The 57,671-nt window shown below is 65.1% G+C and carries 46 protein-coding genes (1 of these 46 running past the window's edge); 29 read left to right on the top strand and 17 right to left on the bottom strand.

The window, feature by feature from the left end:
* On the top strand, nt 1–553 hold the 3' portion of the coding sequence (locus tag ACOABP_RS02100; protein ID WP_474226767.1) for an SIR2 family NAD-dependent protein deacylase. 191 nt of this gene lie to the left of the window's left edge; only the last 553 of its 744 coding nucleotides appear in the window; its start codon lies beyond the left edge, outside the window; it ends in the stop codon at nt 551–553.
* A 92-nt stretch (nt 554–645) separates the two neighbouring features.
* Here ACOABP_RS02100 and tal read toward each other — a convergent pair whose 3' ends face one another.
* On the bottom strand, nt 646–1,602 hold the full coding sequence (gene tal / locus ACOABP_RS02095; protein WP_474226766.1) for a transaldolase: 957 nt from the start codon (nt 1,600–1,602) through the stop codon (nt 646–648).
* 197 nt (nt 1,603–1,799) lie between these two features.
* Here tal and rpiA point away from each other — a divergent pair, with 197 nt between their 5' ends.
* Nucleotides 1,800–2,486 (top strand): ribose-5-phosphate isomerase RpiA, encoded by a 687-nt coding sequence (rpiA, locus tag ACOABP_RS02090; RefSeq protein ID WP_474226765.1) that lies wholly within the window; start codon nt 1,800–1,802, stop codon nt 2,484–2,486.
* A 30-nt stretch (nt 2,487–2,516) separates the two neighbouring features.
* Here the strand turns inward: rpiA and ACOABP_RS02085 are convergent, their stop codons facing one another.
* The gene (locus tag ACOABP_RS02085) at nt 2,517–3,182 is read right to left on the bottom strand and encodes a response regulator (RefSeq protein WP_474226764.1); all 666 of its coding nucleotides are present in this window, start codon (nt 3,180–3,182) and stop codon (nt 2,517–2,519) included.
* Nucleotides 3,179–5,263 carry a type IV pili methyl-accepting chemotaxis transducer N-terminal domain-containing protein gene (locus tag ACOABP_RS02080; protein WP_474226763.1) on the bottom strand — a complete coding sequence of 695 codons (2,085 nt, stop codon included), beginning with the start codon at nt 5,261–5,263 and terminating at the stop codon, nt 3,179–3,181. Before ACOABP_RS02080 ends, ACOABP_RS02085 begins: the two co-directional genes overlap by 4 nt.
* Before the next feature lie 219 nt (nt 5,264–5,482).
* Here ACOABP_RS02080 and ACOABP_RS02075 point away from each other — a divergent pair, with 219 nt between their 5' ends.
* A complete protein-coding gene (locus tag ACOABP_RS02075) occupies nt 5,483–6,808 on the top strand; it encodes a hypothetical protein (protein WP_474226762.1) in 1,326 nt (441 codons plus the stop codon).
* Nucleotides 6,809–6,852: 44 nt separating this feature from the next.
* Here ACOABP_RS02075 and ACOABP_RS02070 read toward each other — a convergent pair whose 3' ends face one another.
* The 11 genes from ACOABP_RS02070 to argA all read right to left on the bottom strand — a co-directional run bounded on the left by ACOABP_RS02070 (nt 6,853) and on the right by argA (nt 20,726).
* Nucleotides 6,853–8,058 carry an NAD(P)H-dependent flavin oxidoreductase gene (locus ACOABP_RS02070; protein ID WP_474226761.1) on the bottom strand — a complete coding sequence of 402 codons (1,206 nt, stop codon included), beginning with the start codon at nt 8,056–8,058 and terminating at the stop codon, nt 6,853–6,855.
* Nucleotides 8,055–8,432 (bottom strand): putative zinc-binding protein, encoded by a 378-nt coding sequence (locus ACOABP_RS02065; protein WP_474226760.1) that lies wholly within the window; start codon nt 8,430–8,432, stop codon nt 8,055–8,057. The genes ACOABP_RS02070 and ACOABP_RS02065 overlap by 4 nt, the downstream gene beginning before the upstream one ends.
* Nucleotides 8,433–8,436: 4 nt before the next feature.
* On the bottom strand, nt 8,437–9,156 hold the full coding sequence (locus ACOABP_RS02060) for a carbonic anhydrase (RefSeq protein ID WP_474226759.1): 720 nt from the start codon (nt 9,154–9,156) through the stop codon (nt 8,437–8,439).
* A gap of 11 nt (nt 9,157–9,167) precedes the next feature.
* A complete protein-coding gene (narI, locus tag ACOABP_RS02055; protein WP_474226758.1) occupies nt 9,168–9,851 on the bottom strand; it encodes a respiratory nitrate reductase subunit gamma in 684 nt (227 codons plus the stop codon).
* A gap of 15 nt (nt 9,852–9,866) precedes the next feature.
* A complete protein-coding gene (narJ, locus tag ACOABP_RS02050; protein ID WP_474226757.1) occupies nt 9,867–10,553 on the bottom strand; it encodes a nitrate reductase molybdenum cofactor assembly chaperone in 687 nt (228 codons plus the stop codon).
* Nucleotides 10,554–10,570: 17 nt separating this feature from the next.
* Nucleotides 10,571–12,121, bottom strand: a complete 1,551-nt coding sequence (gene narH, locus ACOABP_RS02045) for a nitrate reductase subunit beta (RefSeq protein WP_474226756.1) — start codon at nt 12,119–12,121, stop codon at nt 10,571–10,573.
* Complete coding sequence (locus tag ACOABP_RS02040) at nt 12,118–15,879, bottom strand: nitrate reductase subunit alpha (RefSeq protein WP_474226755.1); 3,762 nt, start codon at nt 15,877–15,879, stop codon at nt 12,118–12,120. The genes narH and ACOABP_RS02040 overlap by 4 nt, the downstream gene beginning before the upstream one ends.
* A gap of 40 nt (nt 15,880–15,919) precedes the next feature.
* Nucleotides 15,920–17,305 carry a NarK family nitrate/nitrite MFS transporter gene (locus ACOABP_RS02035; RefSeq protein ID WP_474226754.1) on the bottom strand — a complete coding sequence of 462 codons (1,386 nt, stop codon included), beginning with the start codon at nt 17,303–17,305 and terminating at the stop codon, nt 15,920–15,922.
* A gap of 37 nt (nt 17,306–17,342) precedes the next feature.
* Nucleotides 17,343–18,653 carry an MFS transporter gene (locus ACOABP_RS02030; protein ID WP_474226753.1) on the bottom strand — a complete coding sequence of 437 codons (1,311 nt, stop codon included), beginning with the start codon at nt 18,651–18,653 and terminating at the stop codon, nt 17,343–17,345.
* Between the two features lie 295 nt (nt 18,654–18,948).
* A complete protein-coding gene (locus tag ACOABP_RS02025; RefSeq protein ID WP_066733742.1) occupies nt 18,949–19,224 on the bottom strand; it encodes an oxidative damage protection protein in 276 nt (91 codons plus the stop codon).
* 122 nt (nt 19,225–19,346) lie between these two features.
* Nucleotides 19,347–20,726 carry an amino-acid N-acetyltransferase gene (argA, locus tag ACOABP_RS02020; protein ID WP_474227890.1) on the bottom strand — a complete coding sequence of 460 codons (1,380 nt, stop codon included), beginning with the start codon at nt 20,724–20,726 and terminating at the stop codon, nt 19,347–19,349.
* 104 nt (nt 20,727–20,830) lie between these two features.
* Between argA and hrpA the strand changes: the two genes are divergently transcribed.
* From hrpA to ACOABP_RS01990, 6 genes are all read left to right on the top strand, one after another.
* On the top strand, nt 20,831–25,051 hold the full coding sequence (hrpA, locus tag ACOABP_RS02015; protein ID WP_474226752.1) for an ATP-dependent RNA helicase HrpA: 4,221 nt from the start codon (nt 20,831–20,833) through the stop codon (nt 25,049–25,051).
* A 211-nt stretch (nt 25,052–25,262) separates the two neighbouring features.
* On the top strand, nt 25,263–26,189 hold the full coding sequence (locus ACOABP_RS02010; protein WP_474227889.1) for a YVTN family beta-propeller repeat protein: 927 nt from the start codon (nt 25,263–25,265) through the stop codon (nt 26,187–26,189).
* A gap of 28 nt (nt 26,190–26,217) precedes the next feature.
* Nucleotides 26,218–27,075 carry a polysaccharide deacetylase family protein gene (locus tag ACOABP_RS02005; RefSeq protein WP_474226751.1) on the top strand — a complete coding sequence of 286 codons (858 nt, stop codon included), beginning with the start codon at nt 26,218–26,220 and terminating at the stop codon, nt 27,073–27,075.
* Nucleotides 27,075–28,070, top strand: a complete 996-nt coding sequence (locus ACOABP_RS02000; RefSeq protein ID WP_474226750.1) for a sterol desaturase family protein — start codon at nt 27,075–27,077, stop codon at nt 28,068–28,070. Before ACOABP_RS02005 ends, ACOABP_RS02000 begins: the two co-directional genes overlap by 1 nt.
* 69 nt (nt 28,071–28,139) lie before the next feature.
* Entirely contained in the window at nt 28,140–29,021 is an 882-nt protein-coding gene (locus ACOABP_RS01995) for an EI24 domain-containing protein (protein ID WP_474226749.1), read from the top strand.
* 36 nt (nt 29,022–29,057) lie between these two features.
* Nucleotides 29,058–29,858: a competence/damage-inducible protein A gene (locus tag ACOABP_RS01990; RefSeq protein ID WP_474226748.1), complete on the top strand. Its 801-nt coding sequence runs from the start codon at nt 29,058–29,060 to the stop codon at nt 29,856–29,858.
* 93 nt (nt 29,859–29,951) lie between these two features.
* Here ACOABP_RS01990 and ACOABP_RS01985 read toward each other — a convergent pair whose 3' ends face one another.
* Complete coding sequence (locus ACOABP_RS01985) at nt 29,952–30,416, bottom strand: rhodanese-like domain-containing protein (RefSeq protein ID WP_474226747.1); 465 nt, start codon at nt 30,414–30,416, stop codon at nt 29,952–29,954.
* Nucleotides 30,417–30,947: 531 nt separating this feature from the next.
* On the opposite strand from ACOABP_RS01985, the gene ACOABP_RS01980 reads away from it, so the two are divergent.
* From ACOABP_RS01980 to ntrC, 4 genes are all read left to right on the top strand, one after another.
* Nucleotides 30,948–32,363, top strand: coding sequence for a 3-hydroxylaminophenol mutase (locus ACOABP_RS01980; RefSeq protein ID WP_066733717.1), 1,416 nt, complete (start codon nt 30,948–30,950; stop codon nt 32,361–32,363).
* A gap of 167 nt (nt 32,364–32,530) precedes the next feature.
* Complete coding sequence (locus ACOABP_RS01975) at nt 32,531–33,070, top strand: DUF4124 domain-containing protein (protein ID WP_474227888.1); 540 nt, start codon at nt 32,531–32,533, stop codon at nt 33,068–33,070.
* Nucleotides 33,071–33,075: 5 nt separating this feature from the next.
* Entirely contained in the window at nt 33,076–34,248 is a 1,173-nt protein-coding gene (gene glnL / locus ACOABP_RS01970; RefSeq protein WP_474226746.1) for a nitrogen regulation protein NR(II), read from the top strand.
* Nucleotides 34,249–34,336: 88 nt separating this feature from the next.
* Nucleotides 34,337–35,899 carry a nitrogen regulation protein NR(I) gene (ntrC, locus tag ACOABP_RS01965; protein ID WP_474227887.1) on the top strand — a complete coding sequence of 521 codons (1,563 nt, stop codon included), beginning with the start codon at nt 34,337–34,339 and terminating at the stop codon, nt 35,897–35,899.
* Nucleotides 35,900–35,972: 73 nt separating this feature from the next.
* Here the strand turns inward: ntrC and ACOABP_RS01960 are convergent, their stop codons facing one another.
* On the bottom strand, nt 35,973–36,293 hold the full coding sequence (locus tag ACOABP_RS01960; protein ID WP_474226745.1) for a hypothetical protein: 321 nt from the start codon (nt 36,291–36,293) through the stop codon (nt 35,973–35,975).
* Nucleotides 36,294–36,446: 153 nt separating this feature from the next.
* The gene (locus ACOABP_RS01955; protein ID WP_474226744.1) at nt 36,447–37,253 is read right to left on the bottom strand and encodes an HAD-IIB family hydrolase; all 807 of its coding nucleotides are present in this window, start codon (nt 37,251–37,253) and stop codon (nt 36,447–36,449) included.
* Nucleotides 37,254–37,458: 205 nt separating this feature from the next.
* Between ACOABP_RS01955 and ugpB the strand changes: the two genes are divergently transcribed.
* The 16 genes from ugpB to ccoG all read left to right on the top strand — a co-directional run bounded on the left by ugpB (nt 37,459) and on the right by ccoG (nt 57,649).
* Nucleotides 37,459–38,769: a sn-glycerol-3-phosphate ABC transporter substrate-binding protein UgpB gene (gene ugpB / locus ACOABP_RS01950; protein ID WP_474226743.1), complete on the top strand. Its 1,311-nt coding sequence runs from the start codon at nt 37,459–37,461 to the stop codon at nt 38,767–38,769.
* 101 nt (nt 38,770–38,870) lie between these two features.
* Complete coding sequence (gene ugpA / locus ACOABP_RS01945) at nt 38,871–39,752, top strand: sn-glycerol-3-phosphate ABC transporter permease UgpA (RefSeq protein ID WP_066733703.1); 882 nt, start codon at nt 38,871–38,873, stop codon at nt 39,750–39,752.
* Between the two features lie 14 nt (nt 39,753–39,766).
* A complete protein-coding gene (gene ugpE, locus ACOABP_RS01940; protein WP_066733700.1) occupies nt 39,767–40,615 on the top strand; it encodes a sn-glycerol-3-phosphate ABC transporter permease UgpE in 849 nt (282 codons plus the stop codon).
* 9 nt (nt 40,616–40,624) lie between these two features.
* A complete protein-coding gene (locus ACOABP_RS01935) occupies nt 40,625–41,743 on the top strand; it encodes a sn-glycerol-3-phosphate import ATP-binding protein UgpC (RefSeq protein WP_474226742.1) in 1,119 nt (372 codons plus the stop codon).
* Nucleotides 41,740–42,489: a glycerophosphodiester phosphodiesterase gene (ugpQ, locus tag ACOABP_RS01930; protein ID WP_474226741.1), complete on the top strand. Its 750-nt coding sequence runs from the start codon at nt 41,740–41,742 to the stop codon at nt 42,487–42,489. The genes ACOABP_RS01935 and ugpQ overlap by 4 nt, the downstream gene beginning before the upstream one ends.
* A 286-nt stretch (nt 42,490–42,775) precedes the next feature.
* A complete protein-coding gene (locus tag ACOABP_RS01925) occupies nt 42,776–45,628 on the top strand; it encodes a 2-oxoglutarate dehydrogenase E1 component (protein WP_474226740.1) in 2,853 nt (950 codons plus the stop codon).
* A gap of 96 nt (nt 45,629–45,724) precedes the next feature.
* Complete coding sequence (gene odhB / locus ACOABP_RS01920; protein ID WP_066733679.1) at nt 45,725–46,978, top strand: 2-oxoglutarate dehydrogenase complex dihydrolipoyllysine-residue succinyltransferase; 1,254 nt, start codon at nt 45,725–45,727, stop codon at nt 46,976–46,978.
* Between the two features lie 149 nt (nt 46,979–47,127).
* A complete protein-coding gene (gene lpdA / locus ACOABP_RS01915; protein ID WP_474226739.1) occupies nt 47,128–48,552 on the top strand; it encodes a dihydrolipoyl dehydrogenase in 1,425 nt (474 codons plus the stop codon).
* A 92-nt stretch (nt 48,553–48,644) separates the two neighbouring features.
* Nucleotides 48,645–49,742 (top strand): cell division protein ZapE, encoded by a 1,098-nt coding sequence (gene zapE / locus ACOABP_RS01910; protein ID WP_474226738.1) that lies wholly within the window; start codon nt 48,645–48,647, stop codon nt 49,740–49,742.
* A gap of 149 nt (nt 49,743–49,891) precedes the next feature.
* Nucleotides 49,892–52,495 (top strand): heavy metal translocating P-type ATPase, encoded by a 2,604-nt coding sequence (locus tag ACOABP_RS01905; protein WP_474226737.1) that lies wholly within the window; start codon nt 49,892–49,894, stop codon nt 52,493–52,495.
* Nucleotides 52,495–52,662: a cbb3-type cytochrome oxidase assembly protein CcoS gene (ccoS, locus tag ACOABP_RS01900; protein WP_066733674.1), complete on the top strand. Its 168-nt coding sequence runs from the start codon at nt 52,495–52,497 to the stop codon at nt 52,660–52,662. The genes ACOABP_RS01905 and ccoS overlap by 1 nt, the downstream gene beginning before the upstream one ends.
* Before the next feature lie 179 nt (nt 52,663–52,841).
* A complete protein-coding gene (gene ccoN, locus ACOABP_RS01895) occupies nt 52,842–54,290 on the top strand; it encodes a cytochrome-c oxidase, cbb3-type subunit I (protein WP_066733671.1) in 1,449 nt (482 codons plus the stop codon).
* Nucleotides 54,291–54,309: 19 nt separating this feature from the next.
* Nucleotides 54,310–55,005: a cytochrome-c oxidase, cbb3-type subunit II gene (gene ccoO / locus ACOABP_RS01890; RefSeq protein ID WP_474226736.1), complete on the top strand. Its 696-nt coding sequence runs from the start codon at nt 54,310–54,312 to the stop codon at nt 55,003–55,005.
* A gap of 4 nt (nt 55,006–55,009) precedes the next feature.
* On the top strand, nt 55,010–55,168 hold the full coding sequence (locus ACOABP_RS01885) for a cbb3-type cytochrome oxidase subunit 3 (RefSeq protein WP_066733664.1): 159 nt from the start codon (nt 55,010–55,012) through the stop codon (nt 55,166–55,168).
* 5 nt (nt 55,169–55,173) lie between these two features.
* On the top strand, nt 55,174–56,100 hold the full coding sequence (ccoP, locus tag ACOABP_RS01880) for a cytochrome-c oxidase, cbb3-type subunit III (RefSeq protein ID WP_474226735.1): 927 nt from the start codon (nt 55,174–55,176) through the stop codon (nt 56,098–56,100).
* Nucleotides 56,101–56,158: 58 nt separating this feature from the next.
* Complete coding sequence (gene ccoG / locus ACOABP_RS01875; RefSeq protein ID WP_474226734.1) at nt 56,159–57,649, top strand: cytochrome c oxidase accessory protein CcoG; 1,491 nt, start codon at nt 56,159–56,161, stop codon at nt 57,647–57,649.
* The last annotated feature ends 22 nt before the right edge of the window (nt 57,650–57,671 follow it).

The raw sequence follows: 57,671 nt of genomic DNA, 5'->3' as shown, positions 1-57,671 counted from the left end.
GGCGCTGGTGTGGCAATGGTACGAGCATCGGCGCGAACTGGTGGCGGCCGCCAGGCCGAATCCCGCACACTACGCGCTGGCGGCGCTGGCCAGTCAGAAATCGCTGACGCTGGTGACGCAGAATATCGACGGCCTGCATCAGCAGGCGGGCAGCCAGCACGTGGTGGAACTGCACGGCAACCTGTTCGCCAACAAATGGCTGGATGGCTGCGGCCGCTGCGACACGGTGCCGGCTGTGCCGGGCGAGCCGCCACATTGCGCGCTGTGCGGAGCGATGATGCGCCCCGGCGTGGTGTGGTTTGGCGAGGATTTGCCGCGCGTGGCGCGCTTTCGCGCCGATCACGCGGCGGAAAACTGTGATCTGTGCCTGGTCGTCGGCACGTCGGGGCTCGTCTATCCGGCGGCGGCCCTGCCGGGCCTGGCGAAAGAACACGGTGCCCGTGTGCTGCTGGTCAATCCGCAACCTTCGGCTCTGGATGCCACGGCAGACCTGGTGCTGCCGGCCGCGGCAGGGCAGTGCCTGCCCATGCTGTGGCCGCAAGCTGCGGCCTGATCGTCTGACGGGTTCTCCCGCCTTGCCTTCCCTGCCAATGGCAGCGTGGAAGGCAAGTCAGGGCGGCAGCGGATTGCTGTCGACTACCTGGCTCAGCCGGCCAGTTCCGCCACCAGCTTTTCGAGCTTGACGGCGTCCGCGGCGAACAGGCGGATGCCTTCCGCCAACTTCTCGGTGGCCATCGCATCCTCGTTCAGTTGCCAGCGGAAAGCGGCCTCGTCGGCGGCGATGCGCGCGATGTTGCCCGCCTGGGCTTGCTCCACCGACAGCTTGCGTTCCACCGTGACCTGGCTGCCCGCCAGCTGTTCCAGCAGGTCCGGGCTGATGGTCAGCAGGTCGGAGCCCGCCAGCGCCAGGATCTGGCCCGTGCCGCGGAAGCTGGCACCCATCACCTCGGTCTCGTAGCCGAATTTCTTGTAGTAGTCATAGATCTGGCGCACCGAACGCACGCCGGGATCGTTGTCGCCGGCGTTGGCATCGGCGTCCCACTTGTCGCCCGCCTGCTTCTTGTACCAGTCGAGAATACGGCCGACGAACGGCGAGATCAGCTGCGCACCGGCTTCGGCGCAGGCCACGGCCTGCACCAGCGAGAACAGCAGCGTCATGTTGCAGCGGATGCCCTCGCGCTGCAGGATCGCGGCGGCCTGGATGCCTTCCCAGGTCGAGGCAATCTTGATCAGCACGCGCTCGCGGGCCACGCCGCGTTGCTCGTACAGGCTGATCAGGTGCCGCGCCTTGTCGACAGTGGCCTGCGTGTCGAACGACAGGCGCGCGTCAACTTCCGTGGAGACGCGGCCCGGCACGATTGCCAGGATCTCGCAGCCGAAGGCGATCAGCAACTGGTCCATGACCGCCTCCACGCCCGCGCTGCCGTGATGGTCGCGCGTGGCCTGCTCCAGCAGCGGCCGGTACTCGGGCTTCTGCACGGCCTTGAGGATCAGCGACGGATTGGTGGTTGCGTCCTGCGGCGTGTACTGCTTCATCAGCTGGAAGTCGCCGGTATCGGCCACTACCGTGGTGAACTGCTTCAGTTGTTCGAGCGCGTTCATGATCTGGTTCCGTCTGGAAGAAGTCTTGGGGCGAGGGGTCGCCGGGAATGGGTCATTGTAACGGCGTGGCGTGATGCGGCAAGCCGCCGTTGGTGGCCGATGCGGCAGGGCGGGGCGACAGGATGGGCGGCAATCGCCGGGCAGCGGCGGCGATCCGCTACACTACGCCCTTTCCCAACGCAATTCTGGCTGTTGTCATGACTCAGGATGAACTCAAGGCGCAGGTCGCGCAAGCCGCCGCGGACTATGTGAAGCAGGAAGTGCCCGATGGTGCCGTTCTCGGCGTGGGTACGGGCTCCACCGCCAATCTCTTCATCGACGCCGTCGCGGCGTTCAAGGAACGCTTCAGCGGCGCCGTTTCCAGCTCGGAAGCGTCCACGCGCCGTCTGCAGCAGCATGGCTTCACCGTGCTGGACCTCAACGAGGTCGACACCATCCCCGTCTACGTCGACGGCGCCGACGAGATCGACGCCTCGGGCGCGATGATCAAGGGCGGTGGCGGCGCGCTGACGCGCGAGAAGATCGTGGCGTCGGTGGCCCAGCGCTTCGTCTGCATCGCCGATGGCAGCAAGCTGGTGCCGGTCATGGGCACGTTCCCGCTGCCGGTCGAGGTGATTCCGATGGCACGCGCGGCGGTGGCCCGCCAGCTGGCAGCGCTCGGTGGTCAGCCGCGTCTGCGCATGACAAAGGAAGGCGGCATCTACAAGACCGACAACGGCAATGTGATTCTCGATGTGGCCGGTCTGAAGATCGAGGATCCGAAGGCCCTCGAAGAGCGCATCAACCATCTGCCCGGCGTGGTGACGGTGGGCCTGTTCGCGCTGCGTGGCGCCAATGTGCTGCTGCTGGGCACCGAGCAGGGCGTCCAGCGCACCGACTACTGAGCGGCGTAGTCTTGCCGCTCAGGCCGGCGGTCAGCCCGCGAGTCCGTGCTCGACGGCGTAGACCGCCACCTGCACGCGGCTGGCCAGATTGAGCTTCTTGAGAATGTTCTGCACGTGAATCTTCACGGTGCTTTCGGCCACGCCAAGCTCGCGGGCGATTTCCTTGTTGCTTTCGCCGCGCACCAGCCCCTGCACGATGTCGCGCTCGCGCGCCGTCAGCGGGGCGTTCCCCTGGCCGCCGTCATGGCCGCGCCCGGCGCCGGCCTGCATGCTCGGTGCACGAAACTGCTGCACCAGCTTGGCGGTCATGCTTTCCGAGATCACCGGCTCCCCGGCCGCCGCGCGCCGGATGGCGCTGGTGAGCGCTTCGGTCTCGATGTTCTTGAGCAGATAGCCGCGCGCGCCGCTGCGTAGCGCGGTCGCCAGTTCCTCGGCCTCTTCCGACACGGTCAGCACGATCACCGCGCTGTCGGGCAGGTCTTCCACCAGTAGATGCAGTGCCTCCAGCCCGGACAGGCCCGGCATGTTCAGATCCAGCAGGATCACGTCGGGCCGGTGCTGCTTGGCCCGCTTGATGCCCTCCACGCCGTCGGCGGCCTCGTCGACGATCTCGAAATCCGCTTGCCGCTGCAGCAGGGCGCGAATGCCCGACCTGAACAGCGTGTGGTCGTCGATCAACAGGATGCGGATTGTCATGATGCGGGTTCCTCAGGCCGGTGGGTGGCCGGTGCAATGTCCGGCTGGTCGGCCGATGTGGCGGGGCGGGCGTCGGATGCCAGGTCGCGCGGCAGCGTCAGTTCGATCCGCACGCCAAGGCCGGGGCGTGCGTCGATCGCAAGCTGCGCGCCAAGCCGGGCCGCGCGTTCGCGCATGATGTGCAGGCCGATGTGGCTGGCGTCATGCTCGTTCAGATGGCCTGCGTCGAAGCCGTCGCCATCGTCCTGGACCACAAGCCGGAACAGCCGGTCGTGCCGGATCGAGATGGTCACGTGCTCGGCCATGGCATGCTTGCGTACGTTGGACAGTGCTTCCTGCAGGATGAAAAGCACCTGCAGCTGGTCTTCGGGCTGCAGCGGCAGGCCCTTGTCGTCGATGGTCAGCGTGGCTTCGGTGCGGCACTGGCGCCGGAAGCGCGCCACCGTTTCTTCCACGGCGGGGCGCAGGTCCCCGGTGGTCAGCCGCGACCGGAAGTTGTGCAGCAGCTCGCGCACGTCCTGATAGCTCTCGTCCACGCCATGGCGCAGCAGCGGGATGATCTCCTGCACCTCGCCATCGGCGCGCCGGTCAACGGCGTCCTCCAGCAACTGCACCTGCAGATTCAGGAAATTCAGGCCCTGCGCGATGCTGTCGTGCAGCCCCTGCGCCACGAGGTTGCGTTCCTCGACCACCGCAAGCTGGCGCGCACTGGCGGAAAGGCGCACGTGTTCCAGCGCGGTGGCCAGATGCTGGGCCATCGTTTCCAGCAACTGCCGATCCGATGGCGGCAGTTCGCGCGCCACGCGGAAGTGCAGTGTCAGCGTGCCAACCGGACCTCGCAGCGTGTCCAGCCGGAACGCGGCCATCGACAGGAAGCCCTCGCGCCGGCATGGCGATGGCACCGCAGGCGGCATCGGGGCAAGCGCTGGCGACACGGCCCGCCGCAGGTCGGCAACCGTGACGATGCCGGCCTGCGTGGCGTGTCCGCAATGGCACGCATCGATATCCGAGCAGTGGTCGTTGTCGGCCAGGGTCACGGACAAGCCCGCCGATGCCAGCCGGTGGAGCTTGCCCTGGCGGGCGTCGTACATGCGCACCGAGCCGCCATCGGCGCCGAACTGCTGCATCACGCGCTCCAGGAAGCCGTGCGCCAGGCTTTCGGAATCGCCAGCCTGGTTCAGGAAGGCGGCCATGTCGTAGAGCGCTTCGAGGTCACGATTCTGGCGTGCCAGCTCGGCTGTCTTGCTGGTCACCCGGGCGGCCAGGTCCTGGTAGAGATCCTGCAGCTCGGCCGCCATCCGGTTGAAGCCGGAGGTCAGCGTGCCGAACTCGTCGCGGGTCTCCACCGGCAGCCGCAGCGAGAATTCGCGCGCAGCCATGCGGCGCAGGCCATCCTGAAGACGCAGCACAGGCAGGATGATCCAGAGGTAAAGCAGGTAGATGACCGCCACGGTGCCCACGCAGGCCATGACCGCAAGACCAACCTGAGACAGCCGCAACATGTCGGTCTTGCGCGCACTGTTGTTCTCGATCTGCCGGACCAGCCGGTCGGCCCGGTCCACAAAGCCGGGCAGTGCCCGGACGTACTGGCTGGCGTTGCCGGCCAGGGCCAGCGGCTTCAGCTCCTGCGACCAGTCGGCCAGCACGGCATCCAGTTGGGCGTGGATGGCGGGTTCGTCGGGCAGGAACAGCGGGCGCGCCGGATTGCCCTTGCGGAGTTGGGCCAGCGTGTTGTCGAGCGTGGCAATCTGCTCGGCCAGGGTGTTGGGTTTGCCCGATGCCGACAGCGACAGTTCGATGGCGACGCGGTTGGCGCGCATGCGCAGGCTGCCGGCGTCATTGATGGCGGCGCCCGCGCCTTCGAGCTTCCAGGACAGGTAGAGCGTGCCGGCGATCATCGTCAGCACGGCCATTAGCGACACCAGCGACAGCAGGATGATGCGCGTGGACAGCCGGTAGCGCGGCGGGGTCAGCCGGACCGTATCCGGGACGTGACCAGTCTCGGGCAGCGGATGCGGTGTGTCGGCGGCGGTGACTGCCGCGGCAATATGTGAGGGTGTTGGAATCGTGGGGCCTGGCATCTGATCGGGTTGGCGCAAGGGGGCGGGCACAACCTCGGGCTGATTTTCGGCCTGAAGGGGCATGTGATTCCTGCGCCAGATCAAGAAACATGCAATTTGCGGCGTAACTGCGGCCTGACCGTGGCGCGGACGCCAGGGGGTCTTGAACCACCGCCAGCCCGAGGCGGACAATGTGCCGATTCCGGTATCTACCCGGCGGGGACTCCAGGGAATCGGTCAGTGAAAATGGCAAACCTTGACTATGCGCAGGCACCACGGCCAGCCGTGGTGTTCGGCTGTCTGATGCCTGCCCCGTGGCTGGGCGCGGCGGCAGGCTTGCTGCTGGCCTGCGGGCCGGCCGATGGCCTGCCGCACCGCTTTGCGCCGCTGGCCCTGGCTTCGGTCCATGCGCTGGCACTTGCCATGCTGTTGCCGGTGATGCTAGGCGCACTCTTTCAGATGTTGCCGGTGATTGCACGTGTGCCCGTACCGCGCGTGCGATGGCTGGCGCCGTTTGTGGCACTGGCGGGGGCCGGCATTGCGGCGGCGCTGGCTGTCGGCTTTGTCGGCGCGCAGGCCACCGCGTTTCGCTGGGCGGCGACGCTGGGTCTGTTTCCGCTGCTTGTCTCGATCATCCTGCTGGCGGCAGGACGCCGGGTGGCCCGTGTCGACGCCACCACACGCACGCTGGCATGGGTCGGGGCGCCTTTGCTGCTGGCCATCGCCGCAGGCGTCGGGCTGGCCGTCACGCTTGGAGGCGGGTGGGCGCCGTCGATATCGACATGGTTTTCCGCGCAGTTGCCCACGCTGCTGTCATTGCATGTGGCGTGGGGTCTGGGTGGCTGGCTCTGTGCGCTGGTCAGCGGGGTGTCGACCACTGTGCTGCCGATGTTCTGGCAGACCCGCAAGTTGCCCGATGCCTTGCAGCGCTGCCTGCCGATGGCGCACTGGCTTCTGCTGTTCGCGTTCAGCGTTGTCGCGGTGGTCTTTCCGGATCACCGCTTGGCATCGTTCGCGCTGTTGCCCTGGCTGGCCTTTGTCGTGTTGCTGGGGATATCGATGCTGGCCGCCGTGCTGCGCGCGCGCCGTCGCCATGATCCCCACTGGCTGCTCTGGCCCACGGCCATCGCCAGCATGGTGATGGCTTCGATCCTGACTGCCATCCAGCTATTCCAGACCGGCGATGCGCCGATGGCCTTGCCCTGGTGGATTGGCGTGCTGGCCCTGGTGGGCGGTGGCGTGCTGCCGATCACGGCGATGCTCGGCAAGATCGTGCCATTCCTGGTGTGGTTGCATCTGCGTCGCCTGCTGCCGCCGCGTGCGCGGGTGCCGGTGATGCAGGACATTATCTCGCCCGTCCGGCAGCGGCGGCAGGGCTGGTTGTTGCTGGCGGCGTTCGTGGTGCTGCTGGCGTTGCCGCTGGCGCCGGCATGGCTGGCGCGCGTGGGCGGCCTGCTGTTTGCGGCATCCAACGCCTGGCTCGGCTATCAGTTGCTGTCCGCGTTGCGATGCATGTTCAGGATGCGCAAGCAGGGCGGCTTGCCGCCCCGCATACCGCGAGATTGAGTGGGAAGACAGGGAAGGGGGAGTAAGGGGAGTGTGTCCCGCCGTCAGACCGCGGCGACCGTGCCGACCGTGGCAACAGGAGCGACGGTCGCTGGCGCCGGCGCCAGCGCGGCGGGTTTCTCGCCAGTCAGCAGATAGTGCATCAGTTCGGCAACGGGCCGGATTGCCTCGCCAAACGGCAGCTTGCCCTTGCCACGGAAGAACAGGCCACGCTCCACATCACCGCGCACGGCCTGCGCGAGTTTCAGGTCGATGCAGAACTGGCCGATCTTGGCCACGCCGTCACGCAGTCCGCATGCCTGCAGGCAGTCGAAGCCCTCCAGGCAATCGCGCGCCTTCGCGCGGCGTTGCAGCCGGCTTTCGCTCGACAGGTAGCGTGAAAGCCATGGTGTCAGCACGGCGCGTGCCGGCAGCCCGGCCACGCTGGTGAACTCGCGCAGGGTTTCCGGGGTCGCCGTCGCCAGCACATGCTTGAAGTCCGGATGGGCATCGCATTCCTCGGTCACGGCGAACGCGGTGCCCAGTTGCACGGCCGACGCGCCTTCACCAAGCCAGTGACGCACCTTCTCGTGCGTATTGATACCGCCGGCCAGGATCAGCGGGATGCTGTCCCAGGCCAGCCCCAGCGTCTGGAACAGCTCGCGGCATTCGGTCAGCACGCGGGAGAACGAAAAGCGCTCGTTGCCGAGATCTTCGATCGTGGCGGCCCCGAGATGACCGCCAGCGTGCGCGGGATGCTCGATCACGATGGCGTCGGGCAGGCGGCCCTTCTTCATCCAGCGGCGCAGGACCAGGCCAATGCCGCGTGTTTCGGACAGGATCGGGATCAGTGCCACCTTCGGATGGCCGGAGGCCAGTTCGGGCAGGTCGAGCGGCAGCCCGGCACCCATGACGATGGCGTCGGCGCCGCTCTCGCAGGCCTGTCGTACCAGCTGCGCGTGCGAGCCCACCGCCTTCATCACGTTCACCGCGATCAGGCCGCGGCCCCCCGACAGCGCACGCGCAGCCTGGATCTCGCGATCAAGCGCCACGCGGTTCACCGCCTCGATCTTTTCCTTGTCACGTGTCCCGCGCGTCTGTTCCATCAGGTCGGGGTGATGGTGGCGCAGGTCGATGCTGGCAATCGTGCCCACGCCATTGTTGGCGGCCACGGTGCCGGCCAGGCGATGGGCGGAAATGCCAATGCCCATGCCGCCCTGGACGACCGGCAGCAGCCGCCGTCCAGCGAGTTTCAGCCAGTGTTCTGTCATGAGTCCATTCCGGATAGTGTTTGCTCAACGACGGCCCAGGTGGCCGCCTCTTCATTGTCGGTGCATGTGCCGTGCTGGCGCTTGGTCGCACCCAACCGGTTCAGGACCAGATGGCGGGTCGGCGTAACGCCCGCCGACGCCAGGCATGCCTTGACGCAGGCCAGCGGACAGCCGTCGAGCGCCAGGATCGGCCGTCCGGATCGCGCCACGCGCGTCAGCGCCGGGACGCCACCGCCAACGCCGCTGATGCAGGACATCTCCGCCCGCCCGCTGCGGTCGAGCCGCACGGCGAACTGGTTGGCGAGCTGGGCGACACTGGAGCAGCCGGAGCAGGCGTAGACCAGTGGCAGGACAGAAGCGGGCGACGGACTCATTGCATCAGGGGCAAACGGCAGTGACGTTGTGACGGGCGTCACGTACGGGGGCGTCGGGCAGCGGGCAAACCAGCGGCAGGAAGCTGTCGGCGCGGTCGGAGTAAGCGAGCAGCGCGCCGGCGGCGATATCGAAATACCAGCCATGCAGTGTCAGTTCGCCACGCTCGCACGCTGCGCGCACGAACGGGAACGACTCGAGGTTGCGCAGCGACACCAGGATCGACGCCTGTTCGCAGGCATGCTGACGCTGCTCGGCGCTTGCGCCGGGCATGGTCTGCTCCACCAGTTGGCGGGCGGGTGCCGCAATGCGCACCCAGGGGCCGATGAAATCCTGGCCGGCCCGCGCCGGTGCCGTGTCGCCCTCAACCTCGGGCCGCGCCAACAATGCGCGAATTCCGCCGCATCCGCTATGACCCATGACAATAATTCTGGCCACGCGGAGTTGCTCTACCGCAAACTGGATGGCCGCCGATACGCCGTGGAGCCGTCCGGTCTCCATCTCGCTACACGGTGGTACCAGATTTGCGACATTTCGGACGGTGAACAGGTCACCGGGGTCGCTACCGAGCAGCAGGCCGGGGTCCACGCGGGAATCGCTGCATCCAATCAGCAACGTCTGAGGATGCTGGCCGACGCGCAGCGCGTCGTACAACGCCGGGGCATCCTCGAAGTAATGCTGCTGGAAACGCTCGAACCCTTTCAGCAGGCGCTCGATCGTGTGCATGGCGATACCTCTCAGCGGCTGCGCACCAGCTGCCAGGCGCGTCCGAGATAGCCCACCGACGCAAAGCCGCTCCACACATGTACCAGCCGCGTGAACGGGAAGATCGCGAACAGCGAGATGCCCATGAACAGGTGCGCCTTGAAGACCAGTGGCGCGTCGGCCACGTAGCTTGCGGCATCGCCACGCAGCGTGACGATATGCTGGGCCCAGGTCATCAGCTGCACCATCATGTGGCCGTCCATGTGGCTGGCCGACGCGAAGATGGTGGACAGCCCCAGCAGCAGCGTGACCAGTAGCCACAGCAGCAGCACCTTGTCACCGGTACGGGTCACGGCGGACACGCGGGCGTTGGTCAGGCGGCGATGCAGCAGGATCAGCAGCCCGGCCAGGCACATGGTGCCCATCACGCCGCCTGCGGTCATTGCCACGGCCTGCTTGAAGCTGTGCGAGACGCCCAGGGCGTCCCACACCGCCACCGGCGTGAGCAGGCCGGCCATATGGCCGAAGAACAGGCCGAGGATGCCGACATGGAACAGGATGTTGCCCATGCGCAGGTTGCCGCGGTACAGCACCTGCGAGCTGTCCGACTTCCACGTGTACTGCTCACGCTCGAAGCGCGCGAGGCTGCCGAACAGGAAGATGGCGGCGGCGATATACGGATAGATCCCGAACAGGAATTGATGGACCATGTTCATGGTGAGGGCCCTCGGTTAGCAGGGGTTGATGGCGGACGGCATTTCGCGCGCGGCGGCCGCCTGGTCGCGCTTGTAGAAGCGCACCGTCTCGACGTCGGGCTTGCGGGCCAGCAGTGGCTCCACGCCGTCGGCGCCGGGGCCGAATGTCTCCAGCGCTTCGTCCATGTCGCGCACTGGCGGTTCTTCCTGCGCCTGCGGCTGGACGTCCGTCAGCGTGCGCAGCGTCAGGAACGCGGCCGCGTAGGGGCTCTCGCCGCGGGCCAGGCGGTCGCCAATGGCGGCCAGCACATGGATGGCGTCGCCCAGCAACTGCTCGGCACGGGCTTCCTTGCCGTCCATGACCAGGGCGCCCAGATACTCCAGGAACAGCGGCACATAGTCAGGCAGCTCGCCGGTGGTCAGGTCGAAGCCGTCGCGCCGGTATTCCTCCAGCAGGTCCACCATCGCCTGGCCGCGATCCCGGCTCTCGCCGTGCACATGCTCGAACAGGTGCAGCGAATGGGCCGGGTTGCGGTCGAACGTGGCGACGTAGTTTTCCTGCAGCCGGATCAGCGGCTCGCGGCGCAGCACGTCGGTCAGCGGTGCGAGTATCTCGCGGGCCTGCGGCCATTCGGCCAGCGCCCAGTCGATCTCGGCCAGGCCGTCGACCAGCGCCTGGTCCGGATAGCTGAGCACGGCGCTCAGCACTCGATGAATAGTCATGGCGTTCTCCGGTTCGGTCAGGTTGCCAGCGCCTTGCGCGAGCGGGGCAGGTCGGCATAGGCCACTTCGGGCTGGGGCTTCTTGCGGCCGAACAGCGTGCCGTCCGATGTGCCACCCGAGCAGCCGTTGCCGAAGCTGAAGCCGCAACTGCCTTTCTCGTCAAAGCTGTCCTCGGACATTTCCTTGTGCGAAGACGGCACGACGAAGCGGTCCTCGTAGTTGGCGATAGCCATGGTCTGGTACATGTCCTCGACCTGGGCCGGCGTCAGGCCCACCTGTTCCAGCACGGCCAGGTCCTCGATGCCATCCACGGTCTGCCCGCGCTTGTAGGCGCGCATGGCCAGCATCCTTTCCAGTGCGCCAAGCACCGGGATGACGTCGCCGGCAGTCAACAGGTTCGCCAGGTACTTCACGGGGATGCGCAGGCTCTTGACGTCGGGGATCACGCCGTTCATGCCCATGAACCCGGCCTCGGCGGCCGACTGGATCGGGGAGAGCGGCGGGATGTACCAGACCATCGGCAGCGTGCGGTATTCCGGGTGCAGCGGGAAGGCCACCTTCCATTCGACGGCCATCTTGTAGACCGGCGACTTGCGTGCGGCATCGATCCAGCTCTGGGCAATGCCCTGGCGCAGCGCCTCGGCCTGCACGGCCGGGTCGTTGGGGTCCAGGAAGATGTCCAGCTGCGACTGGTACAGGTCGCGCTCGTCGGCCACCGAGGCGGCCTGTTCGATGCGGTCGGCGTCGTAGAGCATCACGCCCAGGTAGCGGATGCGGCCCACGCAGGTTTCGGAGCACACCGTTGGCTGGCCGGCTTCGATGCGCGGATAGCAGAACACGCACTTCTCGGCCTTGCCGCTTTGCCAGTTGAAGTAGATCTTCTTGTAGGGGCAGCCGGAGATGCACATGCGCCAGCCGCGGCACTTGTCCTGGTCCACCAGCACGATGCCGTCTTCCTCGCGCTTGTAGACCGACCCCGACGGGCACGATGCCACGCAGGTGGGGTTCAGGCAGTGCTCGCACAGGCGCGGCAGGTACATCATGAACGTGTTCTCGAAGGTCGAGTACATGTCCTTCTGGATCTCGTCGAACAGCTTGTCGCGGCTGCGCGAATCGAATTCACCGCCCAGGTCGTCTTCCCAGTTCGGACCCCATTCGATCTTCTCCATCTTCTTGCCGGTGATGGCCGAGACGGGGCGTGCCGTGGGCGGGGTTTCCACCAGCGGGGCCTTCTGCAGGTGCTCGTAGTCGTACGTGAACGGCTCGTAGTACTCGTCGATCTGTGGCAGGTTCGGGTTGGCGAACATGTTCGACAGGATCTTGCCCTTGCCGCCCTGGCGCGGGGTCAGGCTGCCGTCGGCATTGCGCTTCCAGCCGCCATTCCACTTGTCCTGGTTCTCCCATTCCTTCGGAAAACCGATGCCGGGCTTGGTCTCGACGTTGTTGAACCATGCGTACTCGACACCTTCGCGGCTGGTCCAGACGTTCTTGCAGGTCACGGAGCAGGTATGGCAGCCGATGCACTTGTCGAGGTTGAGCACCATGGCCACTTGAGCGCGGATCTTCATTGCCATGCTCCTTCAGTCTTTTCTGCCTTGTTTTTGGGGGTGGGTTCTTCTTTGCGCGGACCTTCCAGCCAGTCCACCTTGTTCATCTTGCGAAGGATCACGAATTCATCGCGATTGCTGCCAACCGTGCCGTAGTAGTTGAAGCCATACGCCAGTTGCGCGTAGCCGCCGATCATGTGCGTGGGCTTGGTCACGGCGCGCGTGACCGAGTTGTGGATGCCGCCGCGCATGCCGCTGGTTTCCGCACCTGGCACATTGACGATTTTTTCCTGTGCGTGATACATCAGGCACATGCCTTGCGGCACGCGCTGCGACACCACCACCCGGGCCGTCAGCGTGCCGTTGACGTTGAACACTTCCACCCAGTCGTTGTCGCGGATGCCGTTGGCCTTGGCCTCGGCTTCCGAGATCCAGACGTGCGGGCCGCCGCGCGACAGCGTGAGCATGCGCAGGTTGTCCGAGTAGGTGGAGTGGATGCCCCACTTCTGGTGCGGCGTGATCCAGTTCAGCACCAGTTCCGGATTGCCGTTCGGCTTGCGGCCCAGCATCGGGCTCACGGTCTTGGTGTCGATGGCCGGCTTGTAGACGCACGCGCCTTCGCCAAAGTCCAGCATCCAGCGGTGGTCCTGGTAGAACTGCTGGCGGCCGGTCAGCGTGCGCCATGGAATCAGTTCGTGGACGTTGGTGTAGCCGGCGTTGTAGCTGACTTCTTCCGATTCCAGGCCCGACCATGTGGGCGCGGAGATGATCTTGCGCGGCTGGGCCTGCACGTCGCGGAAGCGGATCTTGTCGTGCTCGCGGCCCACGGCCAGGTGCGTATGGTCGCGCCCGGTGATCTTGGACAGCGCGTCCCACGCCTTCACGGCCACATGGCCGTTGGTCTCGGGCGCGAAGGTCAGGATCATCTCGGCCGCGTCGATGGCGGTCTCCAGCCGCGGGCGGCCGTAGCTGACGCCGGGCTCGGTCACGGTCTTGCTCAGGTGGCCGATCTCGTGGACTTCATGCTTCGTGTCCCAGTTGATGCCCTTGCCGCCGTTGCCCATCTTGTCCAGCAGCGGCCCGATCGACGTGAACTTCTTGTAGATGTCCGCGTAGTTGCGTTCCACCACGGTCATCGACGGCGCCGTCTTGCCCGGGATCAGGTCGCACTCGCCGTGCTTCCAGTCCTTCGGCTCGAACGGCTGGCCCAGTTCGCCCGGGGTGTCGTGCAGCAGCGGGGTGCAGACCAGGTCTTCCCGCGTGCCCAGGTACGGGCCGGCAATCTCGGTGAACTTCTTCGCGATGGCCTTGTAGATTTCCCAGTCGGTCTTGCTTTCCCACAGCGGCTGCACGGCTTCGGACAGCGGGTGGATGAACGGATGCATGTCCGACGTGTTCAGGTCGTCCTTTTCGTACCAGGTGGCGGTGGGCAGCACGATGTCGCCGTACAGGCAGGTGGTACTCATGCGGAAATCGAGCACGGTCAGCAGGTCGAGCTTGCCCTCGGCGGCCGGGCGCACCTTGACCTCGCTTGGCTTGATGGCGTCGTTCTCGTCGCCGAACACGGCGTTTTGCGTGCCGAGCAGGTACTTGAGGAAGTATTCGTGCCCCTTGCCCGAGCTGCCCAGGATATTCGAGCGCCACACGAACATGTTGCGCGGGAAGTTGGCCGGGTTGTCCGGATCGTCGCAGGCAAACTGCAGCGCGCCGGACTTCAGCTGTTCCACGGTGTGGGCAACAGGGTCCTTGCCGGCCGCGCGGGCATCGGCCACCACGTCCAGCGGGTTGCGGCCGAGTTGCGGTGCCGACGGCAGCCATCCCATGCGTTCGGACTTGGCGTTCAGGTCCAGCAGCGACATGTTGTCGTAGCGCTTGTGGTCGGCCGTGGGCGCCAGGATCTCGTCGACGCCAAGCTTCTCGTGGCGCCACTGGCTTGTGTGGTTGTAGAAGAACGACGTGCCGTTCATATGGCGCGGCGGGCGCGACCAGTCGGAGCCAAAGGCCAGCGGCGCCCAGCCGAACTGCGGACGCAGCTTTTCCTGGCCGACGTAGTGGGCCCAGCCGCCGCCGCTCTGGCCCACGCAGCCGCACATCATCAGCAGGTTGATGATGCCGCGGTAGATCATGTCGTTGTGGTACCAGTGGTTCAGCGCCGCGCCGACGATCACCATGCTCTTGCCGTGGGTGCGGTCGGCGTTGTCGGCGAACTCGCGCGCCACCTGGATCACCAGATGACGCGGCACCGACGTGTGCTTTTCCTGCCAGGCCGGCGTGTAGGGCACGTCGTCGTCGAACGATGCCGCAACGTTCGGGCCGCCCAGGCCCTGGTCGACGCCGTAGTTGGCCATCTGCAGGTCGTAGACGGTGGCCACGCGCACCACGGTGCCGTCGGCCAGCGTCAGCCGGCGCACCGGTACGCGACGGCGCAGCAGCGCATCGTGTTCGCCGCCGAAGTAGGGGAAGCCCACTTCGGCCACTTCGTCTTCATGGCCGATCAGCGACAGGCGCGGGTCGATCTCGCGGCCGCTGCCGCCGTCCTTCATTTCCAGGTTCCAGCGGCCCACCCTGGCGCCGTTGTCATGGGCGGCCTCGCCCCAGCGGAAGCCGATGGAGCCGTTCGGCGCCACGATCTCGCCGGTGGCCTGGTCGATCACCAGCGTCTTCCATTCCGGATGGTTGGCCTGGTCAAGATTGCCGTCCAGATGGGACGCGCGCAGGAAGTGGTCGGGCACCAGCGTGCCGTCCTGGTCGCGCAGCAGCACCAGCATCGGCATGTCGGTGTACTGCTTCACGTAATCGCGGAAATACGATGACTTGCCGGTGGTGTGGAATTCCTTGAGCACCACGTGGCCCATGGCCATCGCCAGCGCGGCATCGGTGCCTTGCTTGGGCGCCAGCCAGATATCGCCGAACTTGACCATTTCGCCGAAATCCGACGACACGGCCACGGTCTTGGTGCCCTTGTAGCGGACTTCCGTATAGAAGTGTGCGTCGGGCGTGCGGGTCTGTGGAACGTTCGAGCCCCAGACCATCAGGTAGGTGCTGTTGTACCAGTCGGCCGACTCGGGCACGTCGGTCTGCTCGCCCCAGATTTGCGGGCTGGCCGGCGGCAGGTCGCAGTACCAGTCGTAGAACGACAGGCAGGCGCCGCCGATCAGGCTCAGGTAGCGTGCGCCGGCCGCGTACGAGACCATCGACATGGCCGGAATTGGCGAAAATCCGATCACCCGATCCGGGCCGTATTCCTTGACCGTGAAGGCATTGGCCGCGGCGATGATTTCAGTGGCGGTATTCCAGTCCGCGCGCACAAAGCCGCCCTGGCCGCGCACGCTCTTGTAGCGCGCGGCCTTTTCGGGGTCCTGGCTGATCGACGCCCAGGCGGCGATCGGGTCCATGGTCTTGCGGGCCTCGCGCCACATCTCCATCAGGCGGCCGCGGATCATTGGATACTTCACGCGCTGCGCCGAATAGACGTACCAGCTGTACGACGCGCCGCGCGGGCAGCCACGCGGCTCGTGGTTGGGCAGGTCGGGGCGCGTGCGCGGGTAGTCGGTCTGCTGGGTTTCCCAGGTGATCAGGCCATTCTTGACATACACCTTCCACGAGCACGAGCCGGTGCAGTTCACGCCGTGCGTCGAGCGCACGATCTTGTCGTGCTGCCAGCGGCTGCGATAGCTGTTTTCCCACTTGCGGTCTTCGTTGACCACCGCACCATGCCCGTCCGCGTACGTGGACTTCACGCGCGACAGGAACTTCAATCGATCCAGAAAATGAGACATTTCTTATGTTCTCCGCTTGCTTTTGTGGGTGATGCCCGCCTCAGCAGGGCATGGGGGCGTTACGGCGTGCGTAGTACCACCAGGTCACGAGTACACAACTTAGATAGAAGGCGATGAAGCAGTAGAGCGCGGCATCGGGCGAGCCGGTCAGTTCCAGCGACGTGCCGAAGCTCTTGGGAATAAAGAAACCGCCATAGGCACCGATCGCGCCCGAGAAGCCCAGCACGGCGGCCGATTCCTTGCCGGCGTCCTGCAGGGCCTGCTTCTGCGCGGCATCGCCCTTGCCGGCCGCGTCGCGTTGACGCTCGGTCAGGAAGATCACCGGGATCATGCGGAACGTGGAGCCGTTGCCCACGCCGGTCAGGGCGAACAGCACGATGAACGCGATCAGGAATGCCTGGAAGCTGCCGGCCTGGCCGTCATGGGGCAGGGCGGCCAGCACGGCGCAGACGGCGCCGATCATGCCGACGAAGGTCCAGAGCGTGACGCGCGCACCGCCGAGCTTGTCCGAGATCCAGCCGCCAACGGGGCGCGTCAGCGCGCCGACCAGCGGGCCCAGGAAGGCATAGGCGGTGGGGTTGATGCCGGGGAACTGCGACTTGGTCAGCAGCGCCAGGCCAGCCGAGAAGCCGATGAACGACCCGAACGTGCCGATATAGAGCCAGCACATCAGCCAGTTGTGCTTGCGCTGGAAGATCACGGCCTGTTCCGCGAACGATGCGCGGGCATCGGCGATGTCGTTCATGCCGAACCACGCAGCCAGCGCTGCCACCACGATGAACGGCACCCAGATAAAGCCCGCGTTCTGCAGCCACAGGCTCTGCGCGGCGCCATTTGCCTGATAGCTCTGCGGCTCGCCGCCGAGTGCGCCGAACACGGCCACCGACACCACCAGCGGCGTGACGAACTGCACCACGGACACGCCCAGGTTGCCGATGCCGGCATTCAGGCCGGTGGCCAGGCCCTTCTTCGCCTTCGGGAAGAAGAAGCTGATATTGGCCATCGACGAACTGAAGTTGGCGCCGCCCAGGCCGCACAGCAGGGCCAGCACCAGCAGCGTCGGGTAGCTGGTGGACGGATCGCGCAGCGCAAAGCCCATGCCCAGCGCCGGAATCAGCAGCAGCGCGGTGGAGATGGCCGTGAAGCGGCGGCCGCCGAACACCGGCACCAGGAACGAATAGAAGATGCGCAGCGTGGCGCCGGACAAGGCCGGCAGCGCGGTCAGCCAGAACAGCTGGTTCTTGGTGAACTGGAAGCCGGCGCGGTCAAGATTGACCGCCACCACGCTCCAGAGCATCCAGACCACGAAGGCCAGCATCAGGGCCGGGATCGAGATCCAGAGGTTGCGGTAGGCAATGCGTTCGCCCCGGTCGCGCCAGAAGGTGGCGTTCTCGGGCTCCCAGCGGGTCAGTACGGTACTGGTCATGATGTGCGAGAGAAGGAAATCGGTGGGAAAGCGCGGATCAGGCAGCCTGCGCGGACTTGTCCAGGGCGGCGGACACCTCCGGCCGCGGCCGCGCACGCAGTTGCTCCGCGCGATGGCTGTAGTGCATCCAGACCAGGCTCACGCAGACCGTGCCGTACATCAGCATGAAGCAGCTGCTGCGGATGCCGGTCAGGTCGGCCAGCGCGCCGAACAGGATCGGCAGGATGAATCCGCCCAGGCCGCCAGCCAGGCCGACCACGCCGGACACCGCGCCGATGTTGTGGGTGAAGTCGTTCGAGATGAACTTGAAGACCGAGGCCTTGCCGATGGCGAAGGCGATGCCCACCACGAACATCAGGATCGTGAACACGGTGGGGGTCAGGGCGATATGGAAGCTCTGCGGGCCGGAGACGGTGTGGATCACGAAGTCGGTCTTCGGGTAGCTGAGCAGGAAGAAACCCACCCAGCTGACCCACATCACCCACCACGTGGTGCGATGGGCGCCGTAGCGGTCCGAGATCCAGCCGCCAATGGCGCGCAGCACGCCGCCGGGCAGCGAGAAGCAGGCGGCCAGGAAGGCGGCAGTCTTGATGTCGAAGCCGTACTCGCCGATGTAGTACTTGGTCATCCACAGCGACAGGCCCACGTAGCCGCCGAACACCACCGAGTAGTACTGCGAGTAGCGCCACACGCGCGGGTCGCGCATCACGGCCAGCTGGGCGCGGAAGCTCGCTGCCGACGTCGACCGGTGTGCCGGGTTGCTGCGCGAGAACAGGAAGAAGACGATGGCCGTGACCAGCATCGCCACCGAGTAGACCTTCGGCACGATTTCCCAGGTGCCGGCGGCCAGGATCAGCGCCGGAGCCACGAACTTGGTCAGCGCTGCGCCCGAGTTGCCGGCCCCGAAGATGCCCATCGCCAACCCCTGGCGCGAACGCGGGAACCAGCGTGCCACGTACGGCGTGCCCACCGAGAACGACCCGCCGGCCAGCCCGACGAACAGGCCAAGCACCAGCAGCTGCCACAACGTATGGACATAGGAAATCAGCCAGATCGGGATCACCGTCAGCAGCATCAGCACGAAGAACACCATGCGGCCGCCGTAGCGGTCGGTCCAGATGCCCAGCGGCACGCGAATCAGCGATCCGCTGAGCACGGGGGTGGCGGCCAGCAGGCCGAATTCCGTGTCGTTGAGACCGAGTTCGTTCTTGAGCGGGATGCCGAGCACCGCGAACATCATCCAGACGGCAAAGCAGATGGTGAACGCGAATGTGCTGGACCAGAGTGTGGTCCAGGCGCCAGGCGGCACGGATTCTGGGGTTTGGGCGGAGTGGGTTGCGGTGGCCATGGCCGGGTTCCGGAGTCACTTTGGAGAGTGATGCCAGAGTAGGCCTGCGGGTCTACGCGGAACATTCGCCGGCCGAAGAGCCGGGAGCGGGCAGAGCTATGCCGTACGTACTAGTTCTTTCGGCATATGCCTGCCGGAAAGCCGCGCGGGGCAACGGTTACAGCAGGTATGGCACGGATGGCCGGTGTGGCGGCAAATAGGCTCGCCGCGACATGATCATGATTTGGGTCAAATCGGATGCATAAAGCAAAAGCGGGTGCCGAAGCACCCGCCTTGTCCTGGCTTTCCGACGGTATCAGGCCGACGGCGGCGGCACGTAGCCGGCGGCCTGGTCGGCACCTTCGCCGAAGAAATACTTCTCGGTCTGCTTGAGCAGGTACTGGCGCGCGCGGACGTCGGCCATGTTCAGGCGGTTTTCGTTGATCAGCATGGTCTGGTGCTTGAGCCAGCCAGCCCAGGCTTCCTTCGACACGCTTTGCCAGATCTTCTTGCCGAGGTCGCCCGGCAGCGGCGGGAAGTCGAGGCCTTCGGCTTCCTTGTTCAATTTGACGCAATGGACCATGCGGGCCATGAGGGACTCCTTTTTCGTGTGGCCGCCATTGTAGCCAAGCTGGGCCGGCGGGGCGGGGCCGGTGGACCATGCCCCTGCGGCGGCTGTTGTCTTTGCGGCGGACGTTTATGGGTGTTGTGGGGTTACAGCTTCTTCATCAGCACCATCGACTTGCGCTGCCAGTTGTACAGCTTGCGCTTGTCTTCCGGCAGGTCGTCCACGGTGGCGTGCACGAAACCGCGCTTCAGGAACCAGTGCTCGGTGCGCGTGGTAAGCACGAACAGGCGGTCCAGGCCCAGCGTGCGGGCGCGGCGTTCGATCCGCTTGAGCAGACGCTCGCCGTCGCCGGTGCCCTGGGCCTCGGCCGACACGGTCAGGCAGGCCATCTCGCCCATGTTCTCGCGCGGGAAAGCGTACAGCGCGGCACAGCCGAACAGCACGTTGTCGTGCTCGATCACCGAGAACTTGTCGATATCGCGCTCGATCAGGTGGCGTCCGCGCGGCACGAGCGTGCCGTCGGCCTCCAGCGGCGCGATCAGCTGCAGGATGCCGCCCACGTCGTCGAGCGTGGCCTCGCGCAGGCTTTCCAGGTCGGTATCGGACACCATGGTGCCCACGCCGTCGTGCAGGAACAGTTCCAGCAGCACCGAGCCGTCCATGTCGAACGGGATCAGGTGGGCGCGCGGTACGCCGCCCCTGAGCGCCTTGACCAGGTGTTCCAGGTAATAGGCCACGTCGGGCGGCAGGTGGTTGTTCTGCAGCCGCTCCACGGCGGTGCGCAGCGACATTTCCTTCATCAGCTTGCCCACGGGGTCGGGCACGCCCGGCACCTCGGTGATGAAGATCAGCTTGTCGGCCTTGAGCGCGCCGGCCGTGGCACTGGCCACGTCTTCCATCGACAGGTTGAACGCCTGGCCGGTGGGCGAGAAGCCCAGTGGCGACAGCAGCACGACCTTGCCGTGCGACAGCGACATGCGCATCGATTCGTCGTCGATCTTGCGCACCAGCCCCGTGTGCTGGTAGTCCACGCCGTTGACGATACCCACGGGCCGCGCCGTGATGAAGTTGCCCGACACCACCGAAAGCTGGGCGCCGGCCATCGGGGTATTGGGCAGGCCCTGGCTGAAGGCCGCCTCGATGTCCAGGCGCAGTTCGCCGGCCGCTTCCTTGGCGCATTCGAGCGCGGCGTTGTCTGTGATCCGTACGCCATCGGCAAACTGCGACTGCACGTTGCGCAGCCCCAGCTGCTCTTCCACCTGCGGGCGCGAACCAAATACCAGCACCAGCTGCATGCCCATGGCGTGCAGCAGCGCCACGTCGTTGACCAGCGCGTTGAGCACGCCGGCCTTGACCAGTTCGCCGCTGAAGGCGATCACGAAGGTCTTGCCGCGGAACGTGTGGATGTACGGGGCAACCGCGCGCAGCCAGTCGACGAACTGCTGCTGGTCGGGGCCGCTGGCCTCGGCCAGATCGGCGCCGGCCGTGGCCGACGGAATGGGCGTGGCGGGCTCGGCAGTGGTCATCGGGACGGTGGACGGATCGAGGGGCGAGGGCGAGGCGGCAGGATCGGGGTCCTGCTGCGGGGAGTCGGTTCTGGCGTTCATGCGGCGGATTATAATCCCGGCCAATGTCAGCACAACGCCCCGCCAAGCCCGCCACGGCCAACCCCGCCGAGGCTACCTCCTCCAAGGCCAGCCAGAACCCCGCTCCACGCGATGCGGGCGGTGGCGTTCGGCCGCAAAAACCGGCGCCAAAGCCGGCGCAACAACCGTTGCAAAAGGCATCGCAGGGGCAAAAGCCGCCGCAATCGCCTCCCCAGCCGCGTCAGCCCCGACCGCCGCGCCAGGAAGGTACCCCGCGTCTGCCGCGCCCCGAGGGCGGCCAGCCCGGCCCGCAGCAGGCAGGCGGCCAGCGGCCCCCGCGCCCGGAGGGCCAGCCCCGTTCGCCGCGCCCCGAAGGCGGGCAGCGCCAGGCGCGGCCGGAAGGCAGCCAGCGTCCGGCCCGGCCGGAAGGCTCCCAGCGGCCTCCGCGCCCGCCCCAGCCGGTTCGGCTTGCCAATCCGCTGCCCGAGATCACGTTCCCCGAGGCCCTGCCGGTATCGGCGCGCCGCGACGAGATCGCGCAGGCGCTGCTGGCCAACCAGGTGGTGATCGTCTCCGGCGAAACCGGCTCGGGCAAGACCACGCAGCTGCCCAAGATCGCCCTGTCTATCGGGCGCGGCCCGGCGCGCGAGGGCAAGCCCGGCGGCGGCCTGATCGGCCATACGCAGCCGCGCCGGATTGCCGCCACGTCCACGGCCAAGCGCATTGCGCAGGAACTGGGCACGCCGGTGGGCGAGCACGTGGGCTACCAGGTGCGGTTCAACGACGCCATGTCGGCCGGCGCGTCGGTCAAGCTGATGACCGACGGTATCCTGCTGGCCGAGACGCAGAACGACCCGCTGCTGCGCGCGTACGACACGATCATCATCGACGAGGCGCACGAGCGTAGCCTCAACATCGACTTCCTGATCGGCTACCTGCGCCAGATCCTGCCGAAGCGGCCGGACCTGAAGGTGATCATCACGTCGGCCACCATCGATGCGAAGCGCTTTGCCGAGCATTTCGCGCGCGATGGCAAGCCGGCGCCCGTGATCGAGGTCAGCGGCCGGTTGTATCCGGTGGAAGTGCGCTACCGGCCGATCCAGGAAGACAAGCCGGCACCGGGGCAGGTGCCCGCGCCGCGCTCGGAAAAGGCGAAGGAGCGGGACCTGTACGACGGCATCGTCGATGCCGTCGACGAACTGTGCCGGCTGGGCCAGGGCGATGTACTCGTCTTCCTGCCCGGCGAGCGCGAGATCCGCGAGGCCGCCGAGGCGCTGCGCAAGCATCATCCGCCGCACACCGAGATCCTGCCGCTGTTCGCGCGGCTGTCCGTGCAGGAACAGGAGCGCGTGTTCCGGCCGTCCAATGCCCGCCGCATCGTGCTGGCGACCAACGTGGCCGAAACGTCGCTGACGGTGCCTGGTATCCGCTACGTGGTGGATACCGGCCTGGCGCGCGTGAAGCGCTATTCGTATCGCAACAAGGTGGAACAGTTGCAGATCGAGTCGATCTCGCAGGCGGCTGCCAACCAGCGTGCCGGCCGTTGCGGCCGGGTGGCCGATGGCGTGTGTATCCGGCTGTACGAGGAAAGCGATTTCCAGGGCCGGCCACGCTTTACCGATCCGGAAATCCTGCGCTCGTCGCTGGCGGCGGTCATCCTGCGCATGAAGGCGCTGCGCCTGACCGATATCGAAGCCTTCCCGTTTATCGAGCCCCCGCTGGGCCGGGCGGTGGCCGATGGCTACCAGCTGCTGCAGGAACTGGGCGCGCTCGACGAGGGCAACCAACTGACCGGCACCGGCCGCCAACTGGCGAAACTGCCATTGGATCCACGCGTGGCCCGGATGATCCTGGCCGCCCGCGACCACCACTGCCTGAAGGAAGTGCTGATCATCGCCAGTGCGCTGTCGGTGCAGGACCCGCGCGAGCGTCCGCAGGAAGCCCAGGAAGCCGCCGACCAGGCCCATCGCAAGTTCATGGACGAGAAGTCCGAGTTTCTTGGCTGGGTCAAGCTGTGGAAGTGGTTCGAGGAAGCCGTTGCGCACAAGAAGACCAACCGCCAGCTGCAGGACCAGTGCCGCAGCAATTTCCTGTCGCATGTGCGCCTGCGCGAATGGCGCGATGTGCATTCGCAGCTGCACACCACGGTCAGCGAGCAGGGCTGGCGCCTGAACGAGTCCGAGCCGACCTTCGAACAGCTGCACAAGGCGCTGCTGACGGGCCTGCTGGGCAACGTGGGCCTGAAGCTCGACGAGGCCGACGGCAAGGGGCGCGAATACCTGGGCGCGCGCGGCATCAAGTTCCACCTGTGGCCGGGATCGCTGATCGCGCGCAAGGTGGGCCGCTGGATCATTGCCGCCGAACTGGTGGAAACCAGCCGCCTGTACGCGCGCACGCTGGCCCGCGTGGAGCCCGAATGGGTGGAGCAGGTGGGCCGCCACCTGCTCAAGGTGAGCTGGAGCGAGCCGCACTGGGAGAAGAAGGCCGGCCAGGTGCTGGCGCTGGAGCGCGGCACGCTGTACGGCCTGCCGGTCTACCAGCACCGCCGCGTGGATTTTGGCCCGATGAACCCGGTCGAGGCGCGCGAGCTGTTTATCCGCAGCGCGCTGGTGGAAGGCGAGTTCGATACCCGGCTGCCGTTCTTCGCCCACAACCAGCGGCTGGTGCGCGAGATCGAGAACCTGGAGCACAAGTCGCGCCGGCAGGACGTGCTGGTGGACGATGTGCTGATCTACGCGTTCTACGACAAGGCCATCCCATCGGACATTCACAACCAGGTGGCATTCGAGAAGTGGTACCAGGCCGAATCTGCCAGGGACCGCAAGCTGCTGTACCTGAACCGCGACGAACTGATGCGGCACGAGGCGGCCGGCATCACGACCGACCTGTTCCCGAAGATCCTGCCGGTTGCCGGCGTCGACATGGGTTTGTCGTACCACTTCGAGCCCGGCAGCCACCGCGACGGCGTGACGCTGACCGTGCCGTTGTACGCGCTGAACCAGGTCAGGCCCGAGCGCGCCGATTGGCTGGTGCCGGGCATGATCAAGGAAAAGGTGCACCTGCTGCTGAAGTCGCTGCCGCAGAAGCTGCGTCGCCATTGCGTGCCGCTGCCCGACTACGCGGCCGGTTTTGTCGACCGCCAGCCATTTGGCGAAGGCGACCTGCTCGACGTACTGATTGCCGATGTGCGCGAGCAGACCGGCACGATGATCCGGCGCGCCGATTTCAAGCTGGAAACGCTGCCGGCGCACCACACGATGAACTTCAAGGTGATCGACGAGCACGGTCGCCAGCTGGATATGGGCCGCAACCTGGCCCAGTTGCGCGCGGAACTGGGCGGGCAGGCGCAGCAGTCGTTCCAGAACATTGCAGCGCGCGATGTGCCGGCCGCCGAGGCCGGGCAGTACGAGAACCTGACGTCGTGGTCGTTTGGCGAATTGCCCGAACTGCTGGAAATCCGCAAGGGTAACCAGACGCTGTTTGGCTACCCGGCGCTGGTGGACCGTGGCGACCACTGCGACGTGGAAGTGTTCGACGATCCGCAGGAAGCGGCGCGGGTCCACCATGCGGGCCTGCGCCGGCTGTTTGCGCTGCAGCTGCGCGAACAGGTCAAGTTCATCGAGAAGAACATTCCGAACCTGCAGCAGATGGCGATGCAGTACATGACGCTGGGCACGCAGGAAGAACTGCGCAACCAGATCGTGCTGATGGCGCTGGAGCGGGCCTGCCTGCAGGCGCCCCTGCCGCGCAACGACGCCGAGTTCAATACGCGCAAGGAAGAAGGCCGGGCGCGGCTGTCGCTGCTGGCGCAGGAAATTGCGCGGCTGGTCGGCACCATCCTGGCCGAATTCGCATCGCTGCCGCGCAAGCTACTGCAGGCCAAGGCGTTCGGCTCGGCCTACCAGGATCTGGAGGCGCAGTTGGGCCGGCTGATGAACAAGTCGTTTGTGATCGATACGCCATATACGCAGCTGGTCCACTATCCGCGCTATCTGAAGGGCATGGTGATGCGGGTGGACAAGCTCAAGGGCGATCCGGGCCGCGACAGCCAGCGCATCCAGGAAATGTCGCCCCTGGTGCAGCAGTGGCAGCGCGCCGAGAAGCAGCTGCGGACCCAGGGCCGGGGGGCGGCCGACGCGCGGCTGGACGAATTCCGCTGGATGCTGGAAGAACTGCGCGTGGCGCTGTTTGCCCAGGAACTGCGCACGCCCCAGCCGATGTCGGTCAAGCGGCTGCAGAAGGTCTGGGAATCGATCCAGCGCTGACCAAAAAAGCGCTGCAATGTGGGCGGCGGCGATGGAAAGCGCCGCTCACATGTATCCAAATGTAAGTTACGCTTAAGAATCCGGTCTGCTCGTCATCGCAACCGTCAGACGAAACGTTAGAATGCGCGATTCGTGTAGAAATGGCGGTCTTATGCTTGCATTGCGTCGTGTTGTGGCTGGGGTGGTATCGGTCGGCGCCCTGGCCTTGGCAATGGTCTCCGCGCCCGTGCGCGCGGAAGTGGTGACGATCCTGAACTCTGGTGATGCCAGCGTCACGCTGATCGACAAGGACACCCAGAAGGTTCTGGAGACGTTCCCGATCGGCAAGGAGCCGCACCACCTGATTGCCACGCCCGACGAGAAATCGCTGATCGTTGCCAACGCGGTGGGCAACGACCTGGTCTTCCTGGACCCGGTGACCGGCAAGGTGCAGCAGCGCGTGCCGGGGATCGACGATCCGTACCAGGTGGGGTTCTCGCCCGACCAGAAGTGGTTCATTGCTACCGGCAACCGGCTCGATCGCGTGGATGTCTACCGCTGGGACGGCCATCAGCTCAAGATCGCCAAGCAGTTCCCGCTGGCGAAGACGCCCAGCCATATCGCCTTTACCGCCGACAGCAAGATCGCATTCATCACGCTGCAGGATTCCAACCAGATCGCCGCCATCGACCTGACCACGCTCACCGTGATGTGGGTGATGGAAGCGGGCTCGGCGCCGGCCGGTGTCTGGGTCACGCCTGACCAGAAGTACCTGCTGGTGGGCATGACCGGTGCCGACTACGTGGCGGTGATCGACTGGCGCACGCGCACCGTGGTCAAGCAGATCCAGACCGGCAAGGGCGCGCACAACTTCCGCGCCGTGGGCGACAAGCGCCACCTGTTCCTGACCAACCGCGTGCAGGGATCGATCAGCATCATCGATCAGCAGACGCTGTCCAAGGTGGGCGATATCACGGGCCTGCTGCCCGGCCCCGACGACATGGAACTGACCGCCGACGGCAAGACGCTGTGGGTGACGTTCCGCTGGGCGCGCTCGGTGGGGCTGATCGATGTGGCGAGCCGCAAGATGGTGAAGACGATCCGCGTGGGCAAGTCGCCGCACGGCATCTACTTCAAGACGCGTGCGCCGCTGTATTGATACGGGTTACGACAAGGCTGAGGACAACATGCGCCGGATAATTTCGCGCATTGCCGCGCTGGCGGCGGCGTCGGTGCTGGGGTCGACGGCCGGCGTGACGCTGGCGGCCGGCACGGGCCAGGAGGCTGGCGCCTGCCGCGCCGGTACGCTGTACCTGACCTTCGATACCGGCAGCATGAGCCAGGCGGAGCTGATTGCCCGCACGCTGCGCCGGCACCATATCCGCGCCACGTTCTTCCTGGCGAGCGAACCGACCGTCAACAAGGACAATTCGCTGGACCCGACGTGGGCGCCGTACTGGAAATCGCTGGCCGCCGACGGCCACGCGTTTGGCACCCATACGTACGACCATGTGTACCTGCGCAGCGTGAAGGGCGGCAAGGTCACCATGCGTCCGCAGTTCGGCGCGCAGGGCGGTCATGACGTGGTGATGGACGAAGCGTCGTTCTGCACCGAACTGCGCCGCAGCGCCCAGGCATTCCAGTCGATGACGGGCCAGCCGATGGTGCCGCTGTGGCGCGCCCCGGGCGGCCGCACCGCGCCGCAGACGCTGGCCTGGGCCGAGCAGTGCGGATTCAGGCATGTGGGCTGGGCACCGGCCGGGTTCCTGGGCGACGAACTGTCGTCGGAGAAATTCCCGAACCAGGCGCTGTTGGACAAGGCGCTGCGTGACCTGCGCGATGGCGATATCACGATGGCCCACCTGGGCATCTGGTCGCGCAAGGACCCGTGGGCGCCTGCCGTCCTCGATCCGCTGCTGACGGGGCTGGAGCAGAAGGGATTTTGCTTTGCCACCTTGCGTGAACATCCGCTATACAAGAACTGGATCGCGCAACACGGCGCGATGGCAGTCGGTGCGCAACCAATTTCCGGGTCGAAACGGTAATGTGGGACGCCTTTACTAACTGGCTCAATCTCTGGGTCGGCCAGATCGAGGCCACGGTCTTCCAGGACGTGATCCTGCCCGTGGTTTACAACCTCGGTTTTGGCGGCTATGCGGAGGACGCCTTTACCGGCACCGAATGGCTGCTGGTGGGCGTGGTGCAGATCGCCGTGATGGTGCTGATCCTGGGCCCGCTCGAAAAGCTGCGCCCGGTGGAACCGGTGACCGACCGCCGCGCCATCCGGACCGACATGTTCTATACGGTGTTCCACCGGCTGGGTGTGTTCCGGCTCGCCATGTTCTTCCTGCTGGCGCCGCTGATGGACGGGCTGGAAGGCCATCTGCGCCTGCTGGGCTGGCAGCGCATCAACGTCGAAGACTGGTGGCCGGGCGTGACGTCGGTGCCGCTGGTCAGCTTCTTCGTCTACCTGCTGCTGTTCGACCTGCTCGACTACTGGTACCACCGGCTGTCGCACACCTACCGCTGGTGGTGGAGCCTGCACGCGGTGCATCACAGCCAGCAGCAGATGACGCTGTGGAGCGACAACCGTAACCACCTGCTGGACGATATCCTGCGCGATGCCGTCTTCGCCACTGCCGCGCTGGCCGTGGGCGTGGAGCCGTCGCAGTACGTGCTGCTGGTGGCGCTGTCGCAATTGCTGCAGAGCCTCCAGCACGCCAACCTGAAGCTGCACTTCGGCTGGCTGGGCGAGCGGCTGCTGATCTCGCCGCGCTTTCATCGCACCCACCACGCGGTGGGGCTGGGGCACGAGCGCGCCGGCAGCGATGGCAAGCCGGTGCGGCTGGGTGGCTGCAACTACGGCGTGATCTTCCCGTGGTGGGACATGCTGTTCCGCACGGCCGTCTTCACCGACGTCTACTATCCCACTGGTATTCGCGACCAGCTGCCGCCGCCCACGGGGCGCGGGCGCAACTATGGTGGCGGCTTCCTGTCCCAGCAATGGCTGGGCATCAAGCGGCTTTTGCGTCTGGGGTGATGGGAACGCCCCCTGGGCTGTGCTAGGCTCTGGTGGCTTTCCTGAACACTCTTTTTCGCAGATCGCTGCATGAACGATATCCTTCGCGCGTTTGGGCGCGCCGTGGTCAGCCAGCTGCATCCGCGCATGCTGATGCTGACCGTCATCCCGTTCGTCCTGGCCACGGCCCTGTGGGGCGGCCTGATCTGGTGGGGCTGGGACCCGATCATGGGCACCGCCCGCGCGCTGCTGGAAGGCTCGATGTTCACGAGCTGGATCTACTCCGTGCTCGACTGGGCGGGCCTGCAGTCGCTGCGCAGCGTCGTGGCGCCGCTGTTTGTGCTCACGCTGGCGATTCCGCTGGTCATCGCTTCGATGCTGATCTTCATCAGCCTGTTCTCGGTGCCAGCCGTGGTGAAGCACCTGGAGCGCGCCTATCCAGACCTGCAGAAGGCGCACGGCGGCAGCATCGCCGGCAGCGTGTTCCAGGCGCTGGGCAATACCGTCGTGTTCCTGCTGCTGGTGCTGGTCACGCTGCCGCTGTGGCTGATTCCGCCGTTCTTCGCGCTGATTCCGCCTGTGCTGTGGGGCTGGCTGACCTACCGCGTGATGACGTACGACGCGCTTTCCGAGCACGCCACGGCCGAGGAGCGCAAGACGCTGATGAAGCGCCATCGCATTCCGCTGCTGACCATCGGCGTGGTGGTGGGCCTGCTGGGCTCCGCGCCCACCTTGCTGTGGGTTTGGTCGGCTGTCATCATCTTCCTGTTTCCGGTCGTGCTGGCCGGCACGCTCTGGCTTTACGTGCTGATCTTCATTTTCTCTGCGCTGTGGTTCGGTCACTTCTGCCTGCGTGCGCTGGCGGACCTGCGTGCCGAACGGGCCGCAGCCGCGCCGCCATCGGCGTCACCGCCGCCGGGCGACGTGATCGACCTGGCGCCGTCGGACGTGCGCCAGATCGGCCAGTCGTAAGTCTTCCATCCTGAGTCTTCAACCAAGAGGGGCATCATGGGTTTCGGTTTGATTGTCATCGGCGACGAGATCCTTTCCGGACGGCGCGAGGACAAGCACATGCGCCGCGCCATCGAGCTGCTGGGCGAGCGCGGCCTGGCGCTGGACTGGGCCGAGTACGTGGGCGACGAACGCGGTCGCATTACCGACACGTTGCGGCGTACGTTCGCCGGGCCGGATGTCGTGTTCTGCACCGGTGGCATCGGCGCCACGCCGGACGACCACACGCGTCAGTGCGCGGCGGCGGCGCTGGGCGTGGATCTGGCGCTGCATCCGGACGCACGCGAACAGATCGCGCTGCGCATCGCCGAGACGGCCAATGGCGACCCGGTCAAGGCCGACCTGAATACGCCCGAGAACCAGCACCGGTTCAAGATGGGCGAGTTCCCGGTGGGCGCGCGCATCATCCCGAACAGCTACAACCGCATTCCGGGCTTCTCGGTGGCCGACCACCACTTCATGCCCGGCTTCCCGGTAATGGCGTGGCCGATGATGGAGTGGGTGCTCGACCACTACTACACGCACCTGTTCCACCTCGATGCCGAGCAGTCGCGCGCGTTCTACGTGTTCGAGGCGCCGGAGTCGACGCTGACGCCGCTGATGGAGCAGGTGGAGGCCACGTTCCCGGGCATCCGCGTGTTCAGCCTGCCGTCGGTGGGCGACGTCACCCGTGGCGACCGCCTGGCGCGCCGCCATATCGACCTGGGCGTGAAGGGATCGGCCGACCTGGTGGCGCCGGCCTATGCGATGCTGATCGAGGGCGTGCGGGCGATGGGGTTCGAGATCGTCGAACAGTAGGGCCGGGCGGCCGGGCGCCGCAAGGCGAAAAAAAAAGCGCATCACGGTTGTGATGCGCTTTTTTTGTTTGCGGGGCGAACCGAGGAGTCGGACTCAGGCGCCGTGCCACGGCAGGCCGCGGAAGCACCAGCCTTCCACGGTCTTGCGGTGGTGATCGTCGTCACGCGCGCCCTCGAATCCTTCCAGCACATCCATGGCCAGCGTGTAGCCGGCCTCGGTCGCCACGCGCGCCGCGTGCTTGGAGCGGGCGGCGCTGCGGCACAGGAACAGTACCGGTGCATCCTGCGGCACACGGGCCTTCAGCTCGGCCACGAAATCCTGGTTCTGGGTGCCGCCCGGGTAGGTCGACCATTCGACATGCGCGAACTGTTCGTCGGGCAGCGCTACGCCGCCCACCCAGTCAAGCTCGGCCTGGGTGCGCACGTCGACCAGCACGGCCTTCGGATCGGCCTGCAGCAGCGCGTAGGCTTCCTGCGGGGTGAGGGCGCCGTAGTAGGCGAGCTGGCCCTGTTGCTGACGTGCGTGGGCGGCCTGGAGGAGGGTGTCTCGGGTAGTCATTCTGTGTGACGGAGTCAATAAGAAAGCGGTCAAAACGGGCGCAATCGGACGTCTTGCCGGTGAGATGGCAACAAAGCCCAATCTTTGCTGGGAGTCAGCCCGAATCGGCGCTATTCTAGCGCCCGGCCGTTGCGAGCGGCCCGAAAAATGGTGGCAATCCCGATGCGCTGTTTTGGTGCCGAACTGGTGCAAATCACCGAATGCGGCACTGAATCGGTGCTGCAACTTGAATCATGCACCAGAATGGTGTTTCATGGGTGTCGGGCCTGACGAACCGTATCGGTAAAGCGAGGCGGGTGCAGGCCGGTAGCCGGGATTGCATGCAATCCGCATCCCCCGTGGCGGTGCGGTCTGACAGGCAGATGCACGTTTTTCGGGAAGTCTGTGCGATTGGCGCCCCGCTTGGGACCGGCGTTGGCACGCTTTCTGCTAACATCCTTCGTCCCTTTTGGGGCGGCCAGATCGGCAGGTCCGGAGGTCGCACCAACAATGGCTTTCTCAGACACAGCCTCGAATTTCCAGGAGATAGGCATGGCGCAGAGCGTTGCAGATGTGATGAAGCTCGTGAAGGAAAACGACGTCAAGTTCGTCGATTTCCGCTTCACGGATACCAAGGGCAAGGAACAGCACGTTTCGGTTCCGACGTCGCACTTCGATGAAGACAAGTTCGAAAGCGGCCACGCCTTTGACGGTTCGTCCATCGCGGGCTGGAAGGGTATCGAAGCCTCGGACATGCTGCTGATGCCGGACTCGGGTACCGCCTACATCGACCCGTTCTATGAAGAACCGACCCTGGTCCTGACCTGCGACGTGATCGAACCGTCGGACGGCAAGGGCTATGACCGCGACCCGCGCTCGATCGCCAAGCGCGCCGAGGCCTACCTGAAGAGCACCGGCCTGGGCGACACCGCCTTCTTTGGTCCGGAACCCGAATTCTTCATCTTCGACGGCGTGACCTGGAACATCGACATGCAGGGCTGCTCGGTGAAGATCCAGTCGGAAGAAGCACCGTGGTCGTCGGGCAAGGAATTCGAGCACGGCAACAGCGGCCACCGTCCGGGCAAGAAGGGCGGCTACTTCCCGGTTGCCCCGATCGACACGTTCCAGGACATGCGTTCCGAAATGTGCCTGATCCTGGAATCGCTGGGCATTCCGGTTGAAGTGCACCACCACGAAGTGGCTGGCCAGGGCCAGAACGAAATCGGCACGCGCTTCAGCACGCTGGTGCAACGCGCCGACTGGACGCAGCTGCAGAAGTACGTGATCCAGAACGTCGCGCACACCTATGGCAAGACCGCCACGTTCATGCCGAAGCCGGTCGTGGGCGACAACGGTTCGGGCATGCACGTTCACCAGTCCGTGTGGAAGGACGGCCAGAACCTGTTCGCAGGCAACGGCTACGCCGGCCTGTCGGAATTCGCGCTGTACTACATCGGCGGCATCATCAAGCACGCCCGCGCCCTGAACGCCATCACGAACCCGGGCACGAACTCGTACAAGCGCCTGGTGCCGGGCTTCGAAGCCCCGGTGAAGCTGGCTTACTCGGCCCGCAACCGTTCGGCCTCGATCCGTATTCCGTACGTTGCGAACCCGAAGGGCCGCCGTATCGAAACGCGTTTCCCGGATCCGCTGATGAACCCGTACCTGGGCTTCTCGGCACTGCTGATGGCCGGTCTGGACGGCGTGATGAACAAGATCCACCCGGGCGAAGCTGCCGACAAGAACCTGTACGACCTGCCGCCGGAAGAAGACGCAAAGATCCCGACCGTCTGCTCGAGCCTCGACCAGTCGCTGGAGTACCTGGACAACGACCGCGAGTTCCTGACCCGCGGCGGCGTGTTCTCGAACTCGATGATCGATGCATACATCGAACTCAAGATGGAAGAAGTCACGCGTTTCCGCATGACGACTCACCCGATCGAGTTCGACATGTACTACTCGCTGTAAAGCGATAAGTGGGTTGCCAGGTTGTGACCGGGCAACACTTGCACCAGGAAGGGGCGGCTTCGGCTGTCCCTTTTTGTTTTGCGGCGACGTTGCTCGCTAGAATGGGGCTCCTTTTCCCAACCTTCATGTCGATGTTCATGAACGCCATTTCGAACAAGGTCTTCAGCATGGCTGGCGGCGGGCTGCCGCACCAAATGCGTGTGGGTTTCCCCATTCTGGTGACGATGGCCGCCGTGGCGCTGGCCGTCTGGGCAGCGCCCGCCGCAGCGCAGTCGTCGGATGTGTACATGTGCAAGGGCGCCAACGGCGTGCCCGAGTACCGCAACGGCAGCGGCGGCGGCAAGGACTGCAAGAAGCTCAACCTGCCCGATGTGGTGACGGTGCCCGGCGGGCGCAGCAGCGGCGCCGTGACCTCGGCCGCCAAGCCGGCTGCCACCTCGCCCGCGGCCTTCCCGCGCGTGGACAGCGCCACCCAGCGGACCCGCGACGGCGAGCGCCGGGCGGTGCTGGAACAGGAACTGCAGTCCGAGGAATCCAAGCTGGCCGGGCTGCGCGCCGAGTACAACAACGGCGAGCCCGAGCGCCAGGGCAACGAGCGCAACTATCAAAAGTATCTGGATCGCACCGCGCGGTTGCGCGATGACGTTGCTCGCAGTGAAGCCAATGTGGCATCGCTGCGGCGAGAACTGTCGAATCTGAAGGATTGAAACCGATGCGTCGCCTGATTCGCGGAGTGTCGCGCAAGGTTACCGGGGCCGACCGCAAGCCGGACGTGGCCGATACGGAAGCCCTGGAAGCGCGCGATGCCGATATCCTGCCATTGGGCGATGTCGCATTTCATCCCGGCCTGGATGTGGTGGCCAACCCGGTGCTGCTGGTGCGCCAGCCGGGGCTGCAGGTGGCCTACGCCAACCCGGCCGCCGAGGCCAGCTTTGCCATGTCGCGCAAGGCCATGGTGGAACTGACGCTGCCCGACCTGTTCGGGGCGTCGGAAGAGCTCGACTCGATGATCGAGTCGGTCATGGCCCGGCAGGTGGATGTGCGCCGCCAGGACCTGGTGCTGCGCCCGCCGCTGCAGGAGCCGCTGCATGCCCACGTGGTGGTGGGTGGCATCGAAGGCTTTTCGAGCACGGTGCTGGTCGAGATCCTGCTCAACGAGCAGAAGGTGCGCAGCGACCGCGAGGAGCGCCTGATCGACCTGACATCGGCCAACAAGGAACTGATCCGCAATCTGGCGCACGAGATCAAGAACCCGCTGGGCGGCATCCGCGGGGCGGCGCAGCTGCTGGAGTTCGAACTGCCCGAGCGTGCGCTGCGCGAGTACACACAGGTCATCATCAAGGAGTCGGACCGCCTGCAGACGCTGGTGGACCGGCTGCTGGAGCCGCACCGGCACCCGCACATCGTCTCCGAACTCAATATCCACGAGGTGCTGGAGCGTGTGCGCTCGGTGGTACTGGCCGAATTCCCGAACGGGCTCGATATCGTGCGCGACTACGATGCCAGCCTGCCGGAACTGCGCGGGGACATGGAACAGCTGATCCAGGCCGTGCTGAACATCGTCCACAACGCGGCGCAGGCGCTGCACGAGCGCATTGCCGGGGGCGACGCGCAGATCGTCTTGCGGACCCGGGTGGCCCGCCAGGTCACGATTGCCAAGCGTTTGTACAAGCTGGCATTGGACTTGCATGTGATAGACAACGGCCCGGGCATCCCCGAGGACATTCGCGAACGCATCTTCTATCCGCTGGTGTCGGGGAGGGATGGCGGTAGCGGTCTCGGTCTCACACTCGCTCAAACCTTCGTGCAGCAGCACGAGGGCTTGATCGAATGCGAGAGCCGGCCGGGCTGTACCGACTTCCGTATCCTGCTGCCGCTGCACTGACCGTCGATCCAAACATCGACGTGTCCGGCGCGGCGATCCAGCGGGTCATACGGGAGACCACATGACACCGAGCAGACAAGCGACGCACATGAAGCCGATCTGGATAGTCGACGACGATCAATCAATCCGCTGGGTCCTGGAAAAGGCCCTTGCCCGTGAAAGCCTGCTCTCCCGCAGTTTTACCAATGTGCGCGACGTGCTCGCGGCGTTGGAAGAGGACGAGCCGCAAGTCCTGATTTCCGATATCCGCATGCCTGGCGGGTCGGGGCTGGACCTGTTGCAGGCGATCAAGGCACGCCACCCCGGGCTGCCGGTCATCGTGATGACCGCGTACTCGGACCTGGACAGCGCCGTGGCCGCCTTCCAGGGCGGCGCCTTCGAATACCTGGCCAAGCCGTTCGATGTCGACAAGGCTGTCGAACTGATCCGCCGCGCGCTGGAGGAAAGCCTGCGCGAGGAGGAAATGGACGATCGGCTAGTCGATGCGCCCGAGATCCTGGGCCAGGCGCCGGCCATGCAGGACGTATTCCGCGCCATTGGCCGCCTGTCGCAGTCGAATGTGACCGTGATGATTACCGGCGAGTCTGGTACCGGCAAGGAACTGGTGGCGCGTGCGTTGCACAAGCACAGCCCGCGCGCCAACGGCCCGTTCATCGCGCTGAACACGGCGGCGATCCCGAAAGACCTGCTGGAATCCGAGCTGTTCGGCCATGAGCGCGGTGCGTTCACGGGCGCGCAGACCATGCGCCGCGGCCGCTTCGAGCAGGCCGAGGGCGGCACGCTGTTCCTCGACGAAATCGGCGATATGCCATTCGATCTGCAGACGCGCTTGCTGCGCGTGCTGTCGGACGGCAATTTCTATCGCGTGGGCGGCCACAATCCGCTGCGCGCGAACGTGCGGGTCATCGCCGCGACCCACCAGAACCTGGAAACCCGCGTCAAGGAAGGGCTGTTCCGTGAGGACTTGTTCCACCGGCTGAACGTGATCCGGCTGCGGTTGCCGCCGCTGCGCGAGCGGCCCGAGGACATCACGCTGCTGGCGCGCCATTTCCTGCAGAAGAGTGCCAAGGAGCTGGGTGTCGAGCCCAAGCGCATGTCGGACGACGCGTTGACCTATGTCAGCACGCTGCCGTTCCCGGGTAACGTGCGCCAGCTCGAAAACCTGTGTAACTGGCTGACTGTGATGGCGCCGGCGCAGACCATCGAGGTCAAGGATCTGCCGCGCGAGATGATCGATTCCGGGCATGGCGAAAGCCTGTCGGCGTCGCGCCCGATGGCCGCCGAGATGCGGCCTGCAGGGGACTACGATGCGCTGGAGACGTCCGACTACAGCATGGGCGCGCCTGGCGGCGATGGCGACACGCTGGTAGCCACGCGTCCGCCGATGGTGGCGACGTCGCCGGCCATGGCGCCTGCCTATGCCGCACCGGCTGTCACGCAAAGCTGGGAAAGCCTGCTGGCCGGCGAGGCAAAGTCGATGCTGGAGTCCGGGCAGCCGGAAGTCATGGATGCATTGACGCGCCGCTTCGAGAAGGCCGTGCTGGAAGCCGCGCTCGGCGTCACGCGCGGGCGGCGTGTGGAAGCGGCTACCCGACTCGGAATTGGCCGGAATACGATTACGCGGAAGCTCCAGGAGCTTGGTTTCGACTGAGATCCGGTTGCAAGCCCCGCGCAAGCGTGAAGGGAGGCCCTGTCGGGCCTCCCTTTTTCAATGCGGAGCCTGTTTATGGGCTGACGGGTTCGGGCGCCTCGTCCACCCTGAACGCGGGAAGCCAGACGTCGGGCCCGGGCGCCAGCAGGATCCTGCCTCGCGCCGATACCCGCTTGCCGGCCAGCTTGCGGGCCTGGGGAATCGTCATGCCGCGTAGTTCCCAGAAGTCAAACTCGTCCGTTTCCAGCATGATCGTCGGAAATGGGTCGTTGCCCCGGATCTGGATCTCTCCCACCAGCGTCTGCGGTGGCTCGGCGGGCGGATCGGTGGCGCATGCCGTGATGCCGAGTACGGCAAGGACTGCGGCAAGGGTTGCGGCGAAGCTTGCTTTCACCGTCGGCTCCACAATGGGCGGGGCGCACGTGCGCCCCTGTACATGTCTCATTGAAGCACGACGGACAGCGTGATGTCGGCTGGAGCGCTCACTGGCTCGATGGCCGTGTCGCTGACGGCCGTACGCGAGGGAATCGAAATCAGTCGATGACCATCATGCCGACTGTTGCAGCTTCAAGACCCTTTCCGCCATTTCCGCAAATCCTTCGCCACCGGCTGCATCGGTGATGTAGGCGGGTTTCACTGGCAGTTTGTCCAGAATGTCGCGCACATTGGCGACGCCGACGGACAGCGGGAAATGGCCGAACATCGCCACGTCGTTGGCCGAATCGCCAATGAACAGCCACTCGTCGCGCTGGACGTCGATGTCGTCCCCGAGTAATTCCTCTACACAGAGCCGGCTCATCGACAGCTTGTCGTGGTGGCCGAACCAGCCGTTGACGTGGATCGAGCTGACGGTGGCGGTCATGCCGGCGCCGCGCATGATGGCCACGATGCGGTCGACGGCGGCCTGGGGCAGCGGCGACACGTCCTCTGCGTGGTCGATGGCCAGGTCGGCCGCGTGCCATGCCTGGTCCGAGGCCAGCGCGCAGCCCGGCACTTCGCGCAGGATTTCCTGGCCCAGCGCATGGATCCGGAACAGGTTGGCCTCGCGCGTGGCGGCATCGTCGAGAAAACGGGTGATGAGCTTGTTGTCGACGAGATGTGAATAGAACGCACCATTTTCGCCGATGATCGCGTCTACGGGCCACAGGCGTGTCAGGATTTCCGCCCATGCGATGCAGCGCCCCGTCACCGGGATCACGTGCAGTCCGGCCCGTTTCAGCCGGTCGAGCGCGACGTAGGTGGCGGCGGGCAGGCGGCCATCGGTGGTCAGGGTGCCGTCGATGTCGGTCAGAATCCCGCGGACACGGCGCAGCGCGCTGTCGGGCAGGGCGGAAAAGGAGGTCGGTACGGTCATGGCGGGGGATTGTAGCCGTGGCGGCCGGCGCCTGGCGGGGCAATTGTCTGTCGTCAATATGCTGCAACATTCCCTTGCGCAAGGGCGGGTTTGCCCGGTGTTCGATGACATCGGAGCGGCGTAACATGCCTGTCACAAAAAATGCATACAGTCGGTCGCTTTTTCAAAAAAACTGTCGCACCGAACGGCCTCAGGAGAAATGCCAATGTCCTTCCCGCGCTTCGCGTTGAAATTCGCCGCAGTGGCCAGCCTGGCCCTGGCCGGCACGGCCCACGCAGCCGTAGAGATCCAGTGGTGGCACGCCATGCAGGGCGCGCTGAACGACAAGGTGAACGAGATCGCCAACAAGTTCAACGCCAGCCAGTCCGACTACAAGATCGTGCCCGTGAACAAGGGCAACTACGACGAGACGATGGCTGCCGGCATCGCCGCGTTCCGCGCTGGCGGCGCCCCGGCCATCCTGCAGGTGTTCGAGGTTGGCACCGCCACGATGATGAGTGCCAAGGGCGCCATCAAGCCGGTGTCCGTCATCATGAAGGAAGCGGGCGAGAAGTTCGACCAGAAGGCCTATATCCCGGCCGTGGCGGGTTACTACACCTCGTCGAAGGGCGAGATGCTGTCGTTCCCGTTCAACAGCTCGACCACCGTCTTCTATTACAACAAGGACGCCTTCAAGAAGGCTGGCCTGTCGGCTCCGCCGAAGACCTGGCCCGAGGTGATGCAGTATTCGGCCAAGCTCAAGGCGGCCGGCAGCAGCTGCGCCTACACCACCGACTGGCAGAGCTGGGTGCACCTGGAGAGCTTCTCGGCCTGGCACAACACGCTGTTCGCGACCAAGAACAACGGCTTTGGCGGCACCGACGCGCGTCTGGTGTTCAACAGCCCGCTGCACGTAAAGCACATCACCAACCTGCAGGAAATGGTCAAGAAGGGCTATTTCAGCTACGGCGGCCGCAAGTCGGAGTCGCAGGCCAAGTTCTACAACGGTGAATGCGCGATGTTCACGGGCTCGTCGGCATCGCTGGCAAACATTCGTAAAAACGCCAAGTTCCAGTTTGGCGTGTCGCAGCTGCCGTACTACGCGGACGTGCAGGGCGCCCCGCAGAACACGATCATCGGCGGCGCCTCGCTGTGGGTCATGGGCGGCAAGAAGGCCGAGGAATACAAGGGCGTAGCCAAGTTCTTCACGTTCCTGTCGCAGCCCGAGATCCAGTCCGACTGGCACCAGGCCACCGGCTATCTGCCGCTGACGATGGCCGCCTATGAACTGACCAAGAAATCGGGTTATTACGACAAGAACCCGGGTGCCGACGTGTCGGTCGAGCAGATGGTCGTGAAGACCACCGACAAGTCGCGCGGCGTGCGCCTGGGCAACCTGGTGCAGATCCGCACGATCGTCGACGAGGAACTGGAATCCGTGTGGGCGGGCAAGAAGGAGCCGAAGGCGGCGCTGGACGCGGCCGTGGCACGCGGCAACGAACAGCTGGAACGCTTCCAGAAGACCGCGCGGGAATAACTCCGGCCGGTGCAGGACCCGAGCGGGCGGCGGTACAACCGTCGCCCGCTTGACGTTTGTTCAGTCGTTCAGTCGTTCAGTCTCAGGGCGGAATCCATCCCATGGAAAAACGCGTCGTATTCCGGTCGCCGTGGCTGCCGTATCTGCTGGTGCTGCCGCAGATCGTCATCACGCTGGTCTTCTTCTTCCTGCCGGCCGGGCAGGCGCTGTGGCAGTCGATGCTGCAGCAGGATGCCTTCGGCATCAATCTCGATTTCGTCGGCGCCGACAACTTTGTCACGCTCTGGAACGATCCGAACTACATCGAATCGTTCCAGGTGACAGGCGTATTTGCCATCGGCGTGACCGTGGTGGGCCTGTCGGTAGCGCTGTTGCTGGCGTACTTTGCCGACCGCGTGGTGCGTGCCGCCACCGGTTACAAGACGCTGCTGATCTGGCCGTACGCCGTGGCGCCGGCCGTGGCGGGCGTGCTCTGGATGTTCATGTTCAACCCGACGCTGGGCGTGGTGTCTTTCGCGCTGCGCAAGATCGGCGTGGACTGGAACTACCTGCTCGACAGCAACCAGGCGCTGGCCCTGGTGGTGCTGGCGGCCGCGTGGAAGCAGATCAGCTACAACTTCCTGTTCTTCCTGGCCGGGCTGCAAAGCATTCCCAGGTCGTTGATCGAGGCGGCGGCCATCGATGGCGCCGGGCCGTGGAAGCGCTTCTGGTCGATCGTGTTCCCGCTGCTGTCGCCAACGACGTTCTTCCTGCTGGTGATCAACGTGGTCTACGCGTTCTTCGATACGTTCGCGATCATCGATGCGGTGACGCACGGCGGCCCGTTCAATTCCACGAATACGCTCGTCTACAAGGTGTTCCACGATGGCTTCCGCGGCATGGACATCGGCGGCTCGGCCGCGCAGTCCGTGGTGCTGATGGTGATCGTGATCGCGCTGACCGTGGTGCAGTTCCGCTTCGTGGAACGCAAGGTCCAATACTGACAGGGGGATAGGCAATGGTAGAGCGTCGTCCTGTACTGGACTTCATTACCCACGTGGTGCTGATCCTGGGCATCGTCGTCGTGGCGTTTCCGGTGTACCTGACCTTCGTGGCGTCGACGCTGACGGCCGAGCAGGTGCTGGACGCCCCGATGACGCTGATCCCGGGCGGCCACCTGATCGAAAACTATCGCACGGTGCTGTTCCAGGGCGTGGGCGAATCGGCGTCGCCGGTGTCCACGATGATGAAGAACAGCCTGATCATGGCGCTGGGCATCGCCCTGGGCAAGATTGCGATCTCGATCATCTCGGCCTTCGCGGTGGTCTATTTCCGCTTTCCGCTGCGCAAGGTGTTCTTCTGGATGATCTTCATCACGCTGATGCTGCCGGTGGAAGTGCGGATCCTGCCGACCTACAAGGTGGTGTCGGACCTGGGCCTGCTGGACAGCTACCTCGGGCTGACGATTCCGATCATCGCGTCGGCCACGGCCACGTTCCTGTTCCGCCAGTTCTTCCTGACCATTCCGGACGAACTGGCCGAGGCGGCCCGCATCGACGGTGCCGGCCCGCTGCGCTTCTTCTGGGATGTGGTGCTGCCGCTGTCGCGCACCAGCATCGCGGCGCTGTTCGTGATCCAGTTCATCTATGGGTGGAACCAGTACCTGTGGCCGTTGCTGATCACCACGCAGAAATCGATGACGCCCGTGGTGGTGGGCGTGACGCAGATGATCTCCCGCTCGGGCGATGCGGCCACCGACTGGAACCTGGTAATGGCCACGGTGATGCTGGCGATGATTCCGCCGGCAGTAGTGGTCGTGCTGATGCAACGCTGGTTCGTCAAGGGCCTGGTGGAAACGGAAAAATAAGGTCAGACCATGGCAAAGCTGTCTCTTCGCAACGTACAGAAGACCTACGCCGGCGGCACCCAGGTGGTGCATGGCATCGATATGGAAATCGCCGACGGCGAGTTCATCGTGATCGTCGGCCCGTCGGGCTGCGGCAAGTCCACGCTGCTGCGCATGGTGGCGGGGCTGGAAACGATCACCGGTGGCGAGGTGCATATCGGCGACAAGGTCGTGAACGACCTGGAACCGGCCGAGCGCGACATCGCGATGGTGTTCCAGAACTACGCGCTGTATCCGCACATGAGCGTCTACGACAACATGGCGTACGGGCTCAAGATCCGCGGCATGTCGAAGGCCGAGATCGAACAGCGCGTCAAGCACGCGGCCGGCATCCTTGAACTGGCGCCGCTGCTGGAGCGCAAGCCGCGCGCACTGTCGGGCGGCCAGCGCCAGCGCGTGGCCATGGGCCGTGCCATCGTGCGCGAACCGGCCGTGTTCCTGTTCGACGAACCGCTGTCGAACCTCGATGCCAAGCTGCGCGTGCAGATGCGCCTGGAACTGAAGGACCTGCATCGCCGCCTGAAGACCACCAGCCTGTACGTGACCCATGACCAGGTAGAGGCCATGACGCTGGCCGACCGCATGATGGTGCTCAACGGCGGACGCGTCGAACAGATCGGCACGCCGCTGGAAGTGTATTCGCGCCCGGCCAGCACGTTCGTGGCCAGCTTTATTGGCTCGCCGCCGATGAACCTGGTGCCGGTGGCGCGCAATGGCTCGGGGCAGGGCGCCCAGGGTGGCGAGGCACAGATGCGCGTCCTGCCGAAGGAAGGGCAGGCCGGCGCGGCCACGCTGGGCCATCTGCCGATGGGCCTGCACCTGCCGGAACAGGCGCTGATGGGGTTGCGCCCCGAGCATATCGAACCGTGCGCCACGCACGAGGCGATTGCCGAGGTCGACGTGCGCGTGGTGGAGGCGCTGGGCGCCGACTCGTTTGCCTACGGCACGCTGGGCGGCCAGCCGATCGTGGTGCGGCTGGACAGCCATATGCTCGTGCGCGCCGGCGACAAGCTGCCGATTACCGCATCGGCCGATCACCTGCATTTCTTCGACATGCAGCACGGCAAGCGGATCGAGGCCCTGGCATGAGCGATATCCGGACGAACTGGCCGTATCCGCGGCATATCGCGCACCGTGGCGCCGGCAAGCTGGCGCCCGAGAACACGCTGGCGGCCTTTCGTCATGGCGCGTCGTTCGGCTACCGGATGTTCGAGTTCGACGTGAAGCTGTCCGGCGATGGCAAGCCCGTACTGATGCACGACGCCACGCTGGACCGCACGACCTCGGGCCATGGGCGCGTCGACGCGCTGACGCTTGGCGAGATCGCCTTGCTGGACGCCGGCACCTGGCACAGCCCGGCATTCGCCGGCGAGCCGGTGCCGACGCTGGCGGCCATCGCCCGCTATACGCAGGCCAACGGCTTCCTGGTCAATATCGAGATCAAGCCGGTACCGGGTGCCGAATACCGCACTGGCGCAGCCGTGGCTTTTGACGCACTTTCGTTGTGGAGAGGTGCGGCCGTGCCGCCGCTGCTGTCGTCGTTTTCCGAAGTCGCGCTCGAAGCGGCGCGCCTCGCCGCGCCGAACCTGCCGCGCGCCTTGCTGCTGGACAAGCTGCCGGCAGACTGGCTCGACCGGCTGCGGCGCCTGGATTGCGTGGCGCTGGATTCGAATCATCGCGAACTCGACGCCCGGGTCATCGCAGACGCCCATGCGGCCGGTTTCAAGGTGCTGTGCTACACGGTCAACGACGTGTCCCGGGCGCAGGATCTGCTGTCCTGGGGGCTCGATGGCCTGATTACCGATGCGGTCGATCAGATCGAACCGCAACCGTAACCTTCCTGGAAACTCTGTCTCGATTTTGCATCACGAAAAGTCCCCACTGTTTGGGGGATTACATGCTATGCTCTGCGAGTGAAGACTTAGGTCCTTCCCGCACAACTTGCCCTTTCGGGTCAGGCGGCGAGACCGGGACAGACGGCACCCCCGGGTGCCGTTCGTTCAAGGTGGTAACCGCAGGACCCCCAAGAGTTGTTTGCAATCCGCTAACCGGTCAGGCCGTGTCGCGGAAGGTTGATGAACCCGCTTAACTCCGGCATACCCGGAGAATAGTGAGCGCCCCATGATGCAGCAGTATCAAAGCAATTCGTACCTCTTCGGCGGCAACGCCCCCTATGTGGAAGAGCTGTACGAGGCCTATCTCCAGAATCCCAGCTCGGTTCCCGACAACTGGCGCGCGTATTTCGACGCGATGCAGAATGTCCCGGCTGTGGACGGTTCCAACGCCCGCGATATCCCCCACGCCCCGATCGTCGCCTCGTTCGCCGAGCGCGCCAAGGCTGGCCCCATCAAGACCATTGTTGCCTCGGCCGATTCCGACATGGGCCGCAAGCGCGTCGCTGCCACGCAGCTGATCGCCGCTTACCGCAACATCGGTTCGCACTGGGCCGACCTCGATCCGCTCAAGCGCCAGGAGCGTCCGCCCCTGCCTGACCTGGATCCGGCGTTCTACGGTTTCTCCGAGGCCGACCTCGACATCGTCTTCAATGCCAGCAACACGTATTTCGGCAAGGAGTCGATGAGCCTGCGCGAGCTGCTCAACAACCTCCGTGAGACATACTGCGGCACCATCGGCGCCGAGTTCATGTACGTGAGCGACCAGGCGCAGAAGCGCTGGTGGCAGGAACGCCTGGAAACCACGCGTTCCAAGCCCGTGTTCACGCTGGAGAAGAAGAAGCACATCCTCGACCGCCTGACCGCGGCCGAAGGCCTGGAGCGCTTCCTCCACACCAAGTATGTCGGCCAGAAGCGCTTCTCGCTGGAAGGCGGCGAAAGCTTCATCGCCGCGATGGACGAACTGATCCAGCACGCCGGTTCCAAGGGCGTGCAGGAAATCGTGATCGGCATGGCCCACCGTGGCCGTCTGAACGTGCTGGTCAACACGCTGGGCAAGATGCCCGCCGACCTGTTCGCCGAATTCGAAGGCAAGCACGTCGACGACCTGCCGGCCGGTGACGTGAAGTACCACAAGGGCTTCTCGAGCGATGTCTCGACCGAAGGCGGCCCGGTTCACCTGTCGCTCGCGTTCAACCCGTCGCACCTGGAAATCGTCAACCCGGTGGTGGAAGGCTCGTCGAAGGCGCGCCAGGAACGCCGTGGCGACGCGGGCCACAAGGAAGTGCTGCCGGTGCAGGTGCACGGCGACGCGGCCTTTGCCGGCCAGGGCGTGGTGATGGAAACGCTGAACCTCGCGCAGACCCGCGGCTACGGCACGGGCGGCACGATGCACATCGTCATCAACAACCAGATCGGCTTCACCACCTCGGACCCGCGTGATGCGCGTTCGACGCTGTATTGCACGGACGTGGTCAAGATGATCGAGGCCCCGGTGCTGCACGTGAACGGCGACGATCCCGAAGCCGTGGTGTACGCCATGCAGCTGGCCGTTGACTTCCGCATGGAATTCAACAAGGACGTCGTGGTCGACATCATCTGCTTCCGCAAGCTGGGTCACAACGAGCAGGACACTCCTGCCATGACGCAGCCGCTGATGTACAAGAAGATCGGCCAGCACCCGGGTACGCGCAAGCTGTACGCCGACAAGCTGGTGGCCCAGAACCTGACCGCCGGCGACTTCGGCGACGAGCTGGTCAAGGGCTATCGTGCCGCCATGGACGCAGGCAAGCACACGGTCGACCCGGTCCTGTCGAACTTCAAGAACAAGTTCGCCGTGGACTGGATGCCGTTCCTGAACCGCAAGTGGACCGATGCCGCCGACACCGCTGTTCCCATGACGGAACTGAAGCGTCTGGCCGAGCGCATCACCACGATTCCGGAACAGCTCAAGCTGCACCCGCTGGTGGACAAGGTCATCAAGGACCGTTCCAACATGGGCAAGGGCGAGCAGATGCTGGACTGGGGCATGGGTGAACACCTGGCCTTCGCCTCGCTGGTCGCTTCGGGCTACCCGGTGCGTATCACCGGTCAGGATGCCGGCCGCGGTACCTTCACGCACCGCCACGCCGTGCTGCACGACCAGGCTCGCGAGCGCTGGGATGCCGGCTCGTACGTGCCGCTGCAGAACGTGTCGGACAACCAGGCACCGTTCATGGTGATCGACTCGGTGCTGTCGGAAGAGGCCGTGCTCGGTTTCGAATACGGCTACTCGACCGCCGAACCGAACGCGCTGGTGATCTGGGAAGCCCAGTTCGGCGACTTCGTCAACGGCGCCCAGGTGGTGATCGACCAGTTCATCTCGTCGGGTGAAGTGAAGTGGGGCCGCGCCTCGGGCCTGACGATGATGCTGCCGCACGGCTACGAAGGCCAGGGTCCGGAACATAGCTCGGCCCGTATCGAGCGTTTCCTGCAGCTCTGCGCAGACCACAACATGCAAGTTGTGCAGCCGACCACGCCGGCCCAGATCTTCCACCTGCTGCGTCGCCAGATGATCCGTCTGTTCCGCAAGCCGCTGGTGATCATGACGCCGAAGTCGCTGCTGCGCAGCAAGGACGCCGTGTCGCCGCTGTCCGATCTGGCCAAGGGCCATTTCGAGACCGTGATCCCCGATCACGAGGAACTGAACGCCAGCAAGGTCAAGCGCGTGATCATGTGCTCGGGCAAGGTCTACTACGACCTGGTCAACACCCGCAAGGAACGCGAGGCGGGCGACACCGCGATCATCCGTCTGGAGCAGCTGTATCCGTTCCCGCACAAGGCCGTTGCCGCAGAACTCAAGAAGTACCCCGGCGCGACCGAAATCGTGTGGTGCCAGGACGAGCCGCAGAACCAGGGCGCCTGGTTCTTCGTCCAGCACTACATCATGGAAAACATGACGGAAGGCCAGAAGCTCGGTTATGCCGGTCGTCCCGCCTCGGCTTCGCCGGCGGTGGGCTACTACGCAAAGCACAACGAGCAACAGAAGGCGCTGCTGGATGCCGCGTTCTCCAAGCTCAAGGGCTTTGTTCTGACCAAGTAATTCGTTGGTACCCCGCGGCGGCGCACAGGGATGCGCGCTGCGGGACTACCTGCCTGAAACGAAACACATACGCATACATCGAGGATTTAACAAACCATGGCTATTGTTGACGTCAAGGTTCCGCAACTGTCTGAATCGGTCGCCGAAGCGACCATGCTGAACTGGAAGAAGAAGCCGGGCGAAGCCGTTGCTCAGGACGAAATCCTGATCGAAATCGAAACGGACAAGGTTGTGCTGGAAGTACCGGCTCCGTCGGCTGGCGTGCTGTCGCAGATCGTCAAGAATGACGGCGACACCGTTGTGGCCGATGAAATCATCGCCAAGATCGACACGGAAGCCACCGCTGGCGCCGCCGCTCCGGCTGCTGCCGCCCCGGCTCCTGCAGCTGCCGCTCCGGCCGCTGCCCCGGCCGCCGCTCCCGCTGCTGCTGGCGCCATCGCCATGCCGTCGGCTGCCAAGCTGATGGCCGAAGGCGGCCTGTCGGCCTCGCAAGTTGCCGGCACCGGCAAGGACGGCCGCATCACCAAGGGCGACGTGCTGGCCGCTGGTTCGGCACCGGCACCGGCCGCCAAGGCTGCTCCGGCTCCGGCCGCTGCCAAGCCGGCCCTGCCGCAAGTGTCGGCCCAGGTCGACTTCGCCGCGCTGGGCGACCGCCCGGAAGAGCGCGTGCCGATGAGCCGCCTGCGCGCCCGTATCGCCGAGCGCCTGGTGCAGTCGCAATCGACCAACGCCATCCTGACCACGTTCAACGAAGTGAACATGAAGCCGGTCATGGATCTGCGTAACAAGTACAAGGACCGCTTCGAGAAGGAACACGGTGTGAAGCTGGGCTTCATGTCGTTCTTCGTGAAGGCCGCCGTTCACGCGCTGAAGAAGTACCCGATCATCAACGCTTCGGTTGATGGCAACGACATCGTCTACCACGGCTACTTCGACATCGGTATCGCCGTTGGCTCGCCGCGTGGTCTGGTGGTGCCGATCCTGCGCAACGCCGACCAGATGAGCCTGGCCGACATCGAGAAGAAGATTGCCGAGTTCGGTGCCAAGGCCCGTGACGGCAAGCTGTCGCTGGAAGACCTGACCGGCGGTACGTTCTCGATCTCGAACGGCGGTACGTTCGGTTCGATGCTGTCGACCCCGATTATCAACCCGCCGCAATCGGCCATCCTGGGCGTTCACGCCACCAAGGACCGCGCCGTGGTGGAAGACGGTCAGATCGTGATCCGTCCGATGAACTACCTGGCCATGTCCTATGACCACCGTATCATCGACGGCCGCGAAGCCGTTCTGGGTCTGGTGGCCATGAAGGAAGCGCTGGAAGATCCGGCCCGCCTGCTGCTGGACCTGTAATCGGTCCTGTCCCCAGACAGACACTCCGTCTTTCGTTTGTCGTCGTCCCCGCACTCCGGTGCGGGGACCCGGCGAGCGCATCGTCCACACGATGCCGCCGGATGCCTGCCAGATTGGCGCGGGCATGACGTGCCAAAGAGATATTTCCCATGAGCAAACAATTCGACGTGCTGGTGATCGGCGCCGGCCCCGGCGGCTACATCGCCGCCATTCGTGCTGCCCAGCTGGGCCTGAACGTGGCTTGCCTGGAAGGCAACGCCTATGACGATCCCAAGGGCGAAGCCCGTCTGGGCGGTACCTGCCTGAACGTGGGCTGCATTCCGTCCAAGGCGCTGCTGGCTTCCTCGGAAGAGTTCGAGAACGCCTCGCACCACCTGGCCGACCACGGCATCACCGTGGGCGACATCAAGGTCGACGTGGCCAAGATGCTCAAGCGCAAGGACGACATCGTCGGCAAGATGACCAAGGGCATCGAGTTCCTGTTCCGCAAGAACAAGGTCACGCTGTTCAAGGGCTACGGCAAGTTCGCCGGCAAGGCAGCCGAAGGCTTCCAGGTCGAAGTGAACGGCGAAACGCTGACCGCCAAGCAGGTCATCATCGCCACGGGTTCGAAGGCCCGTCACCTGCCTGGTATCACCGTCGACAACAAGCTGATCAGCGACAACGAAGGCGCGCTGAAGTTTGAGTCGGTGCCGAAGAAGCTGGGCGTGATCGGCGCCGGCGTGATCGGTCTGGAACTGGGTTCGGTGTGGCGCCGTCTGGGTGCCGACGTGACCGTGCTGGAAGCGCTGCCCGCATTCCTGGGTGCTGCCGACGAAGGCGTGGCCAAGGAAGCCCAGAAGCTGCTGACCAAGCAGGGCCTGAAGTTCAACCTGAGCGTCAAGGTCAATGAAGTCAAGACCGGCAAGGACAACGTCACCGTTGCCTACACCGACAAGGACGGCAAGGACCAGACGCTGGAAGTCGATCGCCTGATCGTGTCGGTTGGCCGCGTGCCGAACACCGACAACCTGGGCCTGGAAGCCGTTGGCCTGGGCGTGGATCAGCGTGGCTTCATCGAGGTTGACGACCACTGCCAGACCAAGGTGCCGGGCATCTGGGCAATCGGCGACGTGGTGCGTGGCCCGATGCTGGCGCACAAGGCGGAAGACGAAGGCGTGGCCGTGGCCGAGCGCATCGTCGGCCAGAAGCCGCACATCGACTTCAACACGGTTCCCTGGGTCATCTACACCTTCCCGGAAATTGCCTGGGTCGGCAAGACCGAACAGCAGCTCAAGGCCGAAGGCCGCGAGTACAAGTCGGGCCAGTTCCCGTTCATGGCCAACGGCCGTGCACTGGGCATGGGCGCTGCCGACGGTTTCGTGAAGATGCTGGCCGATGCCAAGACCGACGAGATCCTGGGCGTGCACATTGTGGCAGCCAATGCTTCGGACCTGATCGCCGAAGCCGTGGTGGCCATGGAGTTCAAGGCGGCAAGCGAAGACATCGGTCGCGTCTGCCACCCGCACCCGTCGATGTCGGAAGTCATGCGCGAAGCCGCGCTGGCCGTCGATAAGCGTCAGCTGAACATGTAATACCCGTTCACCTCCTGGTGAGCACCGGCGCGCCGCGATACCTGCGGCGCGCCGTTTTCGCTTGAAGCACCCCGGTATTTCCAGGCCCCGACATGAACGTCACCGAGTTTTACGAACACGAACTCAAGCAGCGCGGCTATCAGTCCGACGAGGCGCAATTGCGCGCCGTGGCGCGGCTGCAGCAGTGCTACGACGAGTGGGTGGCGTACAAGAGCCGCCGCAACAACGCGCTGAAGAAGCTGCTGGTACATCCCGACGTGCCGAAGGGCGTGTACATGTGGGGTGGGGTGGGGCGCGGCAAGTCGTTCCTGATGGACAGCTTCTATTCCTGCGTGCCCGTGGTGCGCAAGACCCGGCTGCATTTTCACGAATTCATGCGCGAGGTGCATCGCGAGCTTGAGGAGCTGCGGGGCCGTCCCGACCCGCTCGACGAGCTGGCCAAGCGCATCGCGCGCCGCTTTCGCCTGATCTGCTTCGACGAGTTCCACGTCAGCGACGTGGCCGACGCGATGATCCTGCACCGCCTGCTGCAACAGCTGTTCGACAACGGCGTGCAGTTCGTGATGACGTCGAACTATCGTCCTGACCTGCTGTACCCGGACGGCCTGCATCGCGACCGCGTGCTGCCGGCCATCCAGTTGCTGCAGACGAAACTGGACGTGCTGAACGTCGACGCCGGTATCGACTATCGCAAGCGGGCGCTGGAGCAGGTGCAGGCGTACCACACGCCGCTGGGCCGCGAGGCAAGCGCCGCACTGCGCGATGCGTTCGTGTCGATTGCCGGCACAGCCGACGAATCGCCGATTCTCCATATCGAGCATCGCGAGATCAAGGCGCTGCGCAAGGCCAACGGCGTGGTCTGGTTCGACTTCGCCACCCTGTGCGGCGGACCACGCTCGCAGAACGACTATCTGGAAATTGCCTCGCAATTCCATACGGTGATTCTCTCGGACGTGCCGAAGATGACGCCGCGCATGTCGTCGGAGGCGCGCCGTTTCACCTGGCTGATCGACGTGTTCTACGACCACAAGGTCAAGCTGCTGATCTCCGCCGAAGTGCCGGCCGACGAGCTGTATAACGAAGGGCAGATGGCCAATGAATTCCACCGGACCGTGTCGCGCATCATCGAGATGCAGTCGCGAGAGTACCTGGAATCGGAACGCCGGGTGATGGACACCTCGCTGACCTGATCAGCCTGAAATCCAGGTGGCCGGCAAGCCACCGTTGTTTGCCGGACACCGGCGGGGGCCGATTCTGAGGTCGTTCCGCCAAGTTTGATTTGTATCAAGGTAGGGCGCGCTCAAGATACCTAGTATCCACTGGGTAATAAAAGCGCGCCATGCCGTCTCCAACTACCGCCCCCCTCGCGCCAAGTCTGGCATCTGCCAGTGCATTTGCCGACCCATTCGACGCCCCTTCTGCCGGGCGGGCATTGGCGTCTTCTCCAGCTTCCTCCGCGCTTTCCACCGCTTCATCCACCGACTGCTTCCATTGTGGGCAGCCGCTGAAGGCCGCCGCGCCGTTTGTCGCCCAGATCGACGGTCAGCCACGCGCCTTTTGCTGCGGTGGCTGCCAGACCTTGGCGCAGACGCTGCACGCGGCCGGCTTCGGGCATCTTTACGGCGATGTCACGCGCTTTGCGCGTCCGATCGACGCCGAAGCCCGGCGCGAGGCCGAGCCGGTGTGGGCCGCCTATGACACCCCGGAATTGCGTAGCCAGTTCGTGCGCCAGGCCGGCGACGGCCGCTCCGAGGTGACGCTGGCGCCGGAAAACATCCGTTGTGCCGCCTGCGCCTGGTTGATTGAGCAGCATCTGGGGCAGTTGGAAGGGGTGGAGTCGGTGGTTGCCAATGTGGCGACGCGCCGCGTGATCGTGCGCTGGCGCAATGAATCGCAAGGCGTTGCCGATCTGCTGTCCAGCCTGGCCGATATCGGCTACGCGGCATGGCCGTTCGAAGCGTCGCGCTCCGACCAGCAGGATCGCCGCGAACGCCGCAGTTTGCTGATGCGGATGGCCGTGGCGATGCTCGGCATGATGCAGGTGATGATGTACGCGTGGCCGCTCTATACGCACGAGGCCACGATCGATCCCGGCCAGCTGCAGTTGATGCGCTGGGCCAGCTTCGCCTTGACCGTTCCTGTCGTTCTCTATTCCGCCTGGCCGATCTTTGCCGGCGCCTGGCGGTCCCTGCGTCACCGCCACATGGGCATGGACGTGCCTGTCGCCATTGGCGTGGCGGCAGGCTTCCTGGCCAGTGCCGTCGCCACCGCGCGCGGTGTGGGCGAGGTGTATTTCGACTCCGTGACGATGTTCGTCGCGTTCCTGTTGCTGGCACGCTACCTGGAACTGCGGGTGCGCCAGGCCTCGCGCAGCGGTGCGGAAATGCTGGCGCGGCAGCTGCCGGCCACCTGCGAGCGGCTGGCACAGGCCGGTGGCGCGGGCGAGCGTATCCCGGTTGCCCGACTGCAGCCGGGCGACCGCATCCGGGTCAAGGCCGGTGAGATCGTGCCCGCCGACGGCGTGGTGCTGGCAGGCGCGAGCGAACTCGATGAATCGATGCTGACGGGCGAGGCGCGTCCGGTAAAGCGCGCGGTGGGCGACACCGTGCTGGCGGGCTGTTTCAACGCGGCCAGCCCGCTCGAAGTCCGGATCGACCGCATCGGCGCACAGACACGGCTGGCGGAGATCGTGGCCGTGCTCGATCGCGCGCTGGCGGACAAGCCCCGGCTGGCGCAAGTGGCCGATCGCGTGGCCGGCTGGTTCGTCGGCACCCTGCTGGTCATGGCTGTGGTGACCGGGGCGGTCTGGGCGGTATGGATCGATCCGTCGCGTGCGCTGCTGGTGACCGTGGCGGTGCTGGTGGTGAGTTGTCCGTGTGCGCTGTCGCTGGCAACGCCGGCCGCGCTGGCGGCGGCGGGAGCCGCGCTGTCGCGGCGCGGCGTGTTGCTGACGCGTGCGCATGCGCTCGAAGCCCTGGCACGCGTGACCGATGTGGTGCTCGACAAGACGGGCACGCTGACCGAAGGGCGTTTTGCACTGGTCTCCACACAGGCATTCGGCGCGCCCGATGCGCAGGCCTGCCGGCGCCTGGCGGCCGCCGTGGAGCGCGGCGGCGAGCATCCGATTGCCCGGGCGCTGACGGAAGCCTGCGACGACGCGGCCACGAGCCATCCGACGGTAAGCGATCTGCGCAACGTACCGGGCCAAGGACTCGAAGCCTTGGTGGATGGTCGTCGGCTTCGCCTGGGGCGCCGCGAATACGTGGCTGCCTTGTCGTCCGGGGCTGAATCCAATGCGCGGGGGCATGAGCGCCACCCGGGCGCCACGGAGGTCTGGCTTGGGGACGACACAGGGCTGCTCGCATGTTTTCAGCTGGCCGATGTCGAGCGTGCCCAGACCCGCGCGCTGCTGCGCGCGCTCGGCTCGCAGGGTGTGCGCTGCCATCTGGTGTCTGGCGACGGCGCGGCAGCCGTGCGCTGGTGGGCGGATCGTTTCGGCATGGATACCGCACTCGGCGGCGTGACGCCCGAAGGCAAGCGCGAGTACGTGGCCGCATTGCAGCAGCGTGGCGCGGTGGTGCTGGCGGTGGGCGATGGCATCAACGACGCCCCGGTGCTGGCACAGGCCCAGGTATCGATCGCCATCGGCAGCGGAGCGCCGCTGGCGCAGGCGGGGGCCGATGCGGTGCTGACGCACGGCGGCGTCGCGGAGATCGCGACCGCCATCGGCGCTGCACGTCGCGCCCGCCGCGTGGTGCGGCAGAACCTGGGGTGGGCCTTTGCCTACAACGTGGTTGCCATCCCGCTAGCCGCAACGGGCCATGTCACGGCCTGGATGGCCGGGATTGGCATGTCGGTGTCATCGCTGCTGGTGGTGGCCAACGCGTGGCGGCTGCTGCGCGTCAAGGCCGCGGCGCCGGAAGCGCGGGAAGGGGAGTCCTGATGGAAACGCTATATCTGCTGGTGCCGATGAGCCTGGTGCTGGTGGCATTGATCGCGGGGGTCTTGTGGTGGGCGCTGCATGCGGGTCAGTACGACGACCTGGATCGGCCCGCGCAAGCCATCCTGCTTGATAACGACAAGCCGCAGGGGCCCGAGCGCGCCCGGTAGGGCGAAGCGGGCAGGTGCGTGCAGGTGCGTGCAGGTGCAGGACCGGTGCACAGACATTACCCGGCGAAAACAGTTCGTGTGTGGTGCGCAAGGATTGATTGAAGTCAACGCGACGACCGCGCTGTTTTTCTAAAGTCACACAGTCAATAGGTTTATTCTTACTTAGCTTGGGGGTCTGAATGGCTGTCACCACCGCGTCTCCACGCGTCGACACCTTCAACTACGGTGTAGTGCGGCAGTTTGCCGTCATGACCGTTGTCTGGGGCATTGTCGGCATGGCCGTAGGCGTTCTGCTTGCGGCGCAACTGATCTGGCCGGATCTGAATTTCAACACGCCGTGGCTGTCGTTCGGCCGACTGCGTCCGCTGCACACCAACGCGGTGATCTTCGCGTTTGGCGGCAGCGCGCTGTTCGCCACGTCGTACTACGTGGTGCAGCGCACCTGCCAGGCGCGCCTGTTCTGCGGGCCGCTCGCGGCGTTCACGTTTTGGGGCTGGCAAATCGTCATCGTGGCTGCCGCGATCACGCTGCCGATGGGCATCACTAGCTCGAAGGAGTATGCCGAGCTCGAATGGCCGATCGACATCCTGATCACGCTGGTCTGGGTGGCGTACGCCATCGTCTTTTTCGGCACGATTGTCAAGCGCAAGACCCGGCACATCTACGTTGCCAACTGGTTTTTCGGCGCTTACATCCTGACCATCGCCATCCTGCATATCGTCAACAACATCGAGATGCCGGCGTCGATGTGGAAGTCGTATTCCGCCTATGCGGGCGTGCAGGACGCCATGATCCAGTGGTGGTACGGCCATAACGCAGTGGGCTTTTTCCTGACCACCAGCTTCCTGGGAATGATGTACTACTTCATTCCGAAGCAGGCAGAGCGTCCGATCTATTCCTACCGGCTGTCGATCGTCCACTTCTGGGCGCTCAACTTCACCTACATGTGGGCCGGCCCGCACCATCTGCAATACACCGCGCTGCCTGACTGGGCGCAGTCGCTGGGCATGGTGTTCTCGCTGATCCTGCTCGCGCCGTCGTGGGGCGGCATGATCAACGGCATCATGACCATGTCGGGTGCGTGGCACAAGCTGCGTACCGATCCGATCCTCAAGTTCCTGGTGGTGGCGCTGTCGTTCTACGGTATGGCCACGTTCGAGGGCTCGATGATGTCGATCAAGACCGTGAACGCGCTGTCGCATTACACGGACTGGACGATCGGCCACGTCCATTCGGGCGCGCTCGGCTGGGTCGCGATGATCTCGATCGGCTCGCTGTACTACCTGATCCCGCGCCTGTTCGGCGAAAAGCAGATGTACAGCACGCGCCTGATCGAGCTGCACTTCTGGGTCGCCACGATCGGCGTGGTGCTCTATATCGCCTCGATGTGGATCGCCGGTGTGATGGAAGGCCTGATGTGGCGTGCCACGCAGCCGGACGGCACGCTGACGTACGCGTTCGTGGAAGCGGTCAAGGCCAAGTATCCGTTCTACCTGATCCGTCTGGCGGGTGGCCTGTGCTTCCTGGGCGGCATGTTCATCATGGCCTACAACGTGTTCCGCACCATCGCCGGCAAGCCGACCGTGGATGCGCCGATTCCGGCCAGCCTGCCGGCTTCCGCCCACTGACAAGCCGAGGACGCAAACGATGTCTCAGAATCAAGGATTTTTCAGGCACGAGACGCTGGAGAAGAACGTCGGCTGGCTGATTATCGCGACCATCATCGTGGTCAGCATTGCCGGCCTGGTGCAGATCGTGCCGTTGTTCTTCCAGCACTCCACCACCCAGCCCGATCCGGGCATCACGCCGTACTCGCCGCTACGGCTGATGGGGCGCGATATCTATATCCGTGAAGGCTGCGTGGGGTGCCACTCGCAACAGGTGCGCACGCTGCAGGCCGAAACCGAGCGCTATGGCCATTTCTCCACGGCTGGCGAGTCGGTGTACGACCACCCGTTCCTGTGGGGCTCCAAGCGTACGGGCCCCGATCTGGCTCGCGTGGGCGGCCGCTATTCCGACGACTGGCAGCGCATCCACCTGCGCAATCCGCGTGACGTGGTGCCCGAATCGGTGATGCCGTCGTATCCGTGGCTCGAAAAAACGCCGCTGCCGACCGATTCGGTCCAGGCGCGCATGCGCGCACTGAAGCGCCTGGGCGTGCCCTATAGCGACGCCGAGATTGCGGGCGCACCGGAAGAGCTGGTGGGCAAGACCGAGGAGGACGCCATGGTCGCGTACCTGCAGGGTCTGGGCCTGAACCGTCGTAACGTCCGCCTGGACACGGCCCCCGCGCCTGCCCCGGCGGCACCAGCGGCCGAGAGCGCCGCGCCCGCGAAGGAGTGACGCCATGGTCATCGTGACTTCCATCGCCACTGTCCTGTCGCTGCTGACGTTCCTGGCGATCTGCTGGTGGGCCTGGTCGGCGGGCCGCAAGGCGGCCAACGAGGAATCGGCGATGCTGCCGTTTGCCTTGCCGGACGAACATAACAATCCAAGCCGGAACTAGTAACCATGAGCGATTTCATTTCCGATTTCTGGGGCTACTACATCGCGGCCATCGCGCTCATTGGTATTGTCTGGTGCGTGTGGCTGCTGTTTTCGCAACGAAAGATGCCGAAGGGCATCAGCACCACCGACGACACCGGGCATGTCTGGGATGACGACCTGCGCGAGCTGAACAATCCGCTGCCACGCTGGTGGATGTGGATGTTCCTGCTGGCCTGCGTGTTCAGTGTGGGCTACCTGGTGCTCTACCCGGGCCTTGGCACATACGCCGGGGTGCTGAAATTCTCGACGCAGGGCGAACTTGCCGCGCATCGGGAAGCCGCCGAGAAGATGCAGCACGAGATCTATGCCAAGTACCTGAAGATGGACGTCAAGCAGGTGGCGGCGGACCCCGATGCACGTGAAATCGGCCAGCGCCTGTTCCTGAACTACTGCGCCCAGTGCCATGGTTCGGACGCCCGCGGCAGCCGCGGTTTCCCGAACCTGACCGACAACGACTGGCTCTATGGCGGTGACCCCGAAACGATCCAGCAGACGATCACGAAGGGCCGTAACGGCGTGATGCCGCCGTTTGCGGGCACGATCGATGCCAAGCTGGCCGGCGATACGGCGCAGTATGTGCGGTCGCTGTCGGGGCTCACATACGATCCGATCCGGGCGTCGCGCGGCGAAAGCACGTTCAAGTCGACCTGCGCGGCATGCCATGGCGCGAGCGGCAAGGGTAACCAGGCGCTTGGCGCGCCGAACCTGTCCGATAACGTCTGGCTGTACGGCAGTTCGGAAGGCGTGATCGTCGAGGCCATCCTGAAGGGGCACAACGGCCATATGCCGGCCCACGAGGAAATCCTGACACCCGAGCGCATCCGCATGCTGACTGCGTACGTGTGGGGCCTGTCGAACACCAGCACGAGTGCCGCGCCCACAGGGCAATGACAAACCGCTCTCCGGTCCGGACGGCATGCCGTCCGGCCGGGAGCATGAGGGCTGAATAATGAGCGCGCCCCTGGAATCTCCCCCCACTTCCCGCGAATCAAGCGAGGCCGCCTGGCGGCCCGCACCTCCACCCAAGTCGGCGGCCGACGCCACCGAGGAGGCGCTGTACGAAGTACGGCGCAAGATCTACCCGCGCTCGGTCACGGGTGCCTTCTCGAGCTGGCGGGTCTGGCTGGTCATCCTCACGCAACTGGTCTACTACGGTACGCCGTGGCTGCAATGGAACGATCGTCAGGCAGTGCTGTTCGATCTCGGTGCCCGCAAGTTCTATATCTTCGGACTGGTGCTGTGGCCCCAGGACGTGATCTACCTGGCGGTGCTGCTGGTCATCTCGGCGCTGGCGCTGTTTCTGTTCACGGCCATCGCAGGGCGGCTGTTTTGCGGCTACGCGTGTCCACAGACGGTCTACACCGAGATCTTCATGTGGATCGAGCGTCGTGTCGAAGGCGACCGCATTGCCCGCATCCGGCTGGACGGCGATCCGTGGAGCTTGCGCAAGATTCGTCTCAAGGCGACCAAGCACTCGCTGTGGATCCTGATCGCGCTGTGGACAGGCTTCACGTTCATCGGCTACTTCGCCCCGATCCGCGAACTGGGCGGCGAAGTCCTGCACTGGACGCTGGGCCCTTGGCAGGCGTTCTGGATGCTGTTCTATGCGTTTGCCACGTGGGGCAATGCCGGGTTCATGCGCGAGCAGGTGTGCAAGTACATGTGCCCGTATGCGCGCTTCCAGAGCGTAATGGTGGATCGCGATACGTATGTCGTGACCTACGACGTGGGTCGTGGCGAACCGCGCGGCAGCCGGTCGCGCAAGGTCGATCACCATGCGGCGGGCCTGGGCGACTGCGTGAACTGCAGCATCTGTGTGCAGGTATGCCCGACTGGCATCGATATCCGTGACGGGCTGCAGTACGAGTGCATCGGCTGCGGCGCGTGTATCGATGCCTGCGACCAGGTCATGGACAAGATGGAGTATCCGCGCGGACTGATCCGGTACACATCGGAAAACGCGATGCGCAAGAAGCTGTCGGCATCGGACGCGCGCAAGCGCTTGCTGCGTCCCCGCACGGTTGTCTACACGGCGATCTGGCTGGCGCTGACGGTGGGCTTTTTTGCGTCGCTGGCCATGCGTACGCCGCTCAAGGTCGACATCATTCGTGACCGTGGCGCGCTGGGGCGCGAAGTGGAAGGCCGCTGGATCGAGAACGTGTACCGGTTGCAGCTGATCAATGCGACCGAGGCACCAATGAAGTTCCACGTGCAGGCACAGAGCGCCGAGCTGAAAGGCCTGATCGTGGAGTACGACCACGGCGCGGAATCGCTGTCGCCCACCTCGAATCGCCTGCTGCCAATCCGCATTCGCGTGCCGATCGACGATGCGAAGCAGGGTACGCACAAGATCGAGGTGACAGTTACCGCCGAGACCGAAGCCGAGCGCAAGGTGGATATCCGGCAAAGCACGAGTTTCATCGTTCCTCGCAATCTGTGATGCTGTCACCGATGGTGAACCG

This window comes from Cupriavidus sp. HE11, from assembly GCF_056097175.1.
Note: the sequence above shows the minus strand (reverse complement) of the source record. Positions and strands in the feature narration are given on the sequence as shown.

Coding starts and splice junctions, on each gene's coding strand:
- tal (WP_474226766.1), bottom strand. CDS start 1,602: ATGAACGCGCTCGAACAACTGAAGCAGTTCACCACGGTAGTGGCCGAT.
- rpiA (WP_474226765.1), top strand. CDS start 1,800: ATGACTCAGGATGAACTCAAGGCGCAGGTCGCGCAAGCCGCCGCGGAC.
- ACOABP_RS02085 (WP_474226764.1), bottom strand. CDS start 3,182: ATGACAATCCGCATCCTGTTGATCGACGACCACACGCTGTTCAGGTCG.
- ACOABP_RS02080 (WP_474226763.1), bottom strand. CDS start 5,263: ATGCCAGGCCCCACGATTCCAACACCCTCACATATTGCCGCGGCAGTC.
- ACOABP_RS02070 (WP_474226761.1), bottom strand. CDS start 8,058: ATGACAGAACACTGGCTGAAACTCGCTGGACGGCGGCTGCTGCCGGTC.
- ACOABP_RS02065 (WP_474226760.1), bottom strand. CDS start 8,432: ATGAGTCCGTCGCCCGCTTCTGTCCTGCCACTGGTCTACGCCTGCTCC.
- ACOABP_RS02060 (WP_474226759.1), bottom strand. CDS start 9,156: ATGCACACGATCGAGCGCCTGCTGAAAGGGTTCGAGCGTTTCCAGCAG.
- narI (WP_474226758.1), bottom strand. CDS start 9,851: ATGAACATGGTCCATCAATTCCTGTTCGGGATCTATCCGTATATCGCC.
- narJ (WP_474226757.1), bottom strand. CDS start 10,553: ATGACTATTCATCGAGTGCTGAGCGCCGTGCTCAGCTATCCGGACCAG.
- narH (WP_474226756.1), bottom strand. CDS start 12,121: ATGAAGATCCGCGCTCAAGTGGCCATGGTGCTCAACCTCGACAAGTGC.
- ACOABP_RS02040 (WP_474226755.1), bottom strand. CDS start 15,879: ATGTCTCATTTTCTGGATCGATTGAAGTTCCTGTCGCGCGTGAAGTCC.
- ACOABP_RS02035 (WP_474226754.1), bottom strand. CDS start 17,305: ATGACCAGTACCGTACTGACCCGCTGGGAGCCCGAGAACGCCACCTTC.
- ACOABP_RS02030 (WP_474226753.1), bottom strand. CDS start 18,653: ATGGCCACCGCAACCCACTCCGCCCAAACCCCAGAATCCGTGCCGCCT.
- ACOABP_RS02025 (WP_066733742.1), bottom strand. CDS start 19,224: ATGGCCCGCATGGTCCATTGCGTCAAATTGAACAAGGAAGCCGAAGGC.
- argA (WP_474227890.1), bottom strand. CDS start 20,726: ATGACCACTGCCGAGCCCGCCACGCCCATTCCGTCGGCCACGGCCGGC.
- hrpA (WP_474226752.1), top strand. CDS start 20,831: ATGTCAGCACAACGCCCCGCCAAGCCCGCCACGGCCAACCCCGCCGAG.
- ACOABP_RS02010 (WP_474227889.1), top strand. CDS start 25,263: ATGGTCTCCGCGCCCGTGCGCGCGGAAGTGGTGACGATCCTGAACTCT.
- ACOABP_RS02005 (WP_474226751.1), top strand. CDS start 26,218: ATGCGCCGGATAATTTCGCGCATTGCCGCGCTGGCGGCGGCGTCGGTG.
- ACOABP_RS02000 (WP_474226750.1), top strand. CDS start 27,075: ATGTGGGACGCCTTTACTAACTGGCTCAATCTCTGGGTCGGCCAGATC.
- ACOABP_RS01995 (WP_474226749.1), top strand. CDS start 28,140: ATGAACGATATCCTTCGCGCGTTTGGGCGCGCCGTGGTCAGCCAGCTG.
- ACOABP_RS01990 (WP_474226748.1), top strand. CDS start 29,058: ATGGGTTTCGGTTTGATTGTCATCGGCGACGAGATCCTTTCCGGACGG.
- ACOABP_RS01985 (WP_474226747.1), bottom strand. CDS start 30,416: ATGACTACCCGAGACACCCTCCTCCAGGCCGCCCACGCACGTCAGCAA.
- ACOABP_RS01980 (WP_066733717.1), top strand. CDS start 30,948: ATGGCGCAGAGCGTTGCAGATGTGATGAAGCTCGTGAAGGAAAACGAC.
- ACOABP_RS01975 (WP_474227888.1), top strand. CDS start 32,531: ATGGCTGGCGGCGGGCTGCCGCACCAAATGCGTGTGGGTTTCCCCATT.
- glnL (WP_474226746.1), top strand. CDS start 33,076: ATGCGTCGCCTGATTCGCGGAGTGTCGCGCAAGGTTACCGGGGCCGAC.
- ntrC (WP_474227887.1), top strand. CDS start 34,337: ATGAAGCCGATCTGGATAGTCGACGACGATCAATCAATCCGCTGGGTC.
- ACOABP_RS01955 (WP_474226744.1), bottom strand. CDS start 37,253: ATGACCGTACCGACCTCCTTTTCCGCCCTGCCCGACAGCGCGCTGCGC.
- ugpB (WP_474226743.1), top strand. CDS start 37,459: ATGTCCTTCCCGCGCTTCGCGTTGAAATTCGCCGCAGTGGCCAGCCTG.
- ugpA (WP_066733703.1), top strand. CDS start 38,871: ATGGAAAAACGCGTCGTATTCCGGTCGCCGTGGCTGCCGTATCTGCTG.
- ugpE (WP_066733700.1), top strand. CDS start 39,767: ATGGTAGAGCGTCGTCCTGTACTGGACTTCATTACCCACGTGGTGCTG.
- ACOABP_RS01935 (WP_474226742.1), top strand. CDS start 40,625: ATGGCAAAGCTGTCTCTTCGCAACGTACAGAAGACCTACGCCGGCGGC.
- ugpQ (WP_474226741.1), top strand. CDS start 41,740: ATGAGCGATATCCGGACGAACTGGCCGTATCCGCGGCATATCGCGCAC.
- ACOABP_RS01925 (WP_474226740.1), top strand. CDS start 42,776: ATGATGCAGCAGTATCAAAGCAATTCGTACCTCTTCGGCGGCAACGCC.
- odhB (WP_066733679.1), top strand. CDS start 45,725: ATGGCTATTGTTGACGTCAAGGTTCCGCAACTGTCTGAATCGGTCGCC.
- lpdA (WP_474226739.1), top strand. CDS start 47,128: ATGAGCAAACAATTCGACGTGCTGGTGATCGGCGCCGGCCCCGGCGGC.
- zapE (WP_474226738.1), top strand. CDS start 48,645: ATGAACGTCACCGAGTTTTACGAACACGAACTCAAGCAGCGCGGCTAT.
- ACOABP_RS01905 (WP_474226737.1), top strand. CDS start 49,892: ATGCCGTCTCCAACTACCGCCCCCCTCGCGCCAAGTCTGGCATCTGCC.
- ccoS (WP_066733674.1), top strand. CDS start 52,495: ATGGAAACGCTATATCTGCTGGTGCCGATGAGCCTGGTGCTGGTGGCA.
- ccoN (WP_066733671.1), top strand. CDS start 52,842: ATGGCTGTCACCACCGCGTCTCCACGCGTCGACACCTTCAACTACGGT.
- ccoO (WP_474226736.1), top strand. CDS start 54,310: ATGTCTCAGAATCAAGGATTTTTCAGGCACGAGACGCTGGAGAAGAAC.
- ACOABP_RS01885 (WP_066733664.1), top strand. CDS start 55,010: ATGGTCATCGTGACTTCCATCGCCACTGTCCTGTCGCTGCTGACGTTC.
- ccoP (WP_474226735.1), top strand. CDS start 55,174: ATGAGCGATTTCATTTCCGATTTCTGGGGCTACTACATCGCGGCCATC.
- ccoG (WP_474226734.1), top strand. CDS start 56,159: ATGAGCGCGCCCCTGGAATCTCCCCCCACTTCCCGCGAATCAAGCGAG.